The organism is Caballeronia sordidicola (assembly GCF_000729995.1).
In the GTDB taxonomy this organism is placed as follows: Bacteria; Pseudomonadota; Gammaproteobacteria; order Burkholderiales; family Burkholderiaceae; genus Caballeronia; species Caballeronia sordidicola_A.
In genome coordinates this window covers 111,759-169,429 of record NZ_JNFG01000005.1, presented here as the reverse complement: position 1 = coordinate 169,429, position 57,671 = coordinate 111,759, and the positions used below count along the sequence as shown (strand labels likewise).

Annotated in this window: 51 protein-coding genes (1 of these 51 only partly in view); 25 read left to right on the top strand and 26 right to left on the bottom strand. The window is 60.3% G+C overall.

The window, feature by feature from the left end; translation table 11 throughout:
• Window positions 1–583 precede the first annotated feature (583 nt).
• The gene (locus FH08_RS0105265; protein ID WP_031357324.1) at window positions 584–850 is read right to left on the bottom strand and encodes a hypothetical protein; all 267 of its coding nucleotides are present in this window, start codon (window positions 848–850) and stop codon (window positions 584–586) included.
• A gap of 629 nt (window positions 851–1,479) precedes the next feature.
• Here FH08_RS0105265 and FH08_RS0105255 point away from each other — a divergent pair.
• From FH08_RS0105255 to FH08_RS52450, 3 genes are all read left to right on the top strand, one after another.
• Window positions 1,480–3,261 (top strand): hybrid sensor histidine kinase/response regulator, encoded by a 1,782-nt coding sequence (locus tag FH08_RS0105255; RefSeq protein ID WP_031357322.1) that lies wholly within the window; start codon window positions 1,480–1,482, stop codon window positions 3,259–3,261.
• 281 nt (window positions 3,262–3,542) lie between these two features.
• Complete coding sequence (locus FH08_RS0105250; protein WP_152602735.1) at window positions 3,543–5,549, top strand: hybrid sensor histidine kinase/response regulator; 2,007 nt, start codon at window positions 3,543–3,545, stop codon at window positions 5,547–5,549.
• 939 nt (window positions 5,550–6,488) lie between these two features.
• Window positions 6,489–7,649, top strand: coding sequence for a hybrid sensor histidine kinase/response regulator (locus tag FH08_RS52450; protein WP_160172431.1), 1,161 nt, complete (start codon window positions 6,489–6,491; stop codon window positions 7,647–7,649).
• On the opposite strand, the gene FH08_RS0105240 is transcribed toward FH08_RS52450, so the two are convergent.
• Both FH08_RS0105240 and FH08_RS0105235 read right to left on the bottom strand, forming a co-directional pair.
• Entirely contained in the window at window positions 7,591–8,340 is a 750-nt protein-coding gene (locus FH08_RS0105240; RefSeq protein WP_031357319.1) for a response regulator transcription factor, read from the bottom strand. The genes FH08_RS52450 and FH08_RS0105240 overlap by 59 nt on opposite strands.
• Window positions 8,341–8,491: 151 nt before the next feature.
• A complete protein-coding gene (locus tag FH08_RS0105235) occupies window positions 8,492–9,403 on the bottom strand; it encodes a LysR family transcriptional regulator (protein ID WP_051887786.1) in 912 nt (303 codons plus the stop codon).
• A 175-nt stretch (window positions 9,404–9,578) separates the two neighbouring features.
• On the opposite strand from FH08_RS0105235, the gene FH08_RS0105230 reads away from it, so the two are divergent.
• From FH08_RS0105230 to FH08_RS0105200, 7 genes are all read left to right on the top strand, one after another.
• Window positions 9,579–10,550 carry an ABC transporter permease gene (locus FH08_RS0105230; protein WP_031357317.1) on the top strand — a complete coding sequence of 324 codons (972 nt, stop codon included), beginning with the start codon at window positions 9,579–9,581 and terminating at the stop codon, window positions 10,548–10,550.
• Window positions 10,550–11,464 carry an ABC transporter permease gene (locus FH08_RS0105225; protein ID WP_152602734.1) on the top strand — a complete coding sequence of 305 codons (915 nt, stop codon included), beginning with the start codon at window positions 10,550–10,552 and terminating at the stop codon, window positions 11,462–11,464. The genes FH08_RS0105230 and FH08_RS0105225 overlap by 1 nt, the downstream gene beginning before the upstream one ends.
• An 8-nt stretch (window positions 11,465–11,472) precedes the next feature.
• Window positions 11,473–12,459 carry an ABC transporter ATP-binding protein gene (locus FH08_RS0105220; protein WP_031357315.1) on the top strand — a complete coding sequence of 329 codons (987 nt, stop codon included), beginning with the start codon at window positions 11,473–11,475 and terminating at the stop codon, window positions 12,457–12,459.
• A complete protein-coding gene (locus FH08_RS0105215) occupies window positions 12,456–13,469 on the top strand; it encodes an ABC transporter ATP-binding protein (protein ID WP_031357314.1) in 1,014 nt (337 codons plus the stop codon). Before FH08_RS0105220 ends, FH08_RS0105215 begins: the two co-directional genes overlap by 4 nt.
• The gene (locus tag FH08_RS0105210) at window positions 13,466–15,037 is read left to right on the top strand and encodes an ABC transporter substrate-binding protein (protein WP_031357313.1); all 1,572 of its coding nucleotides are present in this window, start codon (window positions 13,466–13,468) and stop codon (window positions 15,035–15,037) included. Before FH08_RS0105215 ends, FH08_RS0105210 begins: the two co-directional genes overlap by 4 nt.
• 11 nt (window positions 15,038–15,048) lie before the next feature.
• Complete coding sequence (locus tag FH08_RS0105205) at window positions 15,049–16,968, top strand: CocE/NonD family hydrolase (RefSeq protein WP_035565398.1); 1,920 nt, start codon at window positions 15,049–15,051, stop codon at window positions 16,966–16,968.
• Between the two features lie 132 nt (window positions 16,969–17,100).
• On the top strand, window positions 17,101–18,201 hold the full coding sequence (locus FH08_RS0105200; protein ID WP_031357311.1) for a porin: 1,101 nt from the start codon (window positions 17,101–17,103) through the stop codon (window positions 18,199–18,201).
• 55 nt (window positions 18,202–18,256) lie between these two features.
• Here the strand turns inward: FH08_RS0105200 and FH08_RS0105195 are convergent, their stop codons facing one another.
• The 11 genes from FH08_RS0105195 to FH08_RS0105145 form a co-directional block, all read right to left on the bottom strand.
• Complete coding sequence (locus FH08_RS0105195; protein WP_051887784.1) at window positions 18,257–18,988, bottom strand: GntR family transcriptional regulator; 732 nt, start codon at window positions 18,986–18,988, stop codon at window positions 18,257–18,259.
• 32 nt (window positions 18,989–19,020) lie between these two features.
• A complete protein-coding gene (gene hpxZ, locus FH08_RS0105190; RefSeq protein WP_031357309.1) occupies window positions 19,021–19,407 on the bottom strand; it encodes an oxalurate catabolism protein HpxZ in 387 nt (128 codons plus the stop codon).
• Window positions 19,408–19,421: 14 nt separating this feature from the next.
• Window positions 19,422–20,081, bottom strand: coding sequence for a cysteine hydrolase family protein (locus FH08_RS0105185; protein ID WP_031357308.1), 660 nt, complete (start codon window positions 20,079–20,081; stop codon window positions 19,422–19,424).
• 25 nt (window positions 20,082–20,106) lie between these two features.
• A complete protein-coding gene (locus tag FH08_RS0105180) occupies window positions 20,107–21,717 on the bottom strand; it encodes an ABC transporter ATP-binding protein (protein WP_031357307.1) in 1,611 nt (536 codons plus the stop codon).
• Between the two features lie 2 nt (window positions 21,718–21,719).
• Window positions 21,720–22,412 carry a cysteine hydrolase family protein gene (locus tag FH08_RS0105175; protein WP_031357306.1) on the bottom strand — a complete coding sequence of 231 codons (693 nt, stop codon included), beginning with the start codon at window positions 22,410–22,412 and terminating at the stop codon, window positions 21,720–21,722.
• A 44-nt stretch (window positions 22,413–22,456) separates the two neighbouring features.
• On the bottom strand, window positions 22,457–23,383 hold the full coding sequence (locus FH08_RS0105170) for an ABC transporter permease (RefSeq protein ID WP_031357305.1): 927 nt from the start codon (window positions 23,381–23,383) through the stop codon (window positions 22,457–22,459).
• Window positions 23,376–24,491, bottom strand: a complete 1,116-nt coding sequence (locus tag FH08_RS0105165) for an ABC transporter permease (protein WP_031357304.1) — start codon at window positions 24,489–24,491, stop codon at window positions 23,376–23,378. The genes FH08_RS0105170 and FH08_RS0105165 overlap by 8 nt, the downstream gene beginning before the upstream one ends.
• A 34-nt stretch (window positions 24,492–24,525) precedes the next feature.
• Window positions 24,526–25,623 carry a BMP family ABC transporter substrate-binding protein gene (locus FH08_RS0105160; RefSeq protein WP_031357303.1) on the bottom strand — a complete coding sequence of 366 codons (1,098 nt, stop codon included), beginning with the start codon at window positions 25,621–25,623 and terminating at the stop codon, window positions 24,526–24,528.
• A gap of 49 nt (window positions 25,624–25,672) precedes the next feature.
• On the bottom strand, window positions 25,673–27,490 hold the full coding sequence (gene atzF / locus FH08_RS0105155; RefSeq protein ID WP_051887780.1) for an allophanate hydrolase: 1,818 nt from the start codon (window positions 27,488–27,490) through the stop codon (window positions 25,673–25,675).
• Between the two features lie 241 nt (window positions 27,491–27,731).
• Window positions 27,732–28,883: an acyltransferase family protein gene (locus FH08_RS0105150; protein WP_031357301.1), complete on the bottom strand. Its 1,152-nt coding sequence runs from the start codon at window positions 28,881–28,883 to the stop codon at window positions 27,732–27,734.
• Window positions 28,884–29,184: 301 nt separating this feature from the next.
• Entirely contained in the window at window positions 29,185–30,222 is a 1,038-nt protein-coding gene (locus FH08_RS0105145) for an AraC family transcriptional regulator (protein ID WP_035565354.1), read from the bottom strand.
• 256 nt (window positions 30,223–30,478) lie between these two features.
• Here FH08_RS0105145 and FH08_RS0105140 point away from each other — a divergent pair, with 256 nt between their 5' ends.
• The gene (locus tag FH08_RS0105140; protein WP_031357299.1) at window positions 30,479–30,913 is read left to right on the top strand and encodes a GFA family protein; all 435 of its coding nucleotides are present in this window, start codon (window positions 30,479–30,481) and stop codon (window positions 30,911–30,913) included.
• A gap of 81 nt (window positions 30,914–30,994) precedes the next feature.
• Entirely contained in the window at window positions 30,995–31,828 is an 834-nt protein-coding gene (locus FH08_RS0105135; protein WP_031357298.1) for a class I SAM-dependent methyltransferase, read from the top strand.
• 42 nt (window positions 31,829–31,870) lie between these two features.
• Here FH08_RS0105135 and FH08_RS0105130 read toward each other — a convergent pair whose 3' ends face one another.
• On the bottom strand, window positions 31,871–32,332 hold the full coding sequence (locus FH08_RS0105130; RefSeq protein ID WP_031357297.1) for a RidA family protein: 462 nt from the start codon (window positions 32,330–32,332) through the stop codon (window positions 31,871–31,873).
• A gap of 95 nt (window positions 32,333–32,427) precedes the next feature.
• Complete coding sequence (locus FH08_RS0105125; RefSeq protein ID WP_031357296.1) at window positions 32,428–33,288, bottom strand: IclR family transcriptional regulator; 861 nt, start codon at window positions 33,286–33,288, stop codon at window positions 32,428–32,430.
• A gap of 113 nt (window positions 33,289–33,401) precedes the next feature.
• Between FH08_RS0105125 and FH08_RS0105120 the strand changes: the two genes are divergently transcribed.
• The 4 genes from FH08_RS0105120 (at window position 33,402) to zwf (ending at window position 39,060) form a co-directional block, all read left to right on the top strand.
• Window positions 33,402–34,601 (top strand): aminotransferase class V-fold PLP-dependent enzyme, encoded by a 1,200-nt coding sequence (locus tag FH08_RS0105120; protein WP_031357295.1) that lies wholly within the window; start codon window positions 33,402–33,404, stop codon window positions 34,599–34,601.
• Window positions 34,602–34,748: 147 nt separating this feature from the next.
• Window positions 34,749–35,864, top strand: a complete 1,116-nt coding sequence (locus tag FH08_RS0105115; RefSeq protein ID WP_031357294.1) for a porin — start codon at window positions 34,749–34,751, stop codon at window positions 35,862–35,864.
• 88 nt (window positions 35,865–35,952) lie between these two features.
• Complete coding sequence (locus tag FH08_RS0105110) at window positions 35,953–37,323, top strand: gluconate:H+ symporter (protein ID WP_031357293.1); 1,371 nt, start codon at window positions 35,953–35,955, stop codon at window positions 37,321–37,323.
• Window positions 37,324–37,584: 261 nt separating this feature from the next.
• Complete coding sequence (zwf, locus tag FH08_RS0105105) at window positions 37,585–39,060, top strand: glucose-6-phosphate dehydrogenase (RefSeq protein ID WP_031357292.1); 1,476 nt, start codon at window positions 37,585–37,587, stop codon at window positions 39,058–39,060.
• Window positions 39,061–39,115: 55 nt separating this feature from the next.
• Here zwf and FH08_RS0105100 read toward each other — a convergent pair whose 3' ends face one another.
• From FH08_RS0105100 to FH08_RS0105065, 8 genes are all read right to left on the bottom strand, one after another.
• Complete coding sequence (locus FH08_RS0105100) at window positions 39,116–40,471, bottom strand: sensor histidine kinase (RefSeq protein WP_031357291.1); 1,356 nt, start codon at window positions 40,469–40,471, stop codon at window positions 39,116–39,118.
• On the bottom strand, window positions 40,461–41,138 hold the full coding sequence (locus FH08_RS0105095) for a response regulator transcription factor (protein ID WP_031357290.1): 678 nt from the start codon (window positions 41,136–41,138) through the stop codon (window positions 40,461–40,463). Before FH08_RS0105095 ends, FH08_RS0105100 begins: the two co-directional genes overlap by 11 nt.
• Before the next feature lie 140 nt (window positions 41,139–41,278).
• Window positions 41,279–42,571 carry an MFS transporter gene (locus FH08_RS0105090; RefSeq protein ID WP_031357289.1) on the bottom strand — a complete coding sequence of 431 codons (1,293 nt, stop codon included), beginning with the start codon at window positions 42,569–42,571 and terminating at the stop codon, window positions 41,279–41,281.
• Window positions 42,572–42,686: 115 nt separating this feature from the next.
• Window positions 42,687–43,676 (bottom strand): quinone oxidoreductase family protein, encoded by a 990-nt coding sequence (locus FH08_RS0105085; RefSeq protein ID WP_031357288.1) that lies wholly within the window; start codon window positions 43,674–43,676, stop codon window positions 42,687–42,689.
• Window positions 43,677–43,718: 42 nt separating this feature from the next.
• Window positions 43,719–44,741, bottom strand: a complete 1,023-nt coding sequence (locus FH08_RS0105080) for an ABC transporter substrate-binding protein (RefSeq protein ID WP_031357287.1) — start codon at window positions 44,739–44,741, stop codon at window positions 43,719–43,721.
• Between the two features lie 223 nt (window positions 44,742–44,964).
• Window positions 44,965–45,759: a MetQ/NlpA family ABC transporter substrate-binding protein gene (locus FH08_RS0105075; protein WP_031357286.1), complete on the bottom strand. Its 795-nt coding sequence runs from the start codon at window positions 45,757–45,759 to the stop codon at window positions 44,965–44,967.
• Between the two features lie 43 nt (window positions 45,760–45,802).
• A complete protein-coding gene (locus FH08_RS0105070) occupies window positions 45,803–46,456 on the bottom strand; it encodes a methionine ABC transporter permease (RefSeq protein WP_031357285.1) in 654 nt (217 codons plus the stop codon).
• Complete coding sequence (locus FH08_RS0105065) at window positions 46,446–47,480, bottom strand: methionine ABC transporter ATP-binding protein (RefSeq protein ID WP_031357284.1); 1,035 nt, start codon at window positions 47,478–47,480, stop codon at window positions 46,446–46,448. The genes FH08_RS0105070 and FH08_RS0105065 overlap by 11 nt, the downstream gene beginning before the upstream one ends.
• Window positions 47,481–47,837: 357 nt before the next feature.
• On the opposite strand from FH08_RS0105065, the gene FH08_RS0105060 reads away from it, so the two are divergent.
• Entirely contained in the window at window positions 47,838–48,482 is a 645-nt protein-coding gene (locus FH08_RS0105060) for an NAD(P)H-dependent oxidoreductase (protein ID WP_051887779.1), read from the top strand.
• 1,074 nt (window positions 48,483–49,556) lie between these two features.
• Here FH08_RS0105060 and FH08_RS0105055 read toward each other — a convergent pair.
• Window positions 49,557–49,772: a hypothetical protein gene (locus FH08_RS0105055; RefSeq protein WP_031357282.1), complete on the bottom strand. Its 216-nt coding sequence runs from the start codon at window positions 49,770–49,772 to the stop codon at window positions 49,557–49,559.
• A gap of 346 nt (window positions 49,773–50,118) precedes the next feature.
• On the opposite strand from FH08_RS0105055, the gene FH08_RS0105050 reads away from it, so the two are divergent.
• The 6 genes from FH08_RS0105050 to FH08_RS0105025 all read left to right on the top strand — a co-directional run bounded on the left by FH08_RS0105050 (window position 50,119) and on the right by FH08_RS0105025 (window position 55,097).
• On the top strand, window positions 50,119–51,051 hold the full coding sequence (locus tag FH08_RS0105050; protein ID WP_031357281.1) for a TauD/TfdA dioxygenase family protein: 933 nt from the start codon (window positions 50,119–50,121) through the stop codon (window positions 51,049–51,051).
• A 69-nt stretch (window positions 51,052–51,120) separates the two neighbouring features.
• A complete protein-coding gene (locus FH08_RS0105045) occupies window positions 51,121–52,188 on the top strand; it encodes an ABC transporter substrate-binding protein (RefSeq protein WP_031357280.1) in 1,068 nt (355 codons plus the stop codon).
• 29 nt (window positions 52,189–52,217) lie between these two features.
• Window positions 52,218–53,054 carry an ABC transporter permease gene (locus FH08_RS0105040; RefSeq protein WP_035565347.1) on the top strand — a complete coding sequence of 279 codons (837 nt, stop codon included), beginning with the start codon at window positions 52,218–52,220 and terminating at the stop codon, window positions 53,052–53,054.
• A gap of 12 nt (window positions 53,055–53,066) precedes the next feature.
• Window positions 53,067–53,882: an ABC transporter permease gene (locus tag FH08_RS0105035; RefSeq protein ID WP_031357278.1), complete on the top strand. Its 816-nt coding sequence runs from the start codon at window positions 53,067–53,069 to the stop codon at window positions 53,880–53,882.
• Window positions 53,883–53,921: 39 nt separating this feature from the next.
• A complete protein-coding gene (locus FH08_RS0105030) occupies window positions 53,922–54,707 on the top strand; it encodes an ABC transporter ATP-binding protein (protein WP_031357277.1) in 786 nt (261 codons plus the stop codon).
• Window positions 54,708–54,881: 174 nt separating this feature from the next.
• The gene (locus FH08_RS0105025) at window positions 54,882–55,097 is read left to right on the top strand and encodes a hypothetical protein (RefSeq protein WP_031357276.1); all 216 of its coding nucleotides are present in this window, start codon (window positions 54,882–54,884) and stop codon (window positions 55,095–55,097) included.
• Window positions 55,098–55,127: 30 nt separating this feature from the next.
• On the opposite strand, the gene FH08_RS0105020 is transcribed toward FH08_RS0105025, so the two are convergent.
• Window positions 55,128–56,075 (bottom strand): TauD/TfdA dioxygenase family protein, encoded by a 948-nt coding sequence (locus FH08_RS0105020; RefSeq protein WP_031357275.1) that lies wholly within the window; start codon window positions 56,073–56,075, stop codon window positions 55,128–55,130.
• 274 nt (window positions 56,076–56,349) lie between these two features.
• Between FH08_RS0105020 and FH08_RS0105010 the strand changes: the two genes are divergently transcribed.
• The gene (locus tag FH08_RS0105010) at window positions 56,350–57,141 is read left to right on the top strand and encodes an SDR family NAD(P)-dependent oxidoreductase (RefSeq protein WP_031357274.1); all 792 of its coding nucleotides are present in this window, start codon (window positions 56,350–56,352) and stop codon (window positions 57,139–57,141) included.
• Between the two features lie 61 nt (window positions 57,142–57,202).
• A protein-coding gene (locus FH08_RS0105005; RefSeq protein ID WP_081889362.1) for a MetQ/NlpA family ABC transporter substrate-binding protein crosses the window boundary here: on the top strand, window positions 57,203–57,671 show its 5' portion. Its footprint extends 380 nt past the window's final position; 469 of the gene's 849 nt are visible here — the first part of the coding sequence; the start codon lies at window positions 57,203–57,205; its stop codon lies off the right edge, out of view.

Sequence of the window (57,671 nt, the reverse complement as noted above, 5' to 3'; positions counted from 1 at the left end):
CTTGCGGTCGAGTTCCTCGATGAGAATCTGCGCCATATGCGCAATAACGGGATCTCGCGTCTCAAACACATTCCGAATCTCGATCCGCGAAGTGCAGCGGCGTCCCGCAGTAGAAAGTATGAAAGCGTCAACATGTGTCGGGGGCTGCGCGATCGAAGTGGCCTCCTCGCGTGGAAATGCTATCACGAAAATATTCCCGATCCGGGTAGCAGGAAGCGACCCGGCACAACGATAACGCTGGACGCTATCCGGCGTTCCGATAGAGCAGTTTTCTGTTTTGTCGTAGTGGACGCCCTTGCCTCCAGCCAATGGACGCGGGAACTGCTGCACAGGTTCAATGCACTACCCCCGCGGCCGGAGCCTGTGCAACCTGCACTCCGACCGTGTACGCACGACATAACGAAGAACCTGGCGATATTATGTCGATATTCATACCCACATTCTTATACTATGGATTACTGATTTTTTTATTTGATATCTTGCTGGTTTCCTCAACGCCAAAGGCTATAAATCGTGACGGTAGTGATCCATGAACCGGACGCGATCGCTATACAAACATGCTCTTGCCACCCAGGGCGCCTTGTTAGTTGCCCCGATAAAGCTCATGCATCTTCTCTGCCTGGTCACTGTGCTGAAAATCTTCCAGTTCCTGTATCACTTGCGCGCGTGTTTTTCCAACGGAATCGGCGGGCACCGGCGTGACAGCCGGAACCGCGGCCACCGGATCCTGAGCGGCGGTGCCAGCTGCTACCGACTCGCTCTGACCGGCCGCTGATTGGGCGAAGCATCCGTCTGCTGTGACGCCGGCCATCAGGGCAAGGCAGACGGCGATCGATTGATGAAGTTTCATGAGCGTTCTCCTTTAGGGGTTTAAGAGATCGGCCTGTGCATCGTTCGCCGACCGACAGCAGTCTTCGCACAAGCCAAGGGAGGTCCGGCTCGGGCGACGATCAACCGATCCGGGGCCACTCGACGAATGCCTTTCGGCGTTGCTGTCATATTCATTCTTGGTCAGGCGACACGCCGTCGCAACGCACATGCGTAGGCGACGGACAAGCAACGCAGGTGAAAGATGTATGCACTCCCGTTGACCAACCTGGGCGACGCATCAGTCGTCATCGTCCAGGACGGGCAGCGGCTTGCCCGGACCGTGGATGTGCGGGGAAGGCAAATCACGTTGCTGATACATTTGTGCCTGATGGTAGTAAATGGGACCTGCTATTCTGTTTTTATCGCACTGTGGCGCCGCACGAAGGTGTTGAGTACCCGTGACCACCCGCGCCGCTTTCGCTGGGATGTTCAGTCTTACTCCGTTAGCCACGTTCGGTAGGGACCTGTCTAACCAGCGGTGCGCCGATAAAGCCTCTGGATATCGCGCACTATCCGCCCACGGCGGTTTTCCGAATCAAGCAGCTTATGAGATCGTCAGGCTTCGTAGTACGGAAGTTCAGATCGGCGGCTGTGGAGCGTGCGTTCCGTGTGGACTATGCGCGTCGCTACGCGGGACAGCGCAGGCTGGCTGGCGCCGGCAGCATCCTGATATGGATTCTGTTTGCTGGCCGTGATTGGTGGCTGCTGAACGCGCTCAATTCCAACATCCTTTTCTACATCGGCTATGCGCGGCTTGCAGGTGTCGTGGGTATCAGTGTGCCGGTATGGATGATGTGGGGACCGCGCGCCCTTGACGAACGCTGGGCCGCCGGATGCATGTGTGTAGGGACGCTGAGCGCCTGGTTTTCCCTATCGGCGTTGATGGCGCTTTACCCCGCGGCCATGGCCTTCCGCGAAATTGTCCCGGGCTTTCTGCTTATCCTTTTCGTGGTATTCACGTCGTTCCGGCTTCGAGCGATCACGGCAGCGTGGTTAGTCGGTATATGCGCTATAAGCTTTAACCTTGCAGAATTGTGGCTTTACCTCTGGCGACCGTACAAGGTTCCGACGCTGGCGGTTGACTGGATTTCAGGTGCGATTATGGTGTCCCTCATGTATCTCGCCGGCGTTCTCGTCTGCATTCAGTTTGAACTCGCCGCCCGGCGCGAATTTGCGTTCCGACGGACGTTGCGAGCAGCCAAGGCACGCGTTGAAGCGCAGAATGAACGTATGAGAGAACTCATCAAGGAGAAGGAGCGGTTCTTTTCATCGGCCTACCACGACATCCAGCAGCCTCTCGCCGCGATCAATCTTTTTACCCGCAGCGCGCGGATAAAACTCGAAGACGAACACGCTGCAAGCCATGATCTCGATGTCATCGAAGAAACGGCACGCGACATCCTCGACATGTTCAAGGATATTCAAGACTATAGCGAACTAGGCTCTTACATCCCGCACATGGCGCCAGTTGACACGGAGGCCGTGCTGACGGAAATCTTCGAGCAGTACCTTGAACCGGCAAAATCGAAGGGGATCGAACTCAGGATCAGCAGGCGTCGGCGGCACCCGCCACCCATTGAAAGTGACCACTCCTTGTTCAAGCGGGCATTGTCCAATTTCATATCGAATGCGATCAAGAACACCTCCGAGGGTGGGGTCGTCATCGGCTGGGTGGAGATCGGGGAACGGCTTCGCATAGACGTGCGGGACACGGGCGTCGGTATCGCGCCCACGCATCGGGATGCAATATTCACCGAGTACTATCAGATCAACAACCCGGGCCGAGATCGCTCGAAAGGGCTAGGGCTCGGGCTGTCCATCGTGCACCGGGTCATTGGCATTCTGCCGAAGCACAGCATGAGTTTCTGGTCTTGCGAAGGACGCGGGTCGCGCTTTTCCCTGTACGCGCCGATATCCAAAATGACACCTGTCATCGAGACGGACGATCCAAAGAACGACTCATCCACGTCTGTCCTCAAGGGCAGATATGTCCTGCTGTGCGACGACGAACCAACGGTTCTGGAGGGCCTGCGGCGCCTGTTCTCGAGCGCCGGCGCCCTGGTGGATACCGCCGAGTCGATGGCGGGATTCGAGGCGATTCTGGCTGATGACGGCCGCATTCCCGACATCATCGTCACCGATATCCGGCTGCGCGACGGGCCAACCGGTATCGAAGTTGCCGAACGGATCAGGCGGCATTTCTCTTGGGCGGGCGTACTTCCCGTCGCGTTCATTACGGGCGAACTGGTGTCTCCCCGCGCACTTTGCGATTTCGCCGAGCCGTTCGTTTTGCTGCGGAAGTCTTCAGCGCCGGAAAACACGCTCGATGAAGTCAGTCGGTTCGTGGCCGCCCAGCAGTCGACAGGCTTCGGTCACGCGCGGAGTCCGTGACTGGCGGGACCCCAAGTTTGATCCTACTATCCGCCAGCATGACGAAGATTCAACGCACATGCGCAGGCGACGGACAAGTAACGCAGATGAAAGATGGTTGCACTCCCGTTTGACCAATCCGGGCGACGTATCACGTAGTCGCCTTCCACGACCGAACTCCTTGCCAAACCATCCTGGTGCGGGAAAGGACACACCACGCTGCTGATACATTTGTGGCTGATAGTAGCGATGGCGACCTGTTATTCTGTTTTGATCGCACTGTGGCTACGCACGAGGGTGCCGTGCCCCCCCTGACCACCCGTGCCGCTTCCGCTGGAATTTACCGTCTCACTCCGTTAGCCGCGTTCAGAGAGAACCTGTCTAACTCGTGGTGCGCCAATAAAGCTTATCAATACCGCGCACTCTCCGATCACGGCGGCTTTCTGAACCCAAGCAGCCCTATGAGAGCGTCAGGCTTCGTAGTACGCAAGTTCAGGTCAGCGGCGATGGAGCGTGCGTTCCGTATGGACTACGCGCGTCGCTACGCGGGCCAACGCAGGCTGGCCGGCGCCAGCCTCATACTGATATGGATCGCGGCTACTGTCCGCGATTGGTTGCTGCTGAACACGCTTGATCCCAGTATTGTCCTCCACGTTGGCTGTGTGCGACTTGCAGGTGCCGTGGGTATGGCTGTGCCGGTATGGTTGATGTGGGGACCACGCGCTTTTGACGAACGCCGGGCCGTCAGATTGCTTTGTGTAGTGACGCTGAGCTGTTGGTTCGCCCTATTGGGGTTGGTGAACGTTTACCCGGTGACACGGGTCTCAACGGAGATTTTCCCCGGCTTTTTTGTTGGCCTTTTTCTGGTATTCACATTGTTCCGACTTCGTGCAATCACGGCAGCGTGGTTAGTCGGACTTTGCGTTGTAACCTTCCATCTTGTAGAACTGAACATTGAAATCTCGTCACGGAGTGACGTTTCCACCGTGGTGCGTCACTGGGTTTCCCTTGGGGCTATAGTGTTAATCATGTATCTCGCCGGCATTGTTGTGTGCATTCAGTTTGAACGCACTGCCCGGCGCGAATTTGTGTTCCGGCGGACGTTGCGTGCAGCCAAGGCACGAGTTGAAGCAGCGTCCCTGGTTGTCAATCAGCAGAATGATCGTATGAGAGAAATCGTTAGAGAGAAGGAGCGGTTCTTTTCATCGGCCTACCACGACATCCAGCAACCTCTCGCCGCGATCAACCTCTTTATTCGTAGCGCGCGGATAAAACTCGACGATGAACACGCCGCGAGTCATGATCTCGACGTCATCGAGGAAACGGCACGCGACATCCTCGACATGTTCAAGGACATTCAGGACTATAGCGAACTAGGTTCCTACATCCCGCGCATGGCGCCGGTCGATACGCAAGCCGTGCTGACGGAGGTCTTCGAGCAATACCTTGAACCGGCAAGGGCGCGGGGCATCGAATTCAGAATCACCGGACGTCGACGCCCTCCGCCGCCCATCGAAAGTGACCGCGCCTTGTTCAAGCGGGCATTGTCCAATTTTGTATCGAATGCGATCAAGAACACCTCCGTGGGGGGTCTCGTCATCGGCTGGGTGGAGATCGGCGAACGGCTTCGCATAGACGTGCGTGACACAGGCGTCGGCATTGCGCCCGCGCATCGGGAAGCGATATTCGCCGAGTACTATCAGATCGACAACCCGGGTCGCGATCGCTCGAAAGGCCTGGGGCTCGGCTTGTCTATCGTCCACCGGGTTATTGGCATCCTGCCGAAGCACAGCATGAGTTTCTGGTCGGTCGAAGGGCGCGGATCGCGCTTTTCCCTGTACGCGCCGATATCCAAAATGACGCCTGTCCTCGAGACGGATGATCCAAAGAACGACGCGTCCACGTCCGTCCTCAAGGGCAAATACGTCCTGCTGTGCGACGACGAACCGACCGTCCTGGAGGGCCTGCGGCGCTTGTTCCTCAGCGTGGGCGCACTGGTGGATACCGCCGAGTCGATGACGGGCATTGAAGCGATACTGGCCGAGGACGGTCGCGCGCCAGATGTCGTGGTCACTGATATTCGCCTGCGCGACGGGCAGACCGGCATCGAGGTTGCTGACAGGGTCAGGCGGCATTTCGCCTGGGCGGGCGTGCTTCCCGTTGCATTCATCACGGGCGAACTGGTGTCTCCCCGCGCACTTCGCGATTTCGCCGAACCGTTCGTGCTGTTGCGGAAATCTTCCGCGCCAGAAAGCACCCTCGCTGGAGTTGGTCGGCTCGTTGCGGGCAAGGACACATCACGTTGCTGATACATTTGTGGCTAATGGTGGGAATGGCGACCTGTTACTCTGTTTTTATCGCACTGTGGCTTCGCATGGGTGTGTTGTGTAGCCAGGACCACCCGCGCCGCTTTCGCTGGAATTTTGCCGTCTCACTCCGTTAGCCATGTCCGGTGGGAATCTGTCTAACCCCTAGTGCGCCAATAAAGCCTCTCGATGTCGCGCACTCTCTTCCCACGGCGGCTTTCCTGATCAAGCAGCCTTATGAGATCGTCAGGCTTCGTAGTACGCAAGTTTGGATCGGCGGCTCAAGAGCGTGCATTCCGTATGGACTATGCGCGTCGCTACGCGGGCCAACGCAGGCTGGCTGGCGCCAGCCTCATAACGATATGGATCCTGTTTGTTGGCCGTGATTGGTTGCTGCTGAACACGCTTGATCCCAGTATTGTCCTCCACGTTGGCTGTGTGCGACTTGCAGGTGCCGTGGGTATGGCTGTGCCGGTATGGTTGATGTGGGGACCACGCGCCTTTGACGAACGCTGGGCCGTCAGATTGCTTTGTATAGTCATACTGAGTTGTTGGTTCGCTCAGTTGGGGTTGATGTGCGTCTACCCCGTGACCCAGGTTTTCGAGGCAATTTCTTCCGAATTTTTTATTCTCACTTTCCTGATACTCACATCGTTCCGACTCCGTGCAATCACGGCAGCGTGGCTAGTCGGACTATGCATTGTAATCTTCCGTTTTGCCTTTTACTTCTGGCTACGGGCTAATGTTTCCACCCCGGGGTTTCACTGGGTTTCCTGGATTTCCCGTGGGAATACAGTGTCTGTCATGTATCTCGCCGGCATTGTCGTGTGCATTCAGTTTGAACGCGCTGCCCGGCGCGAATTTGTGTTCCGGCGGACGTTGCGTGCAGCCAAGGCACGAGTTGAAGCAGCGTCACTGGTTGTCAATCAGCAGAATGATCGTATGAGAGAAATCGTTAGAGAGAAGGAGCGGTTCTTTTCATCGGCCTACCACGACATCCAGCAACCTCTCGCCGCGATCAACCTCTTCATCCGCAGCGCGCGGATGAAACTCGACGATGAACACGCCGCGAGTCATGATCTCGACGTCATCGAAGAAACGGCGCGCGACATCCTCGACATGTTCAAGGACATTCAGGACTATAGCGAACTAGGTTCCTACATCCCGCGCATGGCGCCGGTCGACACACAGGCCGTGCTGACGGAGGTCATCGATCAATACCTTGATCTGGCGAAATCGCGGGGCATCGAATTCAGAATCAGCCGGCGCCGGCACCTCCCGCCGCCCATTGAAAGTGACCGCGCCTTGTTCAAGCGGGCATTGTCCAATTTTGTATCGAATGCGATCAAGAACACCTCCGTGGGGGGCGTCGTCATCGGTTGGGTGGAGATCGGTGAACGGCTTCGTATAGACGTGCGGGACACGGGCGTCGGTATTGCGCCCAGGCATCGGGAGGCGATATTCGCCGAGTACTATCAGATCGACAACCCGGGTCGCGATCGATCGAAAGGCTTGGGACTTGGGCTGTCTATCGTGCACCGGGTCATTGGGATCCTGCCGCAACACAGCATGAGCTTCTGGTCCGTCGAAGGGCGCGGATCGCGCTTTTCCCTGTACGCGCCGATATCCAAAATGACACCTGCCATCGAGACGGACGATCCAAAGAACGACGCGTCCACGTCCGTCCTAACGGGCAAATACGTCCTGCTATGCGACGACGAACCGACCGTTCTGGAAGGCCTGCGCCGCTTGTTCCTAAGTGCCGGCGCACTGGTGGATACCGCCGAGTCGATGGCGGGATTCGAAGCGATTCTGGCCGATGACGGCCGCGCACCTGACATCATCGTCATGGATATCCGCCTGCGCGACGGACCAACCGGTATCGAAGTTGCCGAACGGATCAGGCGGCATTTCGCCTGGGCCGGCGTGCTTCCCGTTGCGTTCATCACGGGCGAACTGGTATCTCCCCGCGCACTTCGCGATTTCGCCGAGCCGTTTGTTCTGTTGCGCAAGTCATCCGCACCGGAAAGCACCCTCGCCGAAGTCAGTCGCTTCGTGGCCGCTCAACAGCCGACAGGCCCCGGTCATGCGCAGGATCCGTGACCGGCGGGACGCCGAGTTTGATCCCTCTATCCGCCAGCATGACGATGAGTTCCGTACGGCGCCGCAGATTGAAATGCGCGAGCAGATGACTGACGTATTTCCGGACGGTAATGTCCTCAAGCCCCATTTTCAGCGCGATGGCCTTGGACGGAAGTCCTCGCACCAGCCACGCCAATGTTTCGAACTCTCTCGGCGTGAGTCCCAACTCGGACGCGTTGCTCATTTCCGAATTACCGCTCGGCTGCGCTTTCTCAGGCCCATTTGCTGAAGCCTCGTCCGTGCCCATGTCACGCCTGAGCCTCGCGATGCTGGCTGCGGGCAGGAACACGCCCCCGGCAAGCACCGCGCTGATGGCTGCATGAAGCGCTTCAGGAGGCGACGATTTGGGCACGTATCCCATGGCGCGAAGCTCGATGCATCGCGTAATGGTTTCCACGGTCTCATCGGCCGATATCACGATCACCGGTAACGACGGCCGCGACTCCTTCAATCGGCCAAGCGCGCTGCAACCGTGGCCGTCAGGAAGATCGAGATCGAGAAAAACGATGTTGAGGAGTTCGCCAAGCGCGTGACTCATGCCTTGCGACAAGGTACTCGCGTGCAGCAACTCGATGTCCGGAAAGAGGTCTCTCAGCAGCAGCGCCAATCCGGCTCTGAACAGCTCGTGATCATCGACGATCAGTACGCGCATTCCATCGTCTCCCAGTAACACCTTCAGGGCGAGCGGCAATCGGACCTTCGAATACTACACGCAGTACACCACGCTCACGGACGGAAGCGGCTTGATCAGACGAATGAATGGCGGCTAAGTGCAGTGAATTGTCTGCTGGATCGGCGTGGAATTACATAATTGCGGGTTGGGCGTCGAGGCCGACCAGCGTGTCGCCAATGCAATCCAGCAACGCGACCGTCATGGATCCCTCCGGTGTCTCCTGCAGCGTCGCCAGGCCTATTTCAAACGGCAGCGCGGGTTCGAATGGCTTGATGGCAAATCCTTCCGATGGGCAGCAGGCCGCCAGCACCTGGGTGACGATCGTCACGCCCATGCCTCGCGCAACCATGGCACAGGCCACGCCGACCGAATGAACTTCCGCCAGCACGCGCGGCGTGATGCGAGCGCGGCGGAACGCCATGTCGACTTCGCGTCTGTGCAGGCTTTGACGTCCAAGCAAGATCAGCGGCACGAGTTCGAGATCCAGCGCGCTGATCCTGTCGAGCGCGGCCAGAGGATGATCCAAGGGGACGACACAGGCAGACTGCGAAGGAAACACGCGATGAACCCGCAAACCGGGCAGGCGCGCTGGCATTTGCACGAAAGCCAGATCGACTTCCCGGCTTAAGAGGGCACGCTCGCCTTGTCCATAAGTGCCTGACAAGACCTCCAGCACCGCAAGCTCGTGCGCCTTGCAGAACGTTTCCATGACTTGCGGCATGACATGCTGGGCGAACGTGTTCGGCACCATCACGCGAACCAGTTTTCGCTGCATTCCGCCAAGCCGCAGTTGCTGCGCATGACGCCGCAAGCAATGCGAGCCGTCGAGCAGGGTCTTCACTTCATCGACTAAAGCGGCTCCCTCGCGCGTCAGGGTAAGCCTGCCTTGTTCCCGTACAAAAAGCCTGAGACCGAGGTCTTCTTCCAGTTGAGCCAGCAGCCTGCTGACAACCGATTGCGAGATTTCCAGCCGCTGAGCCGCGGCGGTCGTGGTTCCAAGGCTTGCCACCGCTTCGAACGCTTCGATCTGTTTGAGGTTCATCCTTGCTCGCACATAAGGCTATGCAGATTCAGCATAGTGTTGCATCCAAAAATTGTCGGCCTAATTATCGCGAAACTGAACGAGATTTGCCGGGACTTTTCGGCGGCTTGAAACGCTTCTATCGCCCGGCAAGGTCACAGGGTTCGCAAAACTTAACGCTCGAGGTTGTAACGCAATGATCGGCTTCATCATCCATCGGTTTGTACAGAGTGCCGGCATCCTGATGCTGACCTCGGTGCTCGTTTTCTGCGGGGTGTTCGCCATTGGCGACCCGATCCAGATTCTCGTACCCGCCGACGCCAGCCCGGCCGAAATAGCGCAAGCAGTGCACTCGCTGGGCCTCGACCAGCCGATGTGGAAGCAATACCTGCTGTTTGTGGAACACGCGCTGCATGGCGATCTTGGCCGGTCGTTCGTGTTCAACCAGCCATCGATCCAGTTGATCATGGAGCGCCTGCCGGCCACCCTCGAACTGGCGATCGTGGCGCTTGTGATGGCGTTGATGATCGGGCTGCCGCTTGGATTGCTGGCCGGCATGAAGGCCAACTCTCCGGTCGACCGCGTGATCATGGGCGGCTCGATCCTGGGCTTCAGCCTGCCGAACTTCTGGCAAGGCATCATGCTCGTGCTGATTTTTTCGGTGACACTGGGATGGCTGCCTTCGGCAGGACGGGGTCATCTCGGCACCGTGTTCGGCATCCATACGAGCCTCGCAACACGCGATGGATTGATGCACCTGATCCTGCCGGCGCTGAATCTGTCCCTGTTCAAAATGTCGCTCGTGACACGGCTGACGCGCGCCGGAGTCCGGGAAACGCTGCCTCTCGACTATGTGAAATTTGCGCGCGCCAAGGGCTTGCGCGAGCGCCGGATCATTTTTGTCCACGTGCTGAAGAACATCATGATCCCGATCGTCACGGTGGTCGGCATGGAGTTCGGCTCGCTGATCGCGTTCGCCACGGTGACCGAAACCATCTTCGCGTGGCCGGGCGTGGGCAAGCTGATCATCGACAGCATCATGCGGCTCGATCGTCCCGTGGTCGTAGCGTACCTGCTGATCGTGGTCGCCATGTTCACGCTGCTGAACCTGCTGGTCGACATCATCTATTCGCTGCTCGATCCGCGCGTGCGTCTGGGAGGTGCCTGATGAGCACGCTTTCGAACATGCTGCCACGCTGGACGACCAACCGCGACACACGCACAGGACAGGCATTGCGCGGCATGTTCGGCCGTCCTGCCGTTGCGCTCGCGTCGCTGACCTGCATTGTGCTGATCATCGTGGCGATCTTCGCGCCATGGCTCGCACCGCAGAATCCGTACGACCTCGCCGCGCTCGATATTGTCGATGGCAGGCTGCCTCCCGGCGCACGCGGACATCTTGGACATCTCTTCCTGCTGGGCAGCGACGCGCTCGGCCGCGACATGTTCGCCGCGATGATGTTCGGTCTTCGCACGAGTCTTGGCGTCGGCATATCGAGCGGCGCGTTTGCGTTGATCGTGGGAACGACGCTTGGCCTGGTGGCCGCGTATTTCGGCGGCTGGATCGACACGCTGATCATGCGCACGGTCGACCTGATGCTCGGCTTCCCCACTATCCTCGTCGCGTTGATGATGCTCGCCATTCTTGGCCAGGGCGTGAGCAAGGTGATCCTCGCGCTCGTGATCGTGCAGTGGGCGTACTTCGCCCGCACGGTGCGCGCGGTCGCGGCCGTCGAAAGCAAGAAGGAGTACATGGAGGCGGCGTTGTGCCTCGGATTCAGTCATCGGCGTGCGCTCTTCAGCCAGTTGCTGCCCAACTGCCTAGCACCGGTCATTGTGATCGCGATGGTGCAGGTGGCCGCCGCCATCTCCGCTGAAGCCACCTTGAGCTTCCTCGGGATCGGCTTGCCGGTGACGCAACCCTCTCTCGGCTTGCTGATTGCAAACGGCTACCAGCAATTGCTTGCCGGCTTCTACTGGATCAGCGTGTTCCCCGGCGTGCTGCTGGTCATGCTCGTCTTTAGCATGAACATGGTCGGCGACGGCTTGCGCGAGGCGCTCAACCCGCGCCTCCAGAAATAGGAAATCCCATGTCTCCAGCCATTCCCACTTTATCGGTCGAGAACTTGCAGACCCATTTCTTCACGGCGGCCGGCGTTGCAAAAGCCGTTGACGACGTGAGCTTCGATGTCTATCCCGGCGAGATCGTCGGTCTTGTCGGCGAGTCCGGTTCGGGCAAATCGATCACCGGTTTTTCGATCCTTGGTTTGATCGACGCGCCGGGACGTATTGTCGGAGGACGTGTTCTGTTCAAGGGCGTGGACCTGACGAGCTACGGCCGGGAAGCGTTGCGGCAACTCCGGGGAAATCGCATCGCGATGATTTTCCAGGACCCAATGATGACGCTGAATCCCGTTCTTCGCATCGATACGCAGATGATAGAAACCGTGCGCGCTCATGCGCCGGTGTCGAAACAAGCTGCTCGCGAACAGGCGCGCGAGGCGCTCGCGGCGGTCGGTATTCCTGCGCCCGATGAACGGCTCAAGGCGTATCCGCATCAGTTGTCGGGCGGCATGCGCCAGCGCGTGGCGATCGCGATTGCCATGCTGCACAAGCCTGACCTGATCATTGCCGACGAGCCCACGACCGCGCTCGACGTCACCATCCAGGCGCAGATTTTGGCGCAGATGCAGAAGCTCTGCGCGCGCTCGAACACGGCGATGGTCTGGGTCAGCCATGACCTCGCGGTGGTAGCGGGACTGGCCGATCGCATCTGCGTGATGTATGCGGGACGCGTGGTCGAAACAGGCGACGTGGATACGATCCTCGAACGTCCGAGGCATCCGTACACGATCGGTCTGCTGGGCTCCGTACCCGAGAACGTGGCGCACGGCGAACCGCTGATGCAGGTCCCGGGCGTTGCCCCTTCGGCGTTTGCGTTGCCCGTGGGTTGCGCCTTCTCCCCGCGATGCACCCATGCCACCGATACATGCAGGACACAAAAACCGCCGGTATTCAAAGTGGGCGACAGCCATCTCCACCGATGTTTTCATCCCGTTGAGCGAGTTGCAGCATGAGCACGCAAGTTCTTATCAAAGCCGACCAGGTGTCGCGCCGTTTCGTGAAGCGTTCGAGTTATGCAGAGCGCATTGCGCAGATGCTGGGCGCCAAACCCATATCGCATACGGTCCATGCGGTGGACACCGTGAACCTTGAGATTCATCGTGGAGAAGTGGTCGGGCTCGTCGGTGAATCCGGCTGCGGCAAGTCGACCTTCGGCCGCATGCTGGCCGGCGTGGTACCGCCTTCGTCGGGAACCATCCACGTGACCGATGCAAACGGGGCCGGCACGACTGTTCTCGGCTCACGTGGGAAGCTTGCGCACAGGCTGGGGACGCAAATGATCTTTCAGGATCCAATGTCATCGCTCAATCCGCGCAAGCGGGTGCGCGAGATTATCGGCGAGGCGCCGCTCGTGCATGGCATGGTGACGCGGCGTAACCTGGATGATTACGTTGTCGATGTCATGGAGCGGGTTGGCTTGAATCCGGATGTCAGGCAGCGCTATCCGCATCAGTTTTCCGGCGGGCAGCGCCAGCGCATCAGCATTGGACGAGCCTTGGCGGTGAAGCCCGATTTCCTGATATGCGATGAATCGATCGCGGCGCTCGACGTGTCGATCCAGGCGCAGATCATCAACCTGTTCATGCGGCTGCGCGCCGATCTTGGACTGACCTACCTTTTTATCAGTCACGATCTCGGCGTGGTTGAACATATCAGCGATCGGGTCGCGATCATGTATCTGGGACGGATTGTGGAGACTGCGCCCACGGCTGATCTGTTCGCCAGGCCATTGCATCCGTACACGGTTGCGCTGCTGAATCAGGTGCCGCGCTTATCGAACAGGAAGCGCGCGTATGAGTCGATCAAGGGCGAGATTCCGTCGCCGCTTGCACCTCCGAAAGGGTGCCATTTTCATCCGCGCTGTCCACACGCGATGCCGCGCTGCAGCGTCGAGCATCCGGAATTGACGGAAGCGGCGAGCGATCACCGGGTCGCCTGTCATCTCTTCACGGAGGCGAAATGAGTTGCCTCCGGATTGCCGCCGCGTGCGTTTTGATCGCTGCATGCAACGTCCCACCCAGCGTGTTCGCCCGCGCGCTGACCATGGCCGTTGCCGCCGAGCCTTCGTCGATGGACCCGCTGTTCTCCCGCGCGCAGAACAATCAGCAGGTGGAAAACATCTTCGAGCACTTGATCGCGCGTGATGAGAACCTGCAGATACAACCCAGCCTCGCCGTGGCGTGGCGAGTCGTCGATCCGGCTACGTGGGAATTCAAACTGCGCCCCAACGTCCGCTTTCACGACGGAACGCCGTTCACCGCAGCCGACGTGGTGTATTCGGTGAAACGAGCCTCGAACGTGCCGAACAGCCCCGCGCCTTTCTCCGGTGCAGTGGCGAATATCGCGTCCATTGACGTGCTCGATCCGCTCACGCTGCGTATCCATACGAAGACCCCTGCGCCCGGGTTTCTCGAACAGATCGGCATGTTGTTCATCGTGTCGAAGCATGCGGCCGAAGGCCATCAAAGCAACCAGTACGTGTCGCCGGCTGTAGCAGTGGGGACCGGTCCCTACAAACTGAAACGATGGGTCCCGGGCGACAATCTCGAACTCGTGCGCAACGACAACTACTGGGGTCCAAAGCCGCCGTTCGATACCGTCACCATCCGCTTCGTCGCCAACGACGCCGCGCGCATGTCGGCGCTGCTGTCCGGTTCCGTCGACCTGATCGATAACGTCCCGCCGGTCAATGTGCCCCGGCTCAAGCGCGACCCGGCTATCACGCTTTACTCGGGAGCATCGGCGCGGCTGATCTATCTCGCGCTGGACTCGAGCCGTCAGCAGTCTCCCTTCGTGACTGGCCAAGACGGCGAACCGCTGCGAAACAATCCGCTGCGCGATCTGCGCGTGCGGCAGGCTATATCGAAGATGATCGATCGGAGCGCCATCACGCAATACCTGCTGAATGGCGCAGGCGTTCCCGCCGGCCAGATCGTCCCACAGGGAGTGGGCGGTTACTCACCGGCATTGCCAGCCGATACCTACGATCCCATCGGTGCGAAAAAACTGCTTGCGCAAGCGGGCTACCCACAAGGGTTCACGCTGACGATCCATTCATCCAACGACCGCTTTTCCTCCGACGGCGACGTCGCCCAAGCCGTTGGGCAAATGCTGGCGCGTGGCGGAATCAGGATCGCGAACGTCGTCACGCAGCCCTACAACGTCTATGCGGGCGCCGCGGCCAAGCAAAGCTACAGCGCCTTCATCTTCAGCTTCGGCAACACCACGAGCGACTCCACTATCGCGCTGTCCAACGTGATGGCGACCTATTCACGAACTGCGGGAACAGGCGCGTTCAATCGCGCCCGCTACTCGAATCCCGCGCTCGATCAAGCGCTCGCCGCGGCTAGCGCCAGTTTTGACCCCGTGCAGCGCGAGCGCTTGCTTGAGCAAGCGGCAGAAGCGGGATTCCGCGATCTTGGCATTGTCCCGCTGTATTTCCCCGAGAACTTTTGGGCGACGCGCAACGGCGTCACGTTTCACCCGAACAAGGCTGAATACACCACAGCAATTTATGTAGGAATCCGATAAAAATGATCGACATGATTCACAACAACACATTCAACGCTGCAAGCGGACGGGACGCAACGTGCAACGAGTACATGATCCCCATGCGCGATGGCGTGCGCCTCGCGACGGACGTTTACCTGCCCGCAGGTTTTCGTCCGGGTATCGATGCACCCTTGCCGACCATTCTCGAGCGCACGCCTTATGGCAAGCGCGAAGTATCGCGTTCGGAGATCAACGGTGGAGAGCCGGCCGCGCGGCGTGGTCATGTCGCCGCGTATTTCGTTGCGCGCGGCTTCGCGGTCGTGTTCCAGGATTGTCGCGGACGGCATGCATCGGAGGGCGAGTTCACCAAGTACCTGTCCGAGGGGCCCGATGGATATGACACGCTCGAATGGATCACGCAGCAGGACTGGTCGACAGGCCGCGTGGGCACCATGGGCCTCTCTTACGCCGCGCACACGCAAATGGCCGCTGCCTGCATGAATCCGCCGGGCCTCGCGTGCATGGTGATGGACTCGGGCGGTTTCGCCAACAGCTATCACTGCGGTATCCGGCAAGGCGGCGCCTTCGAACTGAAACAGGCCACCTGGGCGGTGAATCAGGCCAAGGGAAGCCAGGCGGTATTGAACGATCCGTTGCTCAAGGCGGCGCTCGACGCGCAGGATCTGAAGGAATGGTTCTCCCGCATGCCGTGGCGGCCGGGTCAGTCACCGTTGCGTTTCGTGCCTGAGTACGAGCGGTATCTGTTCGATCAATGGACGCACGAAACTTTCGATGAGTTCTGGCAACAGCCCGGCATCTATGCAGAAGGGTTTTATGACTCCATGGCGCGGGTTCCAACGGTCCTCATGTCGAGCTGGTACGACGCGTATGTACGCTCGACCATGGACAACTTCGCCGCCATGTCGAAGCTCGATCCTGTCGCTGCGCCCACTTACCTGATCATGGGGTCGTGGCTGCATGGCGACCGCAACGTGCCGTTCAGCGGCGATGTCGATTTTGGCCCCGCCGCCATGATCGAAGGACAGATTGCGGAGAACTGGCTTGCGTTTCGCGCACAATGGTTCGACCGGTGGCTGAAGCCCGCCACGTCGGGACCAAAGCAGTCAGACCCTGTTGCAAGGATCTTCCTGATGGGGGGAGGCAGTGGTGCTAGCAATGCCGATGGCCGCATGGAACACGGCGGTGCGTGGATCCAGTCAGCGCAATGGCCGCTGGCCGATACACGCTTCACGCGTTTTTATTTGCGGGAAGGCGGCGTGTTGTCGGAGGAGCCGCCTGAACAGGCCGACGCATCTGTTTCGTATGCGTTCGATCCGTCGAACCCCGTGCCTACCATCGGTGGTGGATTGACGTCGGGTGCGCCGGTTTTTGAAGGCGGCGCGTTCGACCAGCGCGAAGACGAACGCTTCTTTGGCACGCGCAATCCGGGCGTGCCGCTCGCAGCGCGCAACGACGTTGTTGTATTCGAAACGCCGCCGCTGGAAGAAGACATGGCGGTCGTGGGGCCGGTCATCGTGAGATTGTGGATATCATCGGATGCACCCGATACCGACTTCACCGCGAAAGTGATCGATATGTACCCGCCCAACAGCGATTATCCGGAAGGCTTCGCAATGAACCTGACCGACGGCATTTTCCGCTGCCGTTTTCATCGGTCGTGGAGCGAGCCTGAGTTTCTCGAAACGGATTGCATCTATGAAATAACCATCGAGCCTTTTGCGACCGCAAATTTATTCAAGCGCGGGCATCGGATCCGACTGGATATATCGAGCAGTAATTTCCCCCATTTCGATGTCAATCCGAATAGTGGGGAATCACCGGCTTTGGCACGGGCGCCGCGAATCGCCGTGAATACCGTGCACCTGGGATCGGAGCACCCTTCGCACCTCGTCCTGCCGATCGTGCCTGTGGGCGCGCTCAGGAGCCTGGAGCCGCTCGCCGGCCACTAACCACTCGTCGTAAGCCCTTGAAGCCTGTCTAGCGGCGCCCGTTCCATCGGGCGTCGGGGAGAACTGTTGCGCAATTTTTCATGCATCAAACCAGCAGCAAAACCCAAAGCAATCAACTACAGAGGAAGGATCATGCACAAGCACACTCCGCGTGCCCTATTGGCCGCGTCGGTAGGACTCGGCTTTATCGCGACGACCGTACACGCTCAATCTACCGTGACGTTATATGGCATTGTCGATGGCGGATTTACTTATACGAGTAACCAGGGTGGCAAAAGCAATTACCAGGCAACTGCCGGGAGCGAGCAAGGTTCGCGTTGGGGCTTTACCGGTAAGGAAGATCTGGGCGGAGGCAACGCGGCGATTTTCCGGCTTGAAAACGGCTTCAATCTGCAGACCGGCGTGGCGAGCGCAAACGGCCGTATATTCGGGCGCCAGGCGTGGGTCGGGTTGTCGAGCGACAAATGGGGCGCAGTAACGTTCGGGCGCCAATACAACGCGGCACAAGACTCGCTCGAACCGCTGCAGGTCTCGGCGGACACTTCGCAATACGGCACGCACCCGTTCGATACCGACGACCTGAACAACACATTCCGCACCGATAACTCCGTGAAGTACGTCACGCCGAACTTCCATGGCTTGCAGCTCAATTCCATGTACGGCTTCAGCAACAACGCCGGCAATTTTGCAATGAGCCGCTCTTACAGTGTGGGTGCGTCTTACGCAGGTGGCCCGTGGCGCCTTGGCGCGGCCTATGTGCGTCTCGACAATCCGGCGGTTGATACCACGGGCGCCATTCCTTCGGATAACTACTTTACTTTCATCAAGGGCGTGACGAAGCAGCAGATCTATGGCGCCGGCGGTCTCTACGATTTCGGCAAGGCGAGTCTCGGCTTGATGTACACCAGCACGACCTTCGACCTGACACCGACGACGCAACACCAGACGTTCCAGAACGCGGAAGCAAGCATTCGTTATCAGTTCACCCCAGCGCTCAGGGCGGCGCTAGGCGAGACGTATACCGAGGTAACCGCGAACGCCAAGCCCGCGAGCTGGCACTACTGGCAGACAACGAGCGCCTTGCAGTATTTCTTGTCAAAGCGAACCGACGTGTATATCGATTTGATCTATCAGCGCTCGAGCGGCGCGGTTGCCGCGATTGAAGGGACATCGGGTGCGTCGAGCAGCCACACGCAGTTCCTGGCGGTCACCGGCATTCGGCAGAAATTCTAACCATCTTCCTGAGCTGCGCCGCTGCTTCCCGCAGTGGCGCGTTTGTGCGACACGCCTAAGACACAAACGGCAGCTTCACATCGCGCGCCGCATCGAGCATCGACAAGGTGATCTTCCGGACTTCCAGCTTGCTCTGCGTGATATGAGCGCGCAGCAGAATAGTTGCCTCGGTCAGCCGGTTGCGCTCGATGAGATGCAGCATGGTCGAGTGCTCGTCATAGGTCGCGCTGGTCCGGTGAGGCTTGAGAAAATCGAGCCGGCGCACAATGCGGATGCGCTCGGTGACGTCGTTATGAACGCGCACCATTTCCGCATTGCCGGTAGCGGCCACGATCTGCCGATGAAAATTTTCATCCATGCCGAACATCTTCACCGGATCGGCCTCACGCGCTTTTGGCTCGACGCACCAGATTGCCTTGAGCGCATCGATAGCCTCACGTGCTGCTTCGCTCCCCGATGTCAACCGTTCAAGCGCGGCCACTTCCAGCACGATGCGCAGGTCGTAGAGCTGATCCATCTGGTCGAAGTCAATCCGCGCGACCTTCCATCCGCGGCGGAAACCAACCTCCAGATAACCCTCTCGTTGCAGCCGGAACAAGCCGTCGCGCATCGGCGTGCGCGATACGCCGTAATACCGCGCGATACCGTTCTCGGAAAAGCGATCGCCCGGAAAAAGCCGGAAGTTGAAAATGTCGGTTTTCAGCCGCTGGTAAACCTGCTCGGCGAGCGGGTTGGCGGCGTTTGGTTCGAGTGCTTCCAACGCTGTTTCGATTGTGTCTTCCTGCATGCGGATTCCCCCTTGTTCTTATTATCGTCGTTTCAGGGTTTCGGAATCAGGCTCACGTGCGCGGCGATAATTGTAAAACCTTCGGCAGGACCGAGACGTGCCCAGGTCTGCATCTGGCGTCCGATCAATGGGGTTTCATCGCTGGTAAATTCCGTGCTGACGGTCGCGAAGTCGCGGCCGAATGTGGTGATGACAGTCCGATGCAACGAGCGTGACGCGGGCACCGGCTGACAGGTTTCGCGCCATTGACGAATCGCCGCGCCACCATGCTGGATTTCGGCAATACCATAACGCACGGTCTCCGGTGCGTCCCAGAACAGCGCGTTCATCGTTTCGATATCGTTCGCCACGAGCGCGCGCTCATACTCGACGAACGCCGCACACACCTCGGCGATAACTTCCGGCAGGTTGATGTCCATCGTCGGCAAAATCCTCATGCTGCGGTAAAGGATGACAGCGGTGCGGTCCATCCAACAATACCGCCCTGGGACCGTACCATTTCCAGCGTCGCAAGCTTGAACGCCGGAAAATAACTGGCGGTGGCGTCCTCGACAAGCAGGCAATCGTAGCCGCGGTCGTTCGCTTCACGCATCGACGTCTGCACGCATACCTCCGTCGTGACGCCGGCGAAAACCAGGTGCGTGATATGCCGCGCCTCCAGCTCCTGAGTTAATAATGTCGCGTAAAACGCGCCCTTGCCGGGTTTATCGATGACAAGCTCGCCTTCGGCCGGCGCAAGGGCATCGACGATCGCGTTGCCTGGTTCGCCCCGAATCAGGATGCGGCCCATCGGCCCTTCGTCTCCAATGCGTGCATTGGGCGCGCCACGAAGCCGCTTGGAAGGTGGGCAGTCCGACAGATCCGCTGCATGCGACTCGCGCGTATGGACCACGAACCACCCGCTTGCACGCGCCAAAGCAAGCAGCGAAGCGACAGTCGGCACGATCTGTGCAAGCAGCGATACATCGTTCCCCAGCGACTCCCCAAAGCCACCGGGTTCGACGAAGTCCCGCTGCATGTCGATGATGACGAGTGCGGTTGTCGATGGATCGAAGGTAAAGGGACCTGGCAGCGCCGGTATCGTGACCGTCATAGCGGGTCCCCGCAGCGGCTCAATCTCATTCGATAAACTCCTTCAACGCTTCGGCAACCGGAGCAACGTGCGCCGTCGAGTCACCGTGTCCCGCCATGTAGTGGCCCAGCGTCGCGCGCTCGGCGCTCGCGGCAGATGTCTCGTACACAAGCTCCCCTTCCGCGATCACGACAATCCGGTCCGCCAGTTCCAGCAATTCATCGAGGTCTTCACTCACGAGCAGGACCGCCGCGCCGGCATCGCGCGCCGCCATGATGCGTGCATGAATATCCGCCACCGATGCGAAGTCCAGACCGAACACCGGGTTCGCGACGATCAGCACATCGACCGGCTGACCCAGCTCGCGAGCGAGCACCGCGCGCTGGACATTGCCGCCCGACAGCGTGCCGATAGCACGTTCGGGCACCGGCGGCCGGACGTTGAAATCGTCGATGAGATGCGCGGCGCGCTCCCGCATCGCGCGCCGGTCGAGACGCCAGCCGCCGCGACGCAAGGGCGTGCGATCGAAGTCGCGGAGAGCCAGGTTTTGCGCGACGCTCATGCTCGCCACGCACGCGTTTTTAAGCGGCTCTTCAGGGATGGCAAACACACGCCGCTGCGTCATTTCCTCGCGCGTGGCGTGGTACGCATCACCCGCTATCTCCATCTCACCCGTCTTCACGCGGCGTTGCCCGACCAGCGCCTCGACCATCTCTTTCTGACCATTGCCTGACACCCCCGCGATCCCGAGTATTTCACCCGATCGAACCTCGAGCGATGCGCGTTTGACCGCCGCATGGCCGCGATCGTCGTCGATAGATATGTTCCTCATGGCAAGGCGTATGCGCGCTGCGGGGTCTACCGGTTTGCGCGCAACCCGCTCGGCATTGACCGCATCCATGACCGCGGTGTCGCGCGTCTCAGCGGCGCCCATCATCAAACCGGCGAGCGCGTCGCGGCTGGTCGCCGATACAGCGCTCGTTCCCACTTGCCTGCCTTTGCGCAGCACGGTCACGTCGTCGGCATACGCCATCACTTCGCGGAACTTGTGCGTGATCATCAGCACGGTCAACTCGCCGCGTGTCGTCAGGTCGCGCATCAACCCCAGCACCTCGTCCGCCTCTTGTGGCGTCAGCACGGAAGTCGGTTCATCGAGAATCAGGAAACGCTGCCTCAGATACAACTGCTTGAGAATTTCAAGCTTCTGCTTTTCCCCAGCGGCCAAGCCGGATACCGGCGCGTTGAGCGGCAGGCGAAACGGCATGCGCCGCATGAACGCAACGAGTGCTTCGCGTTCCGCGGTCCAGTCTATTTTCCACGGCAGGCTCCCGCGTGCGAGCAGCAGGTTCTCCTCCACCGACAATCCCGACGCCAGCGTGAAATGCTGATACACCATGCCGATACCCAGCGCTTGCGCATCGCGCGGCGAAGCAATGTGGACCTCACGGCCATCGGCTGAGATCTGGCCTTCGTCGAGCAGGCCGTAACCTACCAGCCCCTTCACGAGGGTACTTTTGCCCGCGCCGTTTTCCCCGAGCAACGCGTGAACCGTGCCCGGCCGGACCTTGATGGACACGTTATCCAGCGCACGAAATGCACCGAACGACTTGCCGGCGTTGTGCACTTCCACCTCTAACGCATGCGAAGGAGTCGACATGATCAGCCGCCGAGTGTGGTCAGGAGCGAGTTCGAGTCGGACACCGCGCCGAACACGCCGCCTTGCATCGTGATCATGTGCAGCGCTGCCTGATGGTTGCCGGGGTCGGTCGCACCGCAGCAGTCCGCGAGAACGGTGCATTCGAATCCGCGGTCGTTCGCTTCGCGCATGGTGGTGTGCACGCAGACGTCTGTGGTGATCCCGGTCAGCACGAGGTTCACGATGCCCCGTGTGCGCAGGATCAGCTCGAGATCGGTCGCGCAGAACGAGCCCTTGCCGGGTTTGTCGATCACGATCTCACCCGGCAGCGGCGCGAGTTCGCTGATGATTTCCCAGCCGGGCTCGCCACGTACGAGGATACGGCCGCACGGGCCGTCGTCGCCAATGCCCACGCCTTCGGTGCCCGCGCGGCGGCTGCGCCATCGCTTGTTCGCCGGCAGGTCCGACAAATCCGGCCGATGCCCCTCGCGCGTATGAATGATCGTGAAGCCCTGCTCGCGCATCATGGCCATCACGCGCTTGATCGGCTCGATTGGCGCGCGGGTCAGCGACAGGTCATACCCCATCTTGTCGACGTAACCTCCGTGACCGCAGAAATCCGTCTGCATGTCGATGACGACAAGCGCTGTGTTATCCGGGCGCAGGTTGCCATCGAAGGGCCAGGGATACGGGGAAGCATTAATGAATCGGTTCATGGTCGTGGCCGCCTTGAGATTGCGTGGAGTTCAGCGTGTGAAGTTCAACGCGTCAGACTCAGCTCGCCCGGCGCCCCGGCAAGCGTGCGGTCCGGACGGCAATTGATGATCATGATGGCGAGCGTGAGCACATACGGCGCAGCGTTATACAGGTAATAACCGCTCGTCACGCCAATCGACTGCAACGCTGGCCCAAGTGCACCGGCGGCACCGAAAAGCAGCGCGGCCCACAAGCATCGCAACGGCTGCCAGCGCGCAAAAATAACCAGCGCGACGGCCATCAATCCTTGCCCGCTGGATAGCCCTTCGTTCCAGCTGCCCGGATAAACCAGCGAAAGATACGCCCCGCCAACGCCGGCAAAGAAGCCGCCCGCAGCGGTCGCTATGATGCGAATTCGCGTGAGCGGATAACCCATCGCACGCGCGGTCTCGGCGTGATCGCCGACCAGACGCAAGGTCATGCCCCAGCGCGTAGTGCGCAGCCCCCACTGCAACACGAAAGCCAGCACCACGCCGATCACGAACAACGGGTTGATATGCAGCGCGTTATGCAATTGCGGGGAACTCGTCCATGCGCCGAGATCGAACGATTGAAGACCCGGCGCTTGCGGTTCGATGAACGGCTTACCCAGATAAAACGCCAGTCCGGTCCCAAGCAACATGAGCGCGATGCCGAACGCGATGTCCGACACCCGCGGCAACGAACACACCAGCCCGTGCAGGCATCCGAGCAGCAAGCCGACCAGCCCGGCCGCGAGCACCCCGATCCACGGCGAGCCGGTCAGGAACGACGCGGCATAACCGCTCATCGCGCCCGACACGAGAATGCCCTCGAGCCCCAGGTTCACGCGTCCGCCCTTTTCTGTCAGGCATTCGCCAAGACTCACGAACAGATAAGGCGTGCTGACGCGGATGGCGCCGGCAAGGAGGGACAGCAGCAGGATCACGAAGGGCGAATGTGCGTCAGGCATGGGTCTGCTCCATCGGCAAGTTGATGTCGGCGAGTGCGGCGGCTTGTAGTTGCACGCGCCACGCGGCGATCCTCCCGCCCAGCGCTTCCCATGCCAGCAGGTTTGCAAACAGCAGGCCTTGCAGCACAAGCGTGGTGGCATCGGGAAGATCGAGCCGGCGTTGCAGCAGGCTGCCGCTCGCTTCGATCCCGCCGATCATCAGCGCGCACACGATGATCGCTAGCGGATTCTGGCGGGCGGCGAAGGCGACCAGAATGCCCGCGTATCCGTAACCGGCGAGCAGCGACGCGTTCGCGCTGCCCTGCACCGCTGCGACTTCGAACATGCCGGCAAGACCCGCCGCCGCGCCGCCGAGCGCGCAGGCGGCCAGCGCAAGCAGGTTCACCGGCAAGCCGACAAGCCGCGCCGCGCGATTGCTGCCGCCGACCACGCGCATCGCAAAGCCCTTGGTGCTGTACTTGACGAAGACCCACGCGCCAATGCACGCAAGGACGCCCCAGAAGAGACCCCAGTGGACTTCGAGGCCCGGGAGGGACCCAATCATCATTGATGGAGGAACGGGGAGCGTAGAGGGCTTGTTGAGACTTGCCGGATCACGCAACGGCCCTTCGACCAGATGCTTGAACAGCGCGATGGCGATATAAGCCATCAACAGGCTGCTAATGGTTTCATTCACGCCGCGCCATTGCCTGAGCGCGCCCACCGCACCAATCCATGCCGCGCCCGCCAGCATGCCCGCAAGTGCCATCAACGGCGTGGCAATCAGCCAAGGCGTGCTGGCCGGAAGCATCTGCGGGACGATGGCCGCGCACATGCCCCCGAGCGCCAGCGCGCCTTCCCCACCAATGACAACCAACCCCACCTGTGCCGGCAACGCGACGCACAGCGCAGTCAGCATCAGTGGCGAAGCCCGCAACAAAGTGCTTTGCCAGGCGAAAGACGAGCCGAATGCTCCCTTGAAGATCAGGCCGACGGCATCCAGTACCGGCTGACCCTGCACAAGTAGAAATAGAGAAAACAGCACCAGGGTTCCGACAAGCGCAAGCACCGTCGGGATTGCCGGCAACAACGCGAGCAAAACGCGGGCAGTCTGGGCATTGGGGCGCATCACGGCTCCTTCAGGGGATCAGCATGGCTAATCATCAGATCTGACCGGTCACACCCGCCACGAGATAATTCATGCTCTCCAACGTGTAGTCGGTCTGCACGTGGCTCGTTCCCGACGCGATCGCGACCGCGCCCTTGTTGTCCTTCACCGGCCCCTTGAAGATCACGAAGTCGCCCGCCAGCATGCTGCCCTTGATCGCGTCCGCCGCCTTCTTCGCATCAGGCGTGACCTTCGCGCCGTACGGGGACATCTTGACGAACCCTTCCTTGAGGCCGCCGCGCAACACGTTGGGCTGAGGCTTGCCGGCCTGTGCATCGGCGACGAGCGCCTTGTACGGCGTCGCCCAGTCCCACTCGGCGCCAGTGAGATAGCCTTTGGGCGCAAGAGCGGCCTGGCTCGCGTGATAACCGCAACTCATCACGCCGCGTTTCTCCGCCGTTTCCACCACGACCTTCGGACCATCGACGTGGCAGGTAATGACGTCGCAACCCTGATCGACGAGACTGTTGGTCGCTTCCGCTTCCTTCACCGGCATCGACCAGTCGCCGGTGAAAATAACCTGCGTGGTAATAGCCGGATCAACGGACTGCGCGCCGAGCGTGAACGAGTTGATATTGCGCAGCACCTGCGGAATCGGCTTGGCCGCCACAAAGCCGAGCTTCTTGCTCTTGCTCATGTGGCCCGCGACGACGCCGTTCAGGTACTGGCATTCATCGATATAGCCAAAATAGCTCGCGATGTTAGGCGGATTGCCCTGCTTCCATAAACCGCCGCAATGCGCGAACCTGACGTTCGGATACTTGGCGGCCATCCTGAGCACATGCGGATCGAAGTAACCGAACGAGGTCGCGAAAATCAGCGTTGCGCCGTCCTGTTCGATCATCGCTTCCATGGTCTTCTGGACCGCGATGGTCTCGGGCACGTTCTCTTCTTCCACGACCTTGACGTTGGGCAGCTTCTTGATGATCGCCGCCGCCGATGCCTGCGCCTGGTTGTAGCCATAATCGCCGCGCGCGCCTACATAGATCACGCCGACCGTTGTGTTGCCCGCAGCGAAGACCGACTTGAACGGGACCATGCTCGCGAGCGCCAACAGGCTCGCGTCTTTGATGAAAGTGCGGCGGCTAGTCATGTCGTTCGATTCCTGGTGAGCGGTTGATGAGTTGTAAATGAGCGGATTTTTAAAGACTGTCGAGGTAGGCGAGCCAGCCGCCGAAAGCGGTAATGTCGTTCGCGCCGCTATCCGCCGATACCGCCGACGGCTCGCAGATGAAACCCTTCACGAGGCGGCCGTCGCCCAACTCCACGGTGCCGATGCCCATGGGTGCCGGAACGTCCATCACGAACTTGCCGAACGTGCGCAACGGCAGCTCCCACACTTCCACGGCAATGGCTGCACCTTGAACGCCGGAGGTGCGCACAAGCCCGGGTTTGGGCGGCGAAGTATTGGCGAGCGCAAAAAGCTGATAAGACGCCGCGGTATGGGTCGCTTCCTTGCAGCGAGCGCCCGCTTCGAGCAATTGCCGGTTGAGCGGCTGCCCTCTCAAATGCGCACCCACCACCGCCAGCGCAACGGCCGGCTCCTGGAATGGCAACGGCTGGAGACCCGGCGACGGATCGGATTGTTCGTCGAAAAGCGCCTGGATTCGCGCGCCCATCACCGCCAGCCGATGGTCCGCGCCGCTCGGCGCGATCAGGGTCACGCCGGCCGGCAAACCGTCGCTGCGATGCAGGCATGGCACGGCCAGCGCGCACAGATCCAGCAGGTTGACGAAGTTGGTGTAATAGCCCAGTTCGCTATTGCGTTCGATGGGGTTTGCCCGCACGTCGGCGATCAGTGGATGAGTCGGCGTGGTCGGAACAATCAGGATATCGAACTGATAAAAACATCGATCGGCTTCGCGCTTGAGTTCCGCGAGCGTGTATTGGCCGTTGAAGGCATCGACTGCGCTGAAGCGGTCGGCCTTGCCGATTACCGACGCCACCGTTGCGTCGATATCCGCGAAGTTTGTCTCGAAGAATGCACCCAGCGCAGCGCGGCGCTCGGCGACCCACGGGCCGTCGTAGAGCAACGCCGATACACGTTTGAACGGTGTGAAATCAACCTTGCCAGGCGTTAGGCCCAGCCGGGTCGAGAGCGTATCGAGGGTCGCGAGGAACGCGTTTTCCGAGTTAGCGTCACCGAAAAATTCAAGCGCAGCGGGCACGCCTATACGTGGGGAAGAAGCGCTCGCACCCAGGGCCGGCAGCTTGCGCGAGTACGCATCGAGCGCGTCGAATGCGGCCATCTGCGTGAGCACATGCCAGGCGTCGGCCACATCGTGCGCGAAGATCGACAGCGTATCCAGGCTGCGGCAAGCAGGCACCACACCACGTTTGCTTACCAGCCCCAACGATGGTTTGAGTCCTGCCAGCCCGTTGAATCCCGCCGGCACGCGGCCGGACCCGGCCGTGTCCGTGCCCAACGAAAAAGCAACGCACCCGGCGGCAACGGCGACTGCCGACCCGGAACTCGAGCCGCCCGATACATACGCGGCAAACTCAACCTGACGCACCGCGCCAAACGGCGAGCGTGTGCCGACGAGACCCGTAGCAAACTGATCCAGATTGGTCTTGCCGATGAGAATCGCGCCGGCATCGAGCAGCCGCTGAACGGCGAATGCCGACACATCGGGCGTGTAGCTGAAGGGTTCGCACGCGGCGGTAGTCGGCAAACCCGCCACGTCGACGTTGTCCTTAACCGCGAACGGCACGCCGAACAGCGGCAAACGTTCGAACACCGCGTCGCCTTCTTCGGCAAGCGCGTCTTCAAGCGCACGTGCCTGAGCGCGCGCGGCGTCCTCCGGCAGCAGGGCGATCCACACTTCCGGGCGGTCCACGGCGCTGATCCGCTTGAACACCGCGTCGACCACGGCTAGCGGCGAGCAAAGCCGCGCCACATACGCGGCTAAAAGAGCCGTGACGCGTGGACGCTCGAACAGGTCGGTTGAATTGAGCATGAATTCCGTCTTGCATACAAGATGGAATTCATTAATGCAGAAGCTATGCCAGGCTCGTTTTCAAAGCCCCCTAAGCCTTACTGCAAAAGGCTTACCGTCGATCACACAGGCTTAGCAGGTGGCTTCGGTTAGTACCCGCCGCTCTAGTTGCTGGTGCGTGATGCACCGTCGAGTAACGTGCGCGCACAAAAGCGGCGCTCCCCTGCGCTTCGAATAACCGGCCAGCCCAGAGAGTCCTGTTTCATGAGGTCTGGTTTGCGCGCGACGGCGCGGTGACGCTTCTTCCCGTCAGGAATTTACCCAGCAGGATCGACGGGCGTTCGATCACCAAATGAGTGACGGCAGCAACGGGAATAACCAGCACCGCCGCCATTGTGATCGCCCCCCATGCCGATCCCGAAGCAGGCATCAGATGAATTACCGCAAGCAGAACAACCGTGTGGGTCAGGTACAAACTATAGGAGATCGTGCCGAGAAATACGACAGGGCGCCTGGCCAGCACCAGCGTGAAACGCTTCGATGCGATTGCCGTGCAGACGAGGCCAGCGGCGCCCGCCACGACGCACCAGTCGTAGATGTACTGACCGATAGCACCCGACGTAATCGACAGCACCAGGCGCGACAGGAAATAGAGCGCGAGCGAAGCGGCGAGGACAAGCTTCGTCCGATTGCCCTTCGCGAGCCATCCTTGCCAGCTCGCGCGGTGGCGCGCCAACGTCGCACCGACGATGAACATGCCGAGGTAGTGCGCGGTCATCGCCCAGTCGCCGCTAAAACTTGGGCTGCCGGTCTCGTTCCCATTTCTCGCCATGGCGAACAGGAAGGAAACCAGGGAAATACACAACGCCGCTGCCAGGCAGGTGCGGGCGGAGAAGCGGCTGACGCCATACACGACCAGCGGCATAGTCAACGAAATACGCATCTCGTAGATCAAGGACCAAATAACCGGAAGCACGCGATTGGCCTTGTATTGTCCGATAAATAACAAATGGTCGAGTATTTCCCTGCCGGAGAATGATCCGGTCCAGATATCGTTGAACCACGAGCCGGCCCATGCAATCGGTTCTACATTGATCAGACTGATGGCCGAAAAAGCCGCAAACAACACACAGAGATAAGGCAGATAGATCCGGCAAATCCTCTTGACCACATAGTCCCTATACGTAACCCGACGGCCCGACATGAGTTGAAGGGTCAGCACAAAACCGCTAAGTATGAAGAATAGGATGACCGCTTCATGGCCGAGCGCCAGCACGCGCAAAGGTGACTTGGCTACCCACCAAAGCGGGCCGACCAGGACGAAGTGATTAAGGACGACCATCAGGGCAGCTATGCCGCGCAATGCATCCAGTTGTGGGTAATGGCGTCCGTTGAAGGAACTCGTTTCATTCATCCGATAAATTCCTCGCAGTCCGAATTAGTGGCGAATGACGTGGTGTTCAGCTGCCACGTTCTACCGAATTAATTAACCGGTAAAGGGGAAACTTTAATCGCTGATTCAATAGACAATTAACTCCGTATAACTTTCTAATACTTTCTTACCTTATTGCCGATTGACACTGTTCGGACAGCGTAATTTTTGCCTGCGTGCTTCAGGTGTTGACAGGGTCGATGCGACCAGGTGCTGAGGCATGGGCCCTGAGCGATAGACATCACTCAATGGCAAACCCATGCCGGGTCGTGCGAGCGAGTCCTCAAGCAGCTGCCCTTGGCTCGGCAACCGGTTCGATCGGATTAACGGGTGCACCGGCAGCATTTGCCGTCCCCTGGTTCTTTCTCCAGCCCGCCGGCGGTGTTCCGAATTCCCGCTTGAACGCCCTATTGAATGCCGCCTCCGATTCGTAGCCGACCTGCTCCGCCACCGCGGCGAGCGACTTGCTGCCGTTCAAGAGTTCCTGCGCCGCGACCTGCAGGCGCCAACGCGCCAGATATTGCATGGGCGGCTGTCCGAGCAGGTCAGTGAATCGTTGCGCCAACGCGGAACGCGACAAGCCCACTTTTCGCGCGAGTTCATCGACGGTCCATGCGTGCGCGGGTTGCGCATGGAGCATTGATAACGCACGACCGACGAACCGGTCGCGCACACCCGCCAGCCACCCTTTCCGGTCCGCGGGCAGGGTATCGATACACCGGCGCACCGCTTCGACGAACAGCAACTCGGACAGTCTGGCGAGGACAATGGCGCTGCCGGCCCGCCACTCGCTCGCTTCAGCTGCAGCGAATTGCAGTGACGACGTAAGCCATGCCGAGTGCGGATCGTTGCGCAAGTCGACCTTGAAGATTGGCGGCAGCGAGGAAAGCAGCGGGTTGCTCAAGGTGTTGTCGCAGGCGAGGAAACCGCAGATAAGACGCGTGCCGGTTCCGCCGCCTCCATAAGACAATTTCATCACCTGGCCCGGTGCTGTCTGCAATTGACTGGCGAGCAAGGGCGCCGCCGACTCGGGAGAAAGCGCCAGATCGCTGCCAATGATGTGCGCTTCGCCTTGCGGTACTACCAGCAGTTCGCCGGCATTGAGGTGAATCGAGGCGCCCGGGTTGGTGGCGAGTTGCGCGCAACAGTGCCCTTCGATGATCAGATGATAGGACACCACGCGTTCCGATAGCGGCAGGAAGGCTCCATAGAGCGCCGCATTTCCTTGACCCATCACGCACCACGGCTCGGTGAACTCTCCATTGAGATACACCGCTCCGCTCAAGCGCACCGCGCGAAGCACGTCGGAAACGGCGTCCATGAATAATGTCCGTTGAATAGCGCTTGTTGAATACGGCGTCCTGCACAAGAAATCTGGACGCCTGATCATTCATCAGGTTAAGCAATTCGTAAATACTAGCACCCACGTACCGCAGCTTCCAGTGCTGAACCGTAACGTTCAGGCGAGCGCATGGGGTGCTATCGAGTGCGTGCTGCGGCGCGCATCAATTCGTTGGGTGAGGGTGCATCGGCAGACCCATACCCACCTGGGTAAAAACCATTAAGGGAGATGCATCATGAGCGACGAAAAGACTTACAAGGGAGCCTGCTTTTGCGGCGCGGTTCAGATCACAGTCACCGGCGAACCGGCTGGCATGGGGTATTGCCACTGCGAGTCGTGTCGAAGCTGGTCGGCAGGACCTGTCAACGCCTTCACGCTGTGGAAGCCCGAAGCGGTGCACATCACGCAGGGCGCCGACAACATAGGCACTTACAACAAGACGCCGCACAGCTATCGCAAATGGTGCAAGACATGCGGCGGCCACATCTTCACCGAGCACCCCGGCATGGGACTCATCGACGTGTATGCAGCAACTATTCCAGACTTCCCGTACGAGGCCGGCGTTCATGTCAACTACCAGGAAACAAGGTTGCGGATGAGGGACGGCTTGCCGAAGATGAGAGATATGCCGGAGGAAATGGGCGGCTCGGGCGTCGCGTTGGCCGAATAACGCGCGTCGGTCACACCGTAACCACTGCATGCAGCACTGCGTGGCTGCATCCAGGCACCTTATATGATCAGGAGTACAGGCATGCCAGCAGACACATCCCCCATCACTCCGGCTATTGACCTCGCCGCCGTCAAGACCCGCCAGCAAGTTGCCTGGTCCACGGGCAACTATGCCGTCGTCGGGACCACGCTGCAGATCGTCGGCGAGAACCTGTGCGAAGCGCTGGATCTTCGCTCAGGCAGCCGCGTTCTCGATGTCGCCGCCGGCAACGGCAACGCCACGCTGGCGGCCGCGCGCCGCTGGTGCGACGTGACCTCGACCGACTACGTGGCGTCGCTGCTCGAGTCCGGGCGAGCACGCGCGAAGGCCGAGGGCCACACGATCCAGTTCCAGGAAGCCGATGCTGAGAACCTGCCGTTCCCCGATGCCTCATTCGACGTGGTGCTGTCCACCTTCGGGGTGATGTTCACCCCGAACCAGGACAACGCGGCGCACGAACTCGCGCGTGTCTGCAAACCGGGCGGCAGGATTGGCATGGCGAACTGGACGCCCGATAGTTTTATCGGCCAGGTGTTCAAGACGATCGGCAAATATATTCCGCCCGCGCCTGGCGTGAGATCGCCGGCGGTGTGGGGCACAAAGGCAAGGCTCGACGAGTTGTTCGAACACAGCGCGCGGGAGATCCGCGCGACCAGCCGCGAGTTTGTGTTCCGTTACCACTCGCCGGCGCACTGGCTAGACGTGTTCCGCACCTACTACGGTCCGATGAACAAAACCTTCGGCGCTCTCGACGCCGAGAAGCAGGCTGCCTTCACCCAGGACTTGCTGGCGCTCATGGAGAGCCGCAACCGTTCGGGCGACAGCACGCTGGTGCTGCCGAGCGAGTACCTTGAAATCGTGATCGAGCGAAAGTGAAAACGCAATACCGCTGAATCGTCGCTGAGTCGCCCCTGAATCTCAGTCGCGAATAGCAACAATTGCTTCGATCTCTACCGTGATGTTGCCGGGCAACGACCCCACGCCGACAGCAGAACGTGAGTGCCGGCCCGCGTCGCCGAACACATCGACGAAGAGATCGGAGCAGCCGTTGATCACGCGGGGATGATCGGCGAAATCCGGCGTTGCATTGACCATGCCGAGCAGCTTCACGATGCGTTTTACCCGGCTTAAATCGCCCAGTTCCACATGCAGGACCGACAACAGGTTAAGACCGACGAGTAGCGCGTGTGCATACGCTTCATCGGCGGTGACGTCGGCGCCAACCTTGCCCGTCATCAGATGCCCGGTTTCATCGAGCGGCCCTTGCCCCGACAAGAACAGCAGGTTGCCTTCGCGTGTGCAGTGAGTGAAATTGCCTATGGGTGCGGGCACGTCCTGAAGTTTTAAGCCGCGGGCCTGCAGTCGTTCATAGCAGTTCATCTCAGTCGAAAATACCATGTTGCGTTGGTTCTCTTTCAAGTGTTGAGGGCAAGGTTCAAATACCGGCTAACCAACGCCGCGTTTAGCCGACGCATTTAGCCGATCACGTCAGGCGTGCGGCGCTGCCAGCCGAGCCGCGCTTCAATGCGCGCGGCGACAACTTTCAGTTCGGCGCCAAAACGTTCAGTACTCTGAAGCGCCTTGGCTTCCGGCATCACGATCGAAATGGTGAACACGCAGTCTCCCGCCTGATCGAGCACTGGGGCGGCGAGACACGCCACGGACGCGTCCGACTCTCCGATCTGGATCGACAGGTGCGCATCCAGCGCTTCGCGCGCCATTTTCGCGAGCACGTCAGGACGCGTCTCGGCGCGCGCAGTGGGCGACGGTTTCGCGTACCGTTCGAAATAGGCGATGCGCTCTGCGTCCGGCAGATGCCCCACCAGCAATCGTCCCGACGCAGTCCAGTTGAGCGGCACCCTGCTTCCCACGCGCGAAGTCACGCGAAAATGGCCCGGCCCCTCGGCCATTTGCAACACGACCATCATCCCTTCTTCGAGTCCGCACACCTGCACCGTCTCGCCGACCTGGATCGACAAGCGGTTCATCTCTTCATGCGCGACTGCCAGATAATCGAGTGAACTCGCATACGTCAGACCGTAGCCGTAGAGCCGCGAGCCGAGCCAGATCGCGCCCTCGGGCGTGCGGGCCAGCAGGTTCTTATCCACCAGGTCATTGATGATCGAATAGACCGTGGACAACGGTGCACCGACCAGTCGCGCGATTTCATACGCGGTGGTCGGACGGTTGGTGTCCTGCAACGCGTCGAGGATCTGCACCGCCCGGTCGATCGCACTGGTGCGCGTGCGCGTTGCGGGCGCAGCGGCGGAAAGGTCGGCGGCCTGCTGCTCGACCGGCTGCGGTTCCTGCGTGGTTTGACGGGGCTTGGCGGCCATCGCGCTCCTGGGACTGATTGTTTTTGTACAGTTTGACGCAAGCGCATCGTATGATAATCTAATACACAATTACAACATACATTCCATAATAAAGGAATATCAGGAGCCGCACGATGGATATTTATTCCCGATTTGGTCTACGCCCGGTCATCAATGTCTCGGGCACGATGACGAGCCTGGGTGCGTCCATCGTGGCGACGCCGGTCATTGAAGCAATGGCTGCAGTCCTTCCTCAGTTCGTCGAGATCGACGACTTGCAACGCAAGGCGTCCGCCGTGATCGCGCAGGCTTGCGGCAGCGAAAGCGGCTATATCACGGCATCCTGTTCCGCGGCGATCACGCTCGGCATTGCTGCCACCATGACGGGCGACGACCCGGGGCTGATCGAGCGTCTGCCCGATACAAGCGGACTGCGCAACGAGGTCGTCGTGCAAACGGGCCATCTCGTCAATTATGGCGCACCTATCGACCAGGCGATCCGGCTTGCGGGCGCTCGCGTCGTGCCGGTGGGAGCGACCACGGAGTCGCACGGCTACCAGCTATCCGCCGCGATCAGCGAGCGCACGACGGCTGCGCTCTATGTGGTCTCGCATCACACGGTCCAGTTCGGCTTGATCCATGTGGAAGAATTCATCGCTCTCGCGCACGCGAAGGGTGTACCGGTCATTGTCGATGCAGCGTCCGAATATGATCTCACGCGCTTCATTGCCGCTGGCGCCGATCTCGTGCTGTATTCGGCGCACAAGTTTCTCGGTGGTCCGACCGCCGGTATTGTCGCCGGCAAGAAAACGCTGGTACGTGCCGCCTATTTCCAGAATGGCGGCATTGGCCGTGGCATGAAAGTGGGCAAGGAAGGGATTGCCGGCGCCATCGCCGCGCTCGAGCAATGGCAGCAACGCGACCACGCGGCGGTCCGTGCCCGCGAACGAGGTTATCTCGAGTTGTGGCGTGAAGCGCTGAACGCCCGCCCCGGCGTGCGCGCAGAGATCGATGCCGATCCAACCGGCAATCCGCTTGACCGCCTGAAACTGTCCATCGATGCACGCGAGGCGCGTATCAGCGCCTGGGACCTGGCCGACGCCCTCGCCCATCCGTCGGCGGCCGGCGTCCCGGTGATCGTCCGCGATCACGAGGCCGAACTGAATTTCTTCTTCATCGACCCGTGCAATCTGCATCCCGGCCAGGAGCACAGCGTGCTTGAACGCCTGCTGGATGAACTCGAGCGCGCGCAGCACGCGCCGCATCCGCTGGTCACCCCGTTTTTCCAGCGCGATGCGCGGCGTGGCGCCGGCCGGCGTAACTGGCCTGACTGAGGGCCTGACTGGGCCTGATTTTTTTGTATGACCGATACGCCGGATTTCTCCGGCGTCGCTTTGCCTTGCACGTTTAGTAATCCTTATTCCATCGAAGAGAACAAAAATTCATCGATGGACGCCCTTCTTTCGACCAGAGGAAACCAGATGCATAAGCAGATCCTTCGCACGGCCGTGGCCGTCGCCGTGACAGGAAGCGTTGCGCAAGCCGCTTTCGCCCAAAGCAGCGTGACGCTCTACGGTATTGTGGATGCCGGCTTCACGTACACCAACAATCAAAAGGGCAACAGCGCCTATCAGGCGACTCAGGGCAATGTGCAAGGGTCGCGCTGGGGCCTGCTTGGAAGCGAGGATCTGGGCGGCGGCAATAAGGTCCTGTTCAGGCTCGAAAACGGTTTCAGCCTGGAATCGGGCGCGTTGGGCCAGGGCGGACGCATGTTCGGCCGCAGCGCATGGGTGGGACTGAGCAATGACCGCGCCGGTACGATCACGCTCGGCCGCCAGTACAACAGCGTGCAGGACTACCTCTCGAACCTGCAGATCAACGGCGTGGGCGCGATGAGCCAGTACGGCAATGCGATCTACGATAACGACGACATCAACAACACCTACCGCACCGACAACGCGATCAAGTACACCACGCCGACGTTCTCGGGATTCACCGCCAACGCGATGTACGCGTTCTCGAACACCGCCGGTGACTTCTCGAACAACCGCGCATGGAGCGTGGGCGCGGATTACGCCGCGGGCCCGGTGCGCCTGGACGCAGCCTACTCGCTGGTCGATCACCCTGCGTCGAACACGGCCGGTGCGGCGCCCTCCGACAACTACTACAGCACCAGCGCGTCGATCATCAGCAATGTCGCGCGCAACCAGGTCTGGGGCGCAGGCGGCGCCTACACGTTCGGGCCTGCCATCGTCGCCCTGCTGTACACGAACTCTCATTTCGACCTCCTGACCGGCGGCAGCCTGCGTTTTGCGAACTACGAAGCGAGCGTGCGATATCAGTTCACGCCTGCCACGCTGCTCTCGCTCGGCTACATCTACACGAGCCAGAACAGCAGTTCGGCAACCGCGTCGAATGCTCACTACAACCAGCTGGCGCTGGGCGGCGAGTACTTCCTGTCGAAGACCACCGACGTCTATCTGAACGGCATTTACCAGCGTTCATCCGGCTCCAAGGCATGGGTCGAAGGCGTCACGAATCCGTCCAGCAACAACGGTCAGTTCGTCACCGTCGTTGGCATTCGACACAAGTTCTAACCAGGTATGCCGGACCCGTTGAAGACCCGCGCGGCTCGACGGTCCGGCTTTTTCGACCGGTTTTTCCGACCGCTATTTTGGAGCCTCCATGGCGACTGTCCAGGGAAGTCTTTTACTCGTCTACGCGTTGGTCGCGATCATCGCGCTGGTCGTGCTGATCGCGCGATTCAAGCTCAATCCGTTTATCACGCTGATGGTGGTGTCCGTCGCGCTCGCGCTTGCCGTCGGCATGCCGATGACATCGATCCTCAAGTCATTTGAAACCGGCGTGGGCGGAACGCTCGGGCATATAGCGATTGTCGTCGGGCTCGGTACGATGCTCGGCAAGATGATGGCCGAATCCGGCGGGGCTGAACGTATCGCGCAAACGCTCATCGGATTGTTCGGCCCGAAGAATGTGCATTGGGCGATGATGTGCATCGCATTTCTCGTCGGCCTGCCGGTATTTTTCGAGGTCGGTTTCGTGCTGCTGATTCCGATTGCGTTCAACGTGGCGCAGCGTACCGGCACGTCGATGATCCGCGTCGGCATTCCGATGGTCGCGGGACTCTCGGTCGTGCATGGCCTGATTCCGCCGCACCCGGCCGCGCTGCTGGCGGTGACGGCTTATAACGCGGACATTGGCCACACGATTTTCTACGCGTTGATCGTTGGTATTCCCACGGCGATTATCGCCGGACCGCTGTTCTCGAAACTGATCGCAAGGTTCGTCGTGCTCGAGGGCGTCAACCCGATGGCACAGCAGTTTATCGAGCAGGATGCCGCACGCGCGACGCAAAAATTGCCGAGCTTCGGTATCACGCTGCTAACGGTCTTGTTGCCGGTGCTGCTGATGCTCGTGGGCAGTTGGGCCGACCTGATCGTCCCGGCGAAGTCGACCGCCAACAACGTGCTGCGCCTGATCGGGCATCCGGACATGGCGCTGCTGCTTGCGGTGCTGTTGAGCTTCTATACGTTCGGCTCGGCACGCGGGTTCAATCGCGAATCGATCCTCAAGTTCACGAACGAGTGTCTGGCGCCGACCGCTAGTATCACGCTGGTCGTGGGTGCGGGAGCTGGCTTCGGGCGCATCCTGATCGATAGCGGCGCGTCCAAGGCGATTGTGGATGTGGCCACCGGCGCACACGTGCCGCTGCTGATTCTTGCGTGGCTGGTCGCCGGTTTGATTCGGGTCGCGACGGGATCTGCGACGGTTGCCATGGCCACGGCTGCGGGGATTATTGCGCCGATCGCAGCAGCCGCCGCCTCAACTGCGACGGGCGTACGTCCCGAACTGCTCGTGCTCGCAACGGGCGCCGGATCGCTGATCCTGTCGCATGTGAATGATGGTGGTTTCTGGCTGGTCAAGGAGTACTTCGGCATGACCGTGACGCAGACGTTCAAGACCTGGACCGTGTGCGAGACGATTATTTCAGTGACCGCGCTAGTGTTCACGCTTGGGTTGTCGATGGTGATCTGAAGCGACGCGGCATGCCGATAGAACGCGGGCCGCACGTTTACACTACAGTTACATGCACGCCGCTGCGTCGCTTCCCGACCGGTCGGACGTTTTTTCGCCGGCAGTGTGACGATCATCCGGCGATCGCAAACGGCGCCGTCGCTCGCGTGCTCCGACCATGCTTGTTTAATGCGTAACTGGTATAACGACATACTTAGCGTCGCAAACGGCCCGCTCCGCGGAGCGCAATTCTGACTGCAAACTCGCGATACCCTACGCACCATGACCACTCAAACACATTTCGCCGCGCACGATCTTCCTGTCGACATGATCATCTTTGGCGGCGGCGGTGACCTGTCCGCACGCAAGCTCCTGCCTGCCCTTTATATGGCGCATTTGCACTGCAACCTGCCCCCGAAAACACGCATTATCGCAATCGGGCGCCGCGACTGGTCGCGCGAGCAGTACGTGCAGTTCGTCGAAGAGCAATCGAAACCCTTCGTCGATAAAAAGGCGCTCGACCCGCAGGCATGGGACACGTTCCTCGCACTTTTCGACTACGTGCGCATCAACATTGATCAGGCGAGCGACTACCTGCGCCTTGCAGAAGTTGCGCGCGGGGACGTCTGCCGCGTGTTTTATCTCGCGACCGCGCCGGACCTGTTCACGACCATCTGCGACAACCTTTCGGCCGCCGGTGTAGTCGACAGCAATGCACGCGTCGTGCTGGAAAAACCGCTCGGTCATGACCTTGCCTCGGCGCAAGCGATCAATGCTTCTGTCGGCCGCCATTTCGCCGAAGCGCAGATCTATCGCATCGATCATTACCTCGGCAAGGAAACGGTGCAGAACCTGATGGTGCTGCGCTTCGGCAACGCGATCTTCGGACCGCTGTGGCAGGCGCCGTACATCAAGAGCGTGCAGATCACCGTGGCGGAAACGGTGGGCGTGGGCAGCCGTGCGGGCTTCTACGACCAGACCGGCGCGCTGCGCGACATGGTGCAGAACCACCTGTTGCAACTGCTGTGCATCGTCGCCATGGAGCCGCCTGTGTCGCTCGATCCCGATGCCGTGCGCGACGAAAAGCTCAAGGTGCTGCGTTCGCTGCGCAAGATGACGGTCGCCGATATTGCCCGCGATACCGTGCGTGGCCAGTACAGTCCGGGCGCGATCGGCGGCGAGCCGGTCAAGGGTTACATGGAAGAGGACAACGTGCCGGCGGAGAGCCGTGCGGAGACCTTCGTCGCCATCCGCGCGCATATCAACAACTGGCGCTGGGCGAACGTGCCGTTCTTCCTGCGCACCGGCAAGCGCTTGCAGAAGAAGCAATCGGAGATCGTGATCGACTTCGCCGACCTGCCGTTCTCGATCATTCCCAGTGGACCGCGCAACTATGGCAACCGGCTGGTCATCCAGTTGCAACCGGAAGAATCGATCCAGCTGCAGATGCTCGCGAAGGAGCCTGGCAGCGGCATGCATATGCTGCCGGTGAACCTGAACCTGGATCTGCAGCAGGCATTCAGCGAACGTCGCGCGGAAGCATATGAGCGGCTGTTGATCGATGTGATGCGCGGTCGCCTGACACATTTCATGCGTCGCGATGAACTCGAAGCGGCATGGGCATGGGTGGAACCGATCCTCGACGGCTGGAAGGAATTGAACGACCGTCCGCGCACTTATACGGCGGGCACGTTCGGACCGGCCGCCTCTTCAGCGCTGATGGCGCGGGAGAACATGGCGTGGGCCGAAGAGGCCTGAAGTAGCGGTTCACTCACACAGGTTCATGGGTGCGAGTGACAGGGAGTGCATTGCTCTAAAGCGAAAACCGGACCTCGGCTGCAAGACCCTTGCCGCCGGGGCCGTCATCGAAGCTGATGCTTGCCCGGTGCGCCCGCACGATCTCACGCACTATCGCAAGACCGAGCCCGCTGCCCTCTTCCACCGATGCCCTGAAGAACGGCTCGAACACGCGATCGCGGACATCCGCTGGAATGCCGGGACCATCGTCGGTGACCGCAAGCACGATCGTCTTCTCGCGCCGCTCGATCGACAACGTCACGTGACCTGACGCGCTCGTGTATCGAATCGCGTTGTCGACCAGGTTGAAAACCAGCACCGACAATAAACGCGCGTTCCCCAGCAGAAACGCGTCGTCGGCAAGCTGCGCAGCCAACTCGATTCCGCGACGTTGCGCCAGCAGCGCCAGCTCTTCAATGACCGTTGTCGCGACCTCGCGCAAGTCGACGCGCTCGCCTTCGAAATGGCTGTAATCGGCTGTCTCGGCTTGCGCGAGCAAGAGCAACTGGTTGGTCAGCGACACCAGTGCCCCATTGCTTTTGTGCATGGCCGACAAGGTCTCTTTGACGGTTGCAAGATCGTCGTGGCGTCGCGCGTATTGCAGTTGCGCACCGAGCAACGTCAGCGGCGTTCTCAACTGATGCGCGGCATGCGAAATGAAACGCCGCTGCATCGCAGTCTGCCGTTCGATCCTCGCAATGCAGTGGTTGATCGCATCGACGATGGGCCGCAACTCGCTCTGAAGATGTTCAGAGCGCAACGGCACGAGTTCGTTCGGCGCGCGGTCGCGAACGTCATTGGTCAGCGCCATCAGGTGCCGCAACTCGAATGTCAGGCCGACACACACCAGCACGATTGCAATCGCAATGATCTCCGCGAAATGCAGCAGTTGGGGCCGCCATAACTCGGTCGCCAATGCATCGCGCTCCAGTTCCGTGCGGCCCACCGAAACCAGAATGCGCTTGCTTTCACCGGAGTCGTACATCGGCCTGATGATGGAAACTGCCCGCACCGGCTGACCGTCGATCTCGGTGTCGTACCAGCCTGGTGAACTGGCAGGTTCGACTTGCTCGAGGTCCGACGTGCCCGCAATCACCGGCCCGTCGATCACGCGAATACGAAAAAATACCCGGTCGCCATACGGCGAACTCAAGATCTCGATAGCGCTTGGGGAAATATCCGCATGCAGGAAACTGTCGTCCCATTTGACGTCGCCGGCCATCACGCGGGCGGACGCGAGCAGTGCGTTGTCCTGGATCAGGCTCGCGGTTTTCTGCGCGCCTTCACGGGCCATGTAACCCGCCGCGAGCACATAGACCGTCAGCGGCAGCAGCAACCACAGCAGAAGCCGCAGGCGCAGGCTATTCGTCATCGCTGCTGGCTTGCAACAGATAACCCAGGCCACGAAGCGTAATGATGGTAGCGGTGCTTTTCTCAAGCTTCTTGCGCAGCCGCGAGACGTAGATCTCGATGGCGTCTTCGCTCGTGTGGGTAGTCGAACTGCCGAGCGAGTCGGCCAGCATCGGCTTGGAGACCGTCTTCTTGGCCTTGAGGATCAAGGTCTCGAGTACGGCATGCTCTCTCGGCGTCAGGCTCAGCACTTCGCCTGCTACCGAAAATTGCCGCCGGTCGATATCGTAGGAAAGATCGCCGCAGCGCGTGCTGTTCGAGCGCGAGGGCAACTGCCGCCGCACCAGTACCTTGACCCGCGCGACCAACTCGCGAGCATCGAACGGTTTCACGACGTAGTCGTCCGCGCCGGCGCTCAGGCAAATTACCTTTTCATCGACGGAACCGCTGGCGGTCAGGATGAGCACGGGCGTGTCGTCGCCGCGCTCTCTCAGCCGCCGCAGCACGCCCTTGCCGGACAGGTTAGGCAGGTTGAGATCGAGCAGCACGACGTCGTAGCGCGTGGTGCGCAGGAAGCGGTCGGCCGCATCGCCGTCGCTGACGCGATCGAGTACGAATCCATCGTCTTCCAGAATCTTTGCGAGCCAATGAGCCAGTTCCTCATTGTCCTCGACCAGCAGTAGCTTCATCACGTTCACCGCGTTATGCGTGGGCATTGTCCGTCAGCCCGGCATGCGTATGCTTCGAACGAGCCTCACGCCACGCCGGGCCACGGCCCTCAGGCGAAGTGTATATCGCTCGGGCGTGGCCATGCGTTGAGCGCCGCCCGTCACGCGGTCTTGTATTGAGCGCGCGCTTGCGTGGAGCGGTACAGAACCAGCGTCGCGATCAAGCCGCAGACTGCGGCAACGGACATCCATGCGCCCGGCGCCGCCTTGTTGCCAGTTGCATGAATCAAGTACGTGGAAATGGCCGGCGTGAACCCGCCGATGGTCGTCGCCAGGCTATATGCCAATGAAAATCCTGTCGTGCGAACTTCAACCGGCATGACTTCGGTGAGCGCCACCACCATCGCGCCGTTATAGCAGCCATACAGGAACGAGAGCCACAGTTCGACGCCGAGCAAGCGCAGGAACGACGGATCCGCCACCAGCCACTGCACAGCCGGATACGCCGTGAGAATGGTCAGGACCGTGAAGAACAGCAGCACCGGACGGCGTCCAACGCGGTCGGACAGCGCGCCCGAGAGCGGCAGCCAGACGAGATTCGACAGGCCGACGAACACCGTCACCACCAGCGCGTCAATCGATGAAAGCTTGAGCACTTCCTTGCCGAAGGTCGGCGTGTAGGCGGTGATCATGTAGAACGACACCGTGGTCATGATGACCATGCCCATGCCGGCGAGCACGATGCCCCAGTTGGAGATCATCGACTTCATGATTTCGCGCATTTCCGGACGATGTTTGCGCGCGAGGAATTCCTCGGTTTCCTGCAGCGAACGGCGAATGATGAACAGGAACGGCACGATCAGGCAGCCGATGATGAACGGCACGCGCCATCCCCACGAAGTCATCTGATCAGGCGGCAAGATACGGCTCATGCCGACGCCGATCAGCGCAGCGAACACCACGGCCACTTGCTGGCTGCCTGACTGCCACGAGCAATAAAAGCCCTTGTTGCCCTTGGTCGCGATCTCCGAGAGATACACCGAGACGCCGCCAAGTTCCACGCCAGCCGAGAAGCCTTGCAGCAGACGCCCGAGCAACACGATGATCGGAGCCAGCACACCGATTGTCGCGTACCCCGGAATCACCGCCACCAGCAACGTGCCGACGGCCATCATCGCCAGCGTGAGGATCAGGCCCTTGCGTCGTCCGTGATGATCGATGTACGCACCCAGCACGATTGCGCCGATCGGACGCATCAGGAAGCCGGCGCCGAACACGGACAACGCGAGCATCAGCGACGCAAATTCGTTACCGCTCGGAAAGTAGGTCTTGGCGATGGCCGACGCGTAGTAGCCGTAGACCATGAAGTCGTACATTTCGAGGAAATTGCCGCTGACAACCCGAAATACCGACTTGAATTTCGACTCGTTTGCAGACATAGCGTGTGAGGACATGAACTTGACCTTCTCAAAGGATGCGGTGTGCCGGCGCACAATGGCGACAACAGTCACTGCATTCGACAACAATTAACAACGACCGCCACGACTGCGACGGACGCATTGATAGTACCTATCCAATCATCAATACCGACTTGCCTACCTGGCGCCGTGCCTCAAGCTCGGCATGCGCCTCTTCAACCTTATCGAACGTATAGCGGGCGCTGATGGCAATGGTCAGCGAGCCGTCGGCGAGTGCGGCGAACACGTCGTCGGCGCGACGCTGCACGGTTTGCGCGTCGGCGAGATGATCGGCGAGCCGCGGACGCGTCAGGAACAGCGAACCGCTTTCGCCCAGTTCAATAGGATCGAGATCGTTTAATGAACCCGACACCGATCCATAGTTGACGACCAGCCCGCGCACGCGCGTGGCGCGAAAACTGTCGCGCAGCGTCGTGCGGCCGACCGCGTCATACACCACATCCACGCCCCGGCCGTCGGTCGCTTCGCGCACGCGGTCAGCGAAGCGGCCTTCGTCGTACAGCATCACGTGATCTGCGCCGAGCTTGCGGGCGATGTCCGCCTTCTGCTCGCTGCTCGTCGTGGCGAAGACCGTCGCCCTGCGGCGCTTGGCAAACTGCACCAGCAACTGGCCGATACCACCCGACGCCGCATGGATCAGGCATGTGGTGCCGGCGCCCACATGGCCGACATCATCGATCAGATAGTGAGCCGTCGATCCCTGGAAGATCGCGGCAGCGGCAAGGTCATAGGGAATTGAGTCCGGAATCCGCGCCAGTTTCGCCGCCGGTACAACCGCGTATTCAGCGTAAGCACCCCACGAAATACACCACGCGACCCGCTCGCCCAGTTCGAACGACGTCACGCCCGCGCCGGTTTTAACCACATCGCCGGAACCCTCCATGCCAAGCGTGCAGGGAATTCTCACGGGGTACGTCCGCGACACCTTGTATTTTCCTTGGCGGGTGTGGATATCCATGAAGTTGATACCTGCGCACCTGACCCTGACCAGCACCTCGCCGTATCCCGGCTGAGGAACTTCGATATCCTGACGAATCAGGACTTCGGGTCCGCCGTACTGTTCTATGCGTATCGCTTTCATGGCATCGCTTCGAATAGAGGGAAATGGATCGCCGGTTTCACTTTATTTGGCACCGATCTGCACGCGGTCCACGAACTCGTTCGTATAAGTCCTCGACAGATCGATATGACGCGGATCGATCGACGAGTTCGCCAGCGTGAGCACCTTCAGTACGGCCGCGGGCGTCCCGTCCGGCATCCGCCCGTCTTTCGTAAACATCGGCATGGAGGACTTCAGCGCGCTGATATAAAGCGCCTTGCCTTGGCCTGGTCCGTAAAAATCGCTTGGCACCTTGGCCGTTATTTCTTCGGCACTATGGCTCGCAATGAACGCCAGCGAGCGCACCATCGCGCGCACAAGCTTCTGCGCTTCATCACGATGCGTATTGACCCAGCTTCGCTGAGCATAGAAACACGGGCCGGCGTACGGACCGCCTAAGGCTGCCACCGTGCCTGCCGCGCTGCGCATGTCCACGAGCACTTTCGCATCGCCGCTGGCCAGCAGCCGGCTGGCGACCGGCTCTTCGATCATGCCGGCATCGATACGGCCCTGGTCCATGGCCGAGATGAAGCTGTCGTCGGAACCCACCGGCAACACCGAGTACTCCTTCGGCGTCAAACCAGCGCGCGCGGCAAGATAATGGGTCAGGAAGTTCGTCGACGAACCCAGTCCCGTCACGCCCAGCGTCTTGCCTTTCGCGTCGGCCATCGTGTTGAAACCCGCCGCGGATTTCTTCGAGACCAGCTCGACCAACCCCGCGCTCTTGCTGAACACGACCAGCGCCTCGACATCCTTGCCGCGGCTCTGCAAGTCGATGGTGTGATCGTAAAAACCAACCGCGCCCTGGATTGCACCGGCGAGCAGTTCGGTCGCGGTATCGACACCGGCCGGCTGGGACAAAATCTCGAATTCGAGTCCTTCGTCCTTGAAATAACCGAGTTGCGACGCGAGGATCAAAGGCAGATAGACGATCTTGGACGTGCCTCCCGCCATCAGCGTCAGCTTTTCCGCCCGGGCAGGCGACGCGGCGCACAACAGCGCGGCCAGCGTGCAAGCGAGCGTGAAAAAGCGGGAGGGAAGCTGCATCGTGAAACGTCTCCTTCTATCCGTGGCAATCCGGCATCTTGTTCTAATGTGCGGCAAGTATAAGAAGGCAAAGCCTTCTGCCAGCTTTCTGCCCGGGTGGAAAAAGATTGGCGTTTACCCTTGGCGGTCGGTATTACGTGCCTTTTTCACCATGCCCAAACGACTGCGCGCTCTAACCCGTGAGGGAGAGAGCGCGCATGATGCTCGAGTTTTGTTGCGAGGCTTACCAGGCGGCGATCACCGCACCCGCGTATTTCGCTTCAATGAACTGCTTCACTTCCGGCGAGTGATAGGCCGCCACGAGTTTCGCCACCCACGGCTTGTCCTTGTCCGCGGCACGAATCGCGATGATGTTCGAGTACGGGCCATTCGGATCTTCAATCGCGATCGCGTCCTGCTTCGGCTTCAACCCGGCTTCCATGGCGAAGTTCGTGTTGATCGCGGCGGCGTCCACATCGGCGAGCGAGCGCGGGATCTGCGCGGCGTCGAGTTCGACGATCTTCAGCTTTCTCGGGTTATCGATAATGTCGAGCGGCGTCGCTTTCAAGCCCGCGTCCGCGCGCAACTTCAGCAAGCCGTTCTTTTGCAGGAGCAACAGCGCCCGGCCGCCGTTGGTCGGATCGTTTGGTACGGCAATGCGCGCGCCCACCGGCAACTCCGCCAGCGACTTGAACTTCTTCGAATAGATGCCCATGGGGAACGTGACCGTATCGGCGATCTTGATCAGCTTGTAGCCGCGGTCCTTCACCTGCGCGTCGAGATACGGCGCGTGCTGATAGCTGTTCGCGTCGAGATCGCCCGACGCCAGCGCTGCATTCGGCTGGACGTAATCGGCAAACTCGACAATCTTGATGTTCAGGCCGTTCTTCGCGGCCACCTGCTTCACGACTTCCATGACCTGAGCGTGCGGACCGCCGGTCACGCCTACCTTGATGGTTTCATCGGCTTGCGCGACGTTGGCGAGCAATGCGGAAGCGCTGAACACAGCGGCCAGCTTGAGAATGAATCGACGTTGCATGGACTACCCTTAGAGCTTGATGTAGAAAATTATGTGTGGCTAATTACTTGTGGCTGAGACGGCGCACGAGCCAGTCGCCGAACGACTGAACAAGCTGCACGAAGACGATCAGGATCACGACCACCGTCAGCATCACTTCCGGCAAAAACCGCTGATACCCGTAGCGAATGCCCAGATCGCCCAAACCACCGCCGCCGATCGCACCGGCCATGGCCGAGTACCCGACGAGCGATACGAACGTAATCGTCAAACCCGCAACCACACCCGGCAAGGACTCCGGCAACAACACCTTGAACACGATCTGGCTTGTGGTCGCGCCCATTGCCTGCGCCGCTTCGATCAGGCCGCGATCGACCTCGCGCAGCGCTGTTTCGACCAGCCGCGCAATGAACGGCGCGGCCGCGATAGTCAGCGGCACGACCGCGGCCGCCGTCCCGATCGACGAGCCGACCACCAGCCGCGTGAACGGGATCACCGCGACGAGCAGAATGATAAATGGTGTCGAACGCACCGCATTTACGACGCCGCCCATGACGCGGTTCAACGCGAGATTGCGCAACACGCCGTCGCGGTCGGTGAGATACAGCAGCACGCCCAACGGCAGCCCCAAAGCCGCACCGACCAGTCCGGAAATGCCCACCATCACGAGCGTTTCCCAGAACGACTGGACGAACATATCGAACATTTCACTCAACATGGGACATCTCCTCCACCACCACACCTTGTTCACGCAGATAAACAATTGCCTCCGCGACGTTCGCCGGCTTCCCTGCCGCGAGCACCGCCAGCGAGCCGAACGCCTGGCCCTGGATCTCGTCGATCTGGCCGTGGAGGATGTTGAAATCGAGCTCGAAGCGGCGGATGGTTTCGGAGAGGATCGGCTGGTCGACGCCGGAGCCGGTGAACGCTAGCCGCAGCAAATGACCGCTGCCGGTTTTCAAACGCTCGGCCACGCGCAGCTTCAGCGCGGGCGGCAACTCGTGCGCGATCACGTCGCCAATCAACGCGCGCGTGACTTCATGATGTGGCTGCATGAAGACATCGACCACGTTGCCTTCCTCGACTACGCGACCGGCATCGAGTACCGCGACGCGATCGCAGACTTGCTTGATCACGTCCATCTGGTGCGTGATCAGCACGATCGTCAGGCCGAGTTCCTTGTTGATCTTGCGTAGCAGATCAAGAATGGAGCGCGTGGTTTCAGGATCCAGTGCGGACGTGGCTTCGTCCGAGAGCAGCACTTTCGGCTTGCTGGCAAGCGCCCGGGCGATCCCCACGCGCTGCTTCTGGCCACCGCTGATCTGGGCGGGATAACGATCTTTTTGTGTGGTCAGCCCGACGAGTTCCAGCAGCGGCAACACTGTCGACTCGATCTCGCCGCGCTTCATGCCGGCCAGTTCAAGCGGCAGCGCGACGTTGTCGAACACCGTACGCGACGACAGCAAATTGAAGTGCTGGAAGATCATGCCGATGTCACGGCGTGCCGTGCGCAATTGCGCGGCGGGCAGCGTGGTGAGGTCGCGGCCGTCGACGATCACGCTGCCTTCGCTTGGCCGCGTCAGCAGGTTGATGGTGCGCACCAATGTGCTTTTACCGGCGCCGCTGCGGCCGATGATGCCGAATACTTCGCCCGGCGGAATCGTCAAGTCGACGTTATGCAGCGCTTCGATCCAGCCTCGTGGGCCGGCGAAGCGTTGCGACAGATTTCGAATTTCGATCATGTAAACAAAAAAAGCGGCGGACTTCCCTGTGAGCGAGTTTGCTCGGGCAGCCGACCGCCGTTCATCCCTGGTTCGCGAGAGGCGAAAGTTTAACGTAACCCGCGTCGGGGCCTTAATAATCTATTGCGCAAGGCTAATTACTTCTCCGTATGTAGGGCGCGGGGCGGGGCCGTCAGGGGTGTTGGGAGCCCTCGAAATACGCAATGCTCATATCGATTCAAGCAAAGCTCGGTTCACTCGCGCAAAATCGATAGCTAAGATGACGGCATGATCCATGCGTGATCGATGATTCAATGCGTCGATACGCTCCGGCGTTCTGGCATACGAACGCGGCTCCACTGCACTCCCGGGAGTATTTTGTTGAAAAGCCTTGAATTTCGCCGGCCGCTCGTCGTCGGCATTGGCGGCACGACCCGCGCGGCCTCATCGACTGAACGCGCGCTTCGCATCGCCCTGAAGGGCGCCGAAGCCGAAGGCGCACGCACGCGACTGTTTGGCGGCACGTTCCTGCACTCGCTGCCTCACTACGCGCCCGAACATGGTGAGCGCACGGCGGAACAGCTTGAGTTGATCGAGGCGGTGCGCGAAGCGGATGCGGTCATCATTGCGACGCCGGGGTATCACGGCGGTGTTTCTGGGCTGGTCAAGAACGCGCTGGACACGCTGGAGGAACTCAGCAACGACAAGCGTCCCTACCTCGATGGGCGGGCGGTCGGCTGCGTGGTGACGGCTTATGGCTGGCAGGGTGGTGGTGCTGTGCTTACGTCGCTGCGCTCGATTGTGCATGCGTTGCGGGGATGGCCGACACCGTATGGCGCGGCGGTCAACTCACTGGAAACGCGCTTCGAGACGATTGACTCCTGTTCGGACCCGAAAGTCGCGGAGCAGTTGGCGACCGTGGGGCGGCAGGCTGCGCAGTTTGCATTGGCGTTTAATGCGCGCGATGCGGTGGGGGAATTGGATCTGCGGAGTGAGGGGTCGGTTGTTGGTGGGCGGAGTTGAGCGGGGGTCCTGCCGTCAGCGGGCGGGTTGACGCCGGGTTGCCAGGTTCCTGCGGTAGCGGGCGGGGTCAATGCCGGGTTGCTAGGTTCCTGCGGTAGCGGTCGGGGTCAATGCCGGGTTGCTGCTTTCGGGGTTAGTGGTCTGCGTGATTCGGATTTTCTCTTTATCACTATTAGCCACTGTGCGTGGCGGCACGTCATTTCTTTGTCCAAAGCGACAAAGAAACGAAGCAAAGAAAGCGCTTTCAAAACGCGGGCTCATAAGTTGACCCAGCGTGCAGTTTCCGCGTTTTTGGCACCCCAAAAGCACGGTGCTCGCCAGAACGAAGGATGTGTGAAACCCTCCTTCTCCGAACACGGATACCCACACGCTTCGCCACCAGTGACTGAACCTGCCCAAGGAACACCCCGCGCTATCCGCGTACAACCATTATGAAATTAGTTCGCATATCGAACCACTTCGCCCCCCCTGGAAACCCGGCCGCAGAAGTACGTAAGGCCGTAACCGCGAAAACAATGCGCGGGCCACGCGATCGACCTGCAAAAGCGAAGCTTTAAATATGCCTCCGCCCGGCCGTATAGTCCGCCGAGATAACGGCGCAGACCGAGCAGCTAACCCACCAAAAAACGAAGCCGTACATACGCGTATGGCCGTGCGGGTTTCCGTGGCAATGGTGCTTGCTCGAGAGCGTACGGGGCGAAGCGTGTGCGTGTAAGAATTCGCGAGAAGGAGGGGTTCAAACATCGGTGGCTCTGGCGAGCACCGTGCTTTTGGGGTGCCAAAAACGTGGAAACTGCACGCTAGGTCAACTTACGAGCCCTCGTTCTGAAAGCGTTTTCTTTGCTTCGTTTCTTTGTCGCTTTGGACAAAGAAATGACGCGCCGCCACGCGCAGTGGCTAATAGTGATAGAGAAAATAGCCAACTCATGCAGACCACTAACACTGAAAGCAGCAACCCGGCATTGACTCAAACCGCTAGCGCAGGAACCTGGCACCCCGGCACTAACTCCGACCGCTAACCCCAAACCATCAAAACCCCGAAACCCGTCCACCGGCGCGAGCAAAAACCACCCGCTAATCCTTGAACGGTAATTCAGGCGTAAAAACAAACGGATCAAGCGCATACCCCGTATGGAAATAGCCGCTGCAAGCACACGTCGCGATGCGCTCAAGATCATACGGCTCACGCGCCGCCGCGTGCGACTGACTGCCGGCCAGCGTACGCCGCTCGCGCCAATGCCGCAGCACTTCACTGCCCCAGTTTCTAAAAGTGGCTCTCGGTTCAGACATCGCAGTTCTCCTTCAACGCATCCCGGTACGGGCTACCGCTAAGTACAAGGTAGGTCAAACTTAAACGTACGGAAACCATCTTTTATTCATTTGCATATCTGACGATGAATAGAAAACCTATCAATTCCTATTAAGCCAGCGCTTCACGGGGTTTCATCAAAGGTCCTTCATAAACGACCCACGTCCGGTGTGTAAAGCAAAGTCCAATCGCTTCGTTGCCGCGCCCGCGCACGGATGCTTCAATTTATTGCCGCTGCGTTTTTCTGCCCGCCCAGCGCGAGCATCCGGATACACCACGATCCATAACAACACCCGACGCTATCCACGATTCCCCAAGGAGCATCCGATGACCCTCATCGCCACGCCTGCCGTTGCCGCCGAACCCTCGAACGCACTGGAACTCGACGTCCATCCAGTGGGCGGCCGGATCGGCGCCGAAATCCGGGGCGTGCGCCTCGGGCCGGATCTCGCCGACTCGACCATTGCGGCCATCAACGCCACGTTGCTGCAACATAAGGTGATCTTCTTTCGCGGCCAGTCGCATCTGGACGACGCCGCGCAAGAAGCGTTCGCCAGCCGCTTCGGCGAAACCGTCGCACACCCGACCGTGCCATCGGTCGCCGGCAGCAATCGTCTGCTCGAACTCGACTCGAAGAACGGCTCCCGCGCCAATTCATGGCATACGGACGTGACCTTCGTGGAAGCGTATCCAAAGATCTCGATCCTGCGAGGCGTGGTGATTCCGCCCGCTGGCGGCGATACGGTCTGGGCGAACACTGCGGATGCCTACAAGCGTCTGCCGGACCCGCTGCGCGCCCTGGCAGACTCCCTGTGGGCCATTCATACGAATATTTACGACTACGCTGCGAACCACAGCGCACCCGCCACCGCCGCCGAGCAGGCGCATCGCGAACAGTTCACATCGACGGTCTATGAAACCGAACATCCGGTCGTGCGCGTCCATCCGGAAACAGGCGAACGCACCCTCGTGCTGGGCCATTTCGTGCAGCGCTTCGTCGGCTTGTCGCAGCGCGATTCGGATCGCCTGAAAGAGCTTTTCCACGATCACGTGACGCGCCTCGAAAACACCGTGCGCTGGCGCTGGACCCAGGGTGACGTGGCGATCTGGGACAACCGGGCGACCCAGCACTATGCAGTAGCCGACTACGACGAGAGCGCGCGCCGCGTGGTCCGGCGCGCGACGGTGCATGGCGACGTGCCCGTGGGTATCGACGGCCGGCGCAGCCGCGCATTGCGCGGTACGCCCGCGCTGAACTGATCCTGCGTATGTCATTCGGCAGCGCTGAAAAGCCGCGCTGCCGTTTCCTACCCTTCGTCCGCGAATTCAATGACCCCACGATCCCTTCTGCATTCCCTCGTTGTCACGCTGGGCATCGTTGCCGCCACGAGCGTCCTGGCCGCCGCCCCTGCTGTTGTCCGAATCGGCGTGGCGACACAAGGTTACGGCGATCCGCCCGTGTTCGGCGGTTCGTCGGCCGCGACCGCCCAACTGCAGCACCGCACGGAAGACGCTCTCAAAGCGGACGGCGTCAAGGTTGAATGGCTGTTCTTCAAAGGCGCCGGACCCGCAGTCAACGAAGCGCTGGCGAATCGTCAGATCGACTTCGCCTATCAGGGCGACCTCCCCGCCGTGCTCGGCCGCGCGAACGGCCTCAAAACGAAATTGCTGGTCGAGTCGGGCGTGCGCACCGGCGTCTACCTGGCCGTGCCGCCCGACTCCGACATCAAGAGCGTCAAGGATCTCAAGGGCAAACGGGTCGCCATCTTTCGCGGCACCAATCTGCAGCTTGTGGTCGACAACGTCTTGAAAGCGAATGGTCTTTCCGAACGCGATCTGCGCGTGATCAATCTCGACGATGCCGCGTCTCAAGCCGCGCTCGCATCGAAGGGCGTGGATGCGGTGTTTCTCGACTTCAAGCTTTTCAAGCTCCAGCGGCAAGGCCTCGCGAAGATCATCTACGCGTCGCGCGACGGCGGCCTCCAGTACACGCGTCAGGCGCATCTGCTGGTGCTCGACGACTTCGAGCATGACCATCCCGAGATCGTGCAACAAGTCGTGACGGCAGTCGTACAAGCGGCTCAGTGGTCTTCTGACGAAGCCAATCGCGGCGAACTCTTCACGCTGTGGGCGAAGAGCGGTGTGCCGGTGGAATCGTGGCAATCGGAGTACGCGAACCAGACGCTCAAGGACCGTATTTCGCCGTTGATTGATCCGTTTATCGTGGCCCGCTATCAGGCCGTTGCCGACGACGCGCTGCGTCTGAACCTGATCCGTCAGCCCGTGAGCGTGAACGGCTGGTTCGAACCGAAGTATCTCGACCAGGCCTTGAAAACGCTGAAGCTCGAGAACTACTGGCCTCGTTTCGATGCATCCGGCAAGCCGCTGGCGTCGTGAACGTCTGAATTTCTCTGGAGAATCCGGTCATGGCGAACAGCATCGCTCGCACTTTGAATCCAGGCCAACGGGTGCCGCTCGACGGCACCCACAGTCACACCGCGAGCGTCGCGCGATCACTCGGCTGGATCGCGCTGCCCTGGCTCGTGCCCGTGGCCTGCGCCGTGTTATGGGTGCTCGGTTCGCACTATGGCTGGATCTCGCCGCAGATCCTGCCGTCGCCCACCCTCGTCTTCGAAACCCTCGGCGGACTCGCCAGCAGCGGCGAACTGTGGATGCACATCAGCGCGAGCCTGTCGCGGATCGCGGTCGGCTTCACGGGTGGCGTCGTGCTCGGCTTGCTGCTTGGCGCATGGCTGGGACTATCGCGCACAGCCGAGGCTTACATCCTGCCCAGCTTCAATGCGGTCGTACAGGTGCCGGTGCTGGGCTGGCTGCCGTTCCTCATGATCGTGGTGGGCATAGGCGAGCCGTTGAAGTATTTGCTGATCGGGCACGCTGCGCTCGTTCCGGTCACCTTGAGCACGCTGCAAGGATTTCGCCGGACCCCGCCCGCGTATCTCGATGTTGCACGCGTCTTTCGCTACTCACGGCGCCAGACCATCTTCAACGTGATCCTGCCTTCGGCCGTGCCGGTCATCGGCACCGGTATCCGCCTTGCTTTCACCAAGGCGTGGCTCACGCTGGTCGTGGTCGAACTGGTGGCATCGTCGGAAGGACTCGGTTACCTGATCGTGTACGGACGGCAGCTATTCCAGCTCGACCTGGTGCTGGCGTCGGTGCTGATCGTGGGCGCGATCGGGTATGTCGCGGACCGCTTGCTGACTGTTCTCGAACACAAGCTGTCGCCCGCGCGGCCGGCCTGAAGGAGTATCGACATGTCCACGCCGTCTCTCGAACTTGAAACCGGCTCCGGTGCCATCGGCGCTTCGGGCGAAGCGGGCAAAACCGGACGCTGGCGCGGCTGGGTCATCCCGGCTGCCGCCCTTTTCGCCTGGTGGTTCGTCTCGCGTCACGTAGTCGCCGGGCACGGCATGATGACCTCGCCGGCTCAAGTGTTGCACACGGCTATCGACCAGGCGAGAAGCGGCGCGCTATGGCGTGCGCTCTCGGCATCGCTCGCACGCGAGCTGACAGGCTTCACGCTCGGTGCAAGCCTTGGGCTCGTGCTGGGTGCGTTATTCGGTGTCTCGCCCTTCGCGAACCGCCTGATTGGTCCAAGCTTCAACGCATTCAAGCAGGTCTCCTTGTTTGCATGGATACCGTTGATCTCGGTATGGTTCGGTCTCGGCGATGTCGCCAAGGTCGTCTTCCTTTCGCTCGCCGCACTGGTGCCCGTGGTCGCACATACGAGCGACGGCATTCGCGCGGTCTCCCCTGAACTTCTCGATGTTGCCAGCGTGTTCCGCTACAGCAAGTTGCAAACGGTCAGATACGTCGTCTTGCCCGCTGCGTTGCCGTCCATCTTCACCGGCATTTATCTCGCGCTGATTTATTCGTGGCTGGCAACGCTCGGTGCGGAGTATCTGCTGGTCGCGGGCAGCGGCATCGGCAACACGCTCGTCGACGGCAGCGAGCAGTTCCGGATGGATCTCGTGGTGTTTGGCGTGATCGTGATCGGCATCACCGGTTGGGCGTTGAATGCGTTAGCCCGTGCCATCCAGCAACGCTGGTTCCGCGATCCGGCCGTTTGATTGCGAATTTTCCATCTTTCATAAAGAGTCCATATCATCATGGCGACTGTCTCTGTTACCCAAACCAGTGAGCTCAGCCTGCATCACGTCACGAAGCGTTTTGCCGGCGATGACCACTCGGTGCCCGTGCTCGATCGCATCGACCTGTCGGTGAAGAGCGGCGAGTTCGTGGCTATCGTGGGGGCGAGCGGGTGCGGCAAGTCCACGCTGCTGCGCCTGATTGCAGGGCTCGACGACCAGTTCGACGGTGACATCGAATTCAGCGGCGAACGCATTCGCACCACCGATCTTGCGCGCGGTATCGTGTTCCAGGATCATCGGCTGTTTCCGTGGCTCAACGTGGAGCAAAACATTGCGGTCGCACTGAAGAACTCCGGGCGCAGCAAGGAAGAGAACCGCCGTGCGGTCGCCGAGCATATCGCGCTGGTCGGGCTGAAGGGGTATGAGAAGCATCATCCGCATCAGCTGTCGGGCGGCATGGCGCAGCGCGTGGCCATTGCTCGCGGACTCGTCAACCGGCCAAAGCTCCTGCTGCTCGACGAACCGTTCGGCGCACTCGATGCGCTCACGCGTAGTCGTCTTCAGAATGAGTTGCGACGCATCTGGGAACACGAGCGGATCACGATGATCCTGGTCACCCACGACGTTGATGAAGCCGTGTTCCTGGCCGACCGCGTGGTGGTCATGCAGGCGCGGCCGGGGCGCATTGGCAAGGTGGTGGGGGTCGATCTCCAACGGCCTCGCAACCGCAGCGACGCCGCGTTCGTACGTTTGCGCGATGAAATACTGGCGGACTTCAGCGTGCCGCAGGACGCGGCCGCCTGATCAGAAATGTTCTCGCCGGGGCACATGCATCGCAAAGTTTCCTTCTTTCCAATCCTTAACGGCGACGGGTTTGCTTCTGCCAAATGCTTGTTTCACTTGTTCCTTGCGGCTGGTTAATCTGGTGCACATGCATCTACTGCATAGTTTGCATTGTGTACTGGAGGTAAAACAAGCATGCATTACAAGGGTTATGAAGTCGCTCCCGCGGCACAAGCGCTGCCCAGCGGATTGTTCGCCGCTAATCTCGTGATTCAGGATGAAGCATCGCTGCAAAAGCGCGCTTATGTATTCGACGCGCTCGACTACTTCTTCGAATCCGATCTCGCCATTGCCTATGCCGCGCGCTGGGCTCGCATGTGGATCGACAATCGGCGGCTGCCTCGCGCCTGACTTCAAGGGCGCGGCGCTCAGTATCGGCGCTTAGTTCAATGCCACGGCCGCTGCCGCATTGACCGGTGACCCTTCCAGTGCGACCGAAGCGCGTCCGTCCGGTCCTACCGGCACATCGCCCACGAGCGTTGTCCGATACAGTTGGCGGTCGAACTCCAGGTCGAAGATATCGGAAGGGGCAAGGTGTGCCGTTGACCGGTTGTCCCAGAACGCGATGCTGCCCGGTTCCCATTTAAACCGCACCGTGAATTCCGGACGTGTCACATGTTCCCACAGCAGTTCGAGGATCGCCTGACTCTCACGCGGCGTAACGCCGACAATATGCTTCAGGAAACTCGGGCTAACATATAACGCCCGCTCGCCGGTTTCAGGGTGCACGCGCACCAGCGGATGCTCAGTGACCAGCGCGCGTTGCTGCACGGCTTGCTCAAACGCGCTGGTCGCGCTGGCCCCGGCGGGCGGCGTGAATTTATGCACACCGCGCAGGCCATCGACAAAATCGCGCAGCGGCGCGGAGAGTTTTTCATACGCGGCAACAAGGCTTGTCCATTGCGTGTCGCCACCATAAGGCGGGATGGTGACGCCACGCAGGATTGATGCAAACGGCGGGTTAACTGCTGCCGTCACATCGGTATGCCAGCCGGTCCAAGGGCGTAACAATGCCTGTCCTTCGAAGCGCGTTGCCTTGCGATACTTGGAAATGGAATAGATCTCGGGATGCCCTTCAACGTGCCCGAACACGGGATGCCCCAGCGTGAGTTCGCCGAATTGCGCGGAGAACGCCACGTGCTGCGCATGCGTGAGGAATTGCTCTCGAAAGAAGATCACGCGCCATTTCAACAAGGCCGCACGAATCTGCGCGACCTGATGGGTGTCGAGCGGCTGCGATAGATCGACGCCACTGATTTCAGCACCGATAAATGCCGACAACGGCGTAACCTGGACCGATTCGGTATTGCTTGCGACGGCTGCGTTCATTGCGTGTCTCCTGAAGGGGAATCGCCAGCTTGATTTGGGGGAAGGCCGGGGCTTTGAGGTTAAAGGTCAAGCATGCGCGGCGGCATGAAACATCCCGACGTTTCGATATGCACATTACGACCAGCCCGCGGCGGCCTCAACCAATCGATGCGCATATGCAAACCACGCCGAACGCAAAAGATGGCTCAGGACTAGAATTAATCTCGCAGTGTCGAATAACGTTATCGCGTTTTCTTCCTTCCCAATCGCCAGGAGCCGGTCTAACGTCACCGCCATGAACTCAACCATCCAGTCATCTTCCAGTCTCCCTCATGAGCAATCGCCGGTCGCGTGGATCGCCGGGGTCGGCGCCAGCGCGGGACTCGGCGCAGCAGTTGCCAGGCGCTTCGCGCAGGGCGGTTTCACTGTCGCCCTCACGGGACGCACGGCCGAGCGTGTGGAAAGCATCGCTGCGGAGATTCGCGCCGCCGGCGGCGTAGCACACGCATTGCCCGGCGACATCTCGAATGAAACAGCCGTCGCCGAGCTCGCCGATCGCGTACGTGAACTCGGTCCGCTAACGGCCGCCATATTCAACGCAGGCGGTGCAAGCCGAGCGCCAACGCTTGAATTGAGCGCAGCGGACTTCGAGCAAGCATGGCGCACCGGCGTACTCGGTGGTTTCCTGTTTGCCCAGGCAGCGCTGCGCCGGATCTTGAACAACGGGCTGAACAGCGCAAGTTCAACGGGGCGCGGCTCGCTGCTGTTCACGGGCGCTACGGCCGCGTTGCGCGGCAAACCACCCTTCGCCGCTTTTGCTGCGTCGAAGGCGGCGTTGCGCTCATTGAGCCAGACCCTTGCCCGCGAGTTCGGGTCCGAGGGCGTACATGTGGCGCATATTGTGATTGATGGGGGTATCGACGGCGAGCGTTTGCGCCAGAATGCGCCGCAGCGCGTACAACAGGCCGGTGACGACGGCTTGCTCCAAGCGAGCGCCATAGCAGAGAGTTATTGGCAATTGCACAATCAGCATAGAAGCGCATGGACACAGGAACTTGATCTGCGTCCGTTCAAGGAAACCTTCTGAACAACGAGCCGCGCGTTGAGACCTTGCGCGCGGTTCGCTTTCATGCGCTCCCTGCGGGCGCATGACATCATTTACTTCTCCCATTTATCTCCTCATGTCGAAACGCCCCTTCCTCCTTGCGTTGGCGCTGTGCGCTGCGCTCGTTCCATTCAGCGCTCGCGCCGCCGGTGCAAACGAATTGCGCATCGGCTTCGTGCCCGGACCATACGCCGATGAATTCAAGGCCGGTGTCGAGCCGCAATTGCGTCAGAAGGGTTATACGATCAAGTATGTGGAATTCAGCACCGGGCTGGAGGCAAATCAGGCGGTGTATCGTGGAGAGATAGCAGCTGATGTCATGCAGCACGAGGTCTACCTGAAGTCATACAACGATCGCAACGGGACGGATCTGGTTGCCGTCGTACAAGTACCCACACCACCGATGGGTCTTTATTCAAAGAAGCATCATGCACTGACTGAAGTTCACGCCGGCTCGACCGTAGCCGTGCCCAACGATCCGGTCAACCTGGAACGCGCACTCAAGATCCTGC

Bases quoted from the DNA above. Each gene is read 5' to 3' on its own strand.
- FH08_RS0105265 (WP_031357324.1), bottom strand. From the start codon at position 850: ATGAAACTTCATCAATCGATCGCCGTCTGCCTTGCCCTGATGGCCGGC.
- FH08_RS52450 (WP_160172431.1), top strand. From the start codon at position 6,489: ATGAGAGAAATCGTTAGAGAGAAGGAGCGGTTCTTTTCATCGGCCTAC.
- FH08_RS0105240 (WP_031357319.1), bottom strand. From the start codon at position 8,340: ATGCGCGTACTGATCGTCGATGATCACGAGCTGTTCAGAGCCGGATTG.
- FH08_RS0105235 (WP_051887786.1), bottom strand. From the start codon at position 9,403: ATGAACCTCAAACAGATCGAAGCGTTCGAAGCGGTGGCAAGCCTTGGA.
- FH08_RS0105230 (WP_031357317.1), top strand. From the start codon at position 9,579: ATGATCGGCTTCATCATCCATCGGTTTGTACAGAGTGCCGGCATCCTG.
- FH08_RS0105225 (WP_152602734.1), top strand. From the start codon at position 10,550: ATGAGCACGCTTTCGAACATGCTGCCACGCTGGACGACCAACCGCGAC.
- FH08_RS0105220 (WP_031357315.1), top strand. From the start codon at position 11,473: ATGTCTCCAGCCATTCCCACTTTATCGGTCGAGAACTTGCAGACCCAT.
- FH08_RS0105215 (WP_031357314.1), top strand. From the start codon at position 12,456: ATGAGCACGCAAGTTCTTATCAAAGCCGACCAGGTGTCGCGCCGTTTC.
- FH08_RS0105210 (WP_031357313.1), top strand. From the start codon at position 13,466: ATGAGTTGCCTCCGGATTGCCGCCGCGTGCGTTTTGATCGCTGCATGC.
- FH08_RS0105205 (WP_035565398.1), top strand. From the start codon at position 15,049: ATGATTCACAACAACACATTCAACGCTGCAAGCGGACGGGACGCAACG.
- FH08_RS0105200 (WP_031357311.1), top strand. From the start codon at position 17,101: ATGCACAAGCACACTCCGCGTGCCCTATTGGCCGCGTCGGTAGGACTC.
- FH08_RS0105195 (WP_051887784.1), bottom strand. From the start codon at position 18,988: ATGCAGGAAGACACAATCGAAACAGCGTTGGAAGCACTCGAACCAAAC.
- hpxZ (WP_031357309.1), bottom strand. From the start codon at position 19,407: ATGGACATCAACCTGCCGGAAGTTATCGCCGAGGTGTGTGCGGCGTTC.
- FH08_RS0105185 (WP_031357308.1), bottom strand. From the start codon at position 20,081: ATGACGGTCACGATACCGGCGCTGCCAGGTCCCTTTACCTTCGATCCA.
- FH08_RS0105180 (WP_031357307.1), bottom strand. From the start codon at position 21,717: ATGTCGACTCCTTCGCATGCGTTAGAGGTGGAAGTGCACAACGCCGGC.
- FH08_RS0105175 (WP_031357306.1), bottom strand. From the start codon at position 22,412: ATGAACCGATTCATTAATGCTTCCCCGTATCCCTGGCCCTTCGATGGC.
- FH08_RS0105170 (WP_031357305.1), bottom strand. From the start codon at position 23,383: ATGCCTGACGCACATTCGCCCTTCGTGATCCTGCTGCTGTCCCTCCTT.
- FH08_RS0105165 (WP_031357304.1), bottom strand. From the start codon at position 24,491: ATGCGCCCCAATGCCCAGACTGCCCGCGTTTTGCTCGCGTTGTTGCCG.
- FH08_RS0105160 (WP_031357303.1), bottom strand. From the start codon at position 25,623: ATGACTAGCCGCCGCACTTTCATCAAAGACGCGAGCCTGTTGGCGCTC.
- atzF (WP_051887780.1), bottom strand. From the start codon at position 27,490: ATGCTCAATTCAACCGACCTGTTCGAGCGTCCACGCGTCACGGCTCTT.
- FH08_RS0105150 (WP_031357301.1), bottom strand. From the start codon at position 28,883: ATGAATGAAACGAGTTCCTTCAACGGACGCCATTACCCACAACTGGAT.
- FH08_RS0105145 (WP_035565354.1), bottom strand. From the start codon at position 30,222: ATGGACGCCGTTTCCGACGTGCTTCGCGCGGTGCGCTTGAGCGGAGCG.
- FH08_RS0105140 (WP_031357299.1), top strand. From the start codon at position 30,479: ATGAGCGACGAAAAGACTTACAAGGGAGCCTGCTTTTGCGGCGCGGTT.
- FH08_RS0105135 (WP_031357298.1), top strand. From the start codon at position 30,995: ATGCCAGCAGACACATCCCCCATCACTCCGGCTATTGACCTCGCCGCC.
- FH08_RS0105130 (WP_031357297.1), bottom strand. From the start codon at position 32,332: ATGAACTGCTATGAACGACTGCAGGCCCGCGGCTTAAAACTTCAGGAC.
- FH08_RS0105125 (WP_031357296.1), bottom strand. From the start codon at position 33,288: ATGGCCGCCAAGCCCCGTCAAACCACGCAGGAACCGCAGCCGGTCGAG.
- FH08_RS0105120 (WP_031357295.1), top strand. From the start codon at position 33,402: ATGGATATTTATTCCCGATTTGGTCTACGCCCGGTCATCAATGTCTCG.
- FH08_RS0105115 (WP_031357294.1), top strand. From the start codon at position 34,749: ATGCATAAGCAGATCCTTCGCACGGCCGTGGCCGTCGCCGTGACAGGA.
- FH08_RS0105110 (WP_031357293.1), top strand. From the start codon at position 35,953: ATGGCGACTGTCCAGGGAAGTCTTTTACTCGTCTACGCGTTGGTCGCG.
- zwf (WP_031357292.1), top strand. From the start codon at position 37,585: ATGACCACTCAAACACATTTCGCCGCGCACGATCTTCCTGTCGACATG.
- FH08_RS0105100 (WP_031357291.1), bottom strand. From the start codon at position 40,471: ATGACGAATAGCCTGCGCCTGCGGCTTCTGCTGTGGTTGCTGCTGCCG.
- FH08_RS0105095 (WP_031357290.1), bottom strand. From the start codon at position 41,138: ATGAAGCTACTGCTGGTCGAGGACAATGAGGAACTGGCTCATTGGCTC.
- FH08_RS0105090 (WP_031357289.1), bottom strand. From the start codon at position 42,571: ATGTCCTCACACGCTATGTCTGCAAACGAGTCGAAATTCAAGTCGGTA.
- FH08_RS0105085 (WP_031357288.1), bottom strand. From the start codon at position 43,676: ATGAAAGCGATACGCATAGAACAGTACGGCGGACCCGAAGTCCTGATT.
- FH08_RS0105080 (WP_031357287.1), bottom strand. From the start codon at position 44,741: ATGCAGCTTCCCTCCCGCTTTTTCACGCTCGCTTGCACGCTGGCCGCG.
- FH08_RS0105075 (WP_031357286.1), bottom strand. From the start codon at position 45,759: ATGCAACGTCGATTCATTCTCAAGCTGGCCGCTGTGTTCAGCGCTTCC.
- FH08_RS0105070 (WP_031357285.1), bottom strand. From the start codon at position 46,456: ATGTTGAGTGAAATGTTCGATATGTTCGTCCAGTCGTTCTGGGAAACG.
- FH08_RS0105065 (WP_031357284.1), bottom strand. From the start codon at position 47,480: ATGATCGAAATTCGAAATCTGTCGCAACGCTTCGCCGGCCCACGAGGC.
- FH08_RS0105055 (WP_031357282.1), bottom strand. From the start codon at position 49,772: ATGTCTGAACCGAGAGCCACTTTTAGAAACTGGGGCAGTGAAGTGCTG.
- FH08_RS0105050 (WP_031357281.1), top strand. From the start codon at position 50,119: ATGACCCTCATCGCCACGCCTGCCGTTGCCGCCGAACCCTCGAACGCA.
- FH08_RS0105045 (WP_031357280.1), top strand. From the start codon at position 51,121: ATGACCCCACGATCCCTTCTGCATTCCCTCGTTGTCACGCTGGGCATC.
- FH08_RS0105040 (WP_035565347.1), top strand. From the start codon at position 52,218: ATGGCGAACAGCATCGCTCGCACTTTGAATCCAGGCCAACGGGTGCCG.
- FH08_RS0105035 (WP_031357278.1), top strand. From the start codon at position 53,067: ATGTCCACGCCGTCTCTCGAACTTGAAACCGGCTCCGGTGCCATCGGC.
- FH08_RS0105030 (WP_031357277.1), top strand. From the start codon at position 53,922: ATGGCGACTGTCTCTGTTACCCAAACCAGTGAGCTCAGCCTGCATCAC.
- FH08_RS0105025 (WP_031357276.1), top strand. From the start codon at position 54,882: ATGCATTACAAGGGTTATGAAGTCGCTCCCGCGGCACAAGCGCTGCCC.
- FH08_RS0105020 (WP_031357275.1), bottom strand. From the start codon at position 56,075: ATGAACGCAGCCGTCGCAAGCAATACCGAATCGGTCCAGGTTACGCCG.
- FH08_RS0105010 (WP_031357274.1), top strand. From the start codon at position 56,350: ATGAACTCAACCATCCAGTCATCTTCCAGTCTCCCTCATGAGCAATCG.